The 55,827-nt window shown below is 73.4% G+C and carries 53 protein-coding genes (2 of these 53 only partly in view); 22 read left to right on the top strand and 31 right to left on the bottom strand.

The window, feature by feature from the left end:
* Window positions 1–550: the 5' portion of a sigma-70 family RNA polymerase sigma factor gene (locus OIE69_RS37925; RefSeq protein WP_326579480.1), read on the bottom strand. It extends 44 nt beyond the left edge of the window; only the first 550 of its 594 coding nucleotides appear in the window; the start codon lies at window positions 548–550; its stop codon lies off the left edge, out of view.
* 172 nt (window positions 551–722) lie between these two features.
* Between OIE69_RS37925 and OIE69_RS37920 the strand changes: the two genes are divergently transcribed.
* Window positions 723–1,712, top strand: coding sequence for a ricin-type beta-trefoil lectin domain protein (locus OIE69_RS37920; RefSeq protein WP_326579478.1), 990 nt, complete (start codon window positions 723–725; stop codon window positions 1,710–1,712).
* Window positions 1,713–1,801: 89 nt separating this feature from the next.
* Here the strand turns inward: OIE69_RS37920 and OIE69_RS37915 are convergent, their stop codons facing one another.
* Complete coding sequence (locus OIE69_RS37915; RefSeq protein WP_326579476.1) at window positions 1,802–2,749, bottom strand: SIS domain-containing protein; 948 nt, start codon at window positions 2,747–2,749, stop codon at window positions 1,802–1,804.
* A gap of 166 nt (window positions 2,750–2,915) precedes the next feature.
* The gene (locus OIE69_RS37910; protein WP_326579474.1) at window positions 2,916–3,704 is read right to left on the bottom strand and encodes a DeoR/GlpR family DNA-binding transcription regulator; all 789 of its coding nucleotides are present in this window, start codon (window positions 3,702–3,704) and stop codon (window positions 2,916–2,918) included.
* Between the two features lie 132 nt (window positions 3,705–3,836).
* Between OIE69_RS37910 and OIE69_RS37905 the strand changes: the two genes are divergently transcribed.
* The gene (locus OIE69_RS37905; protein ID WP_326579472.1) at window positions 3,837–4,670 is read left to right on the top strand and encodes a class II fructose-bisphosphate aldolase; all 834 of its coding nucleotides are present in this window, start codon (window positions 3,837–3,839) and stop codon (window positions 4,668–4,670) included.
* A 25-nt stretch (window positions 4,671–4,695) separates the two neighbouring features.
* Here the strand turns inward: OIE69_RS37905 and OIE69_RS37900 are convergent, their stop codons facing one another.
* Window positions 4,696–5,454, bottom strand: coding sequence for a hypothetical protein (locus OIE69_RS37900; protein ID WP_326579470.1), 759 nt, complete (start codon window positions 5,452–5,454; stop codon window positions 4,696–4,698).
* A 170-nt stretch (window positions 5,455–5,624) separates the two neighbouring features.
* Here OIE69_RS37900 and OIE69_RS37895 point away from each other — a divergent pair, with 170 nt between their 5' ends.
* Window positions 5,625–6,899 (top strand): MFS transporter, encoded by a 1,275-nt coding sequence (locus tag OIE69_RS37895; protein ID WP_326579468.1) that lies wholly within the window; start codon window positions 5,625–5,627, stop codon window positions 6,897–6,899.
* A 61-nt stretch (window positions 6,900–6,960) separates the two neighbouring features.
* On the opposite strand, the gene OIE69_RS37890 is transcribed toward OIE69_RS37895, so the two are convergent.
* The 4 genes from OIE69_RS37890 to OIE69_RS37875 all read right to left on the bottom strand — a co-directional run bounded on the left by OIE69_RS37890 (window position 6,961) and on the right by OIE69_RS37875 (window position 10,068).
* Complete coding sequence (locus OIE69_RS37890) at window positions 6,961–7,485, bottom strand: hypothetical protein (protein WP_326579465.1); 525 nt, start codon at window positions 7,483–7,485, stop codon at window positions 6,961–6,963.
* A gap of 81 nt (window positions 7,486–7,566) precedes the next feature.
* Window positions 7,567–8,232 (bottom strand): ATP-binding protein, encoded by a 666-nt coding sequence (locus OIE69_RS37885; protein WP_326579464.1) that lies wholly within the window; start codon window positions 8,230–8,232, stop codon window positions 7,567–7,569.
* Window positions 8,233–8,333: 101 nt separating this feature from the next.
* Complete coding sequence (locus tag OIE69_RS37880; RefSeq protein WP_326579463.1) at window positions 8,334–9,047, bottom strand: SDR family NAD(P)-dependent oxidoreductase; 714 nt, start codon at window positions 9,045–9,047, stop codon at window positions 8,334–8,336.
* A gap of 106 nt (window positions 9,048–9,153) precedes the next feature.
* Entirely contained in the window at window positions 9,154–10,068 is a 915-nt protein-coding gene (locus OIE69_RS37875) for a LysR family transcriptional regulator (RefSeq protein ID WP_326579462.1), read from the bottom strand.
* A gap of 200 nt (window positions 10,069–10,268) precedes the next feature.
* Here OIE69_RS37875 and OIE69_RS37870 point away from each other — a divergent pair, with 200 nt between their 5' ends.
* Complete coding sequence (locus tag OIE69_RS37870; RefSeq protein ID WP_326579459.1) at window positions 10,269–10,889, top strand: TetR/AcrR family transcriptional regulator; 621 nt, start codon at window positions 10,269–10,271, stop codon at window positions 10,887–10,889.
* 58 nt (window positions 10,890–10,947) lie between these two features.
* Here OIE69_RS37870 and OIE69_RS37865 read toward each other — a convergent pair whose 3' ends face one another.
* The 7 genes from OIE69_RS37865 to OIE69_RS37835 all read right to left on the bottom strand — a co-directional run bounded on the left by OIE69_RS37865 (window position 10,948) and on the right by OIE69_RS37835 (window position 19,528).
* Window positions 10,948–11,391 carry a VOC family protein gene (locus OIE69_RS37865; RefSeq protein ID WP_326579457.1) on the bottom strand — a complete coding sequence of 148 codons (444 nt, stop codon included), beginning with the start codon at window positions 11,389–11,391 and terminating at the stop codon, window positions 10,948–10,950.
* Between the two features lie 149 nt (window positions 11,392–11,540).
* Window positions 11,541–12,326 (bottom strand): alpha/beta fold hydrolase, encoded by a 786-nt coding sequence (locus OIE69_RS37860; RefSeq protein ID WP_326579455.1) that lies wholly within the window; start codon window positions 12,324–12,326, stop codon window positions 11,541–11,543.
* A 640-nt stretch (window positions 12,327–12,966) separates the two neighbouring features.
* A complete protein-coding gene (kdpA, locus tag OIE69_RS37855; RefSeq protein WP_326579453.1) occupies window positions 12,967–14,595 on the bottom strand; it encodes a potassium-transporting ATPase subunit KdpA in 1,629 nt (542 codons plus the stop codon).
* The gene (locus tag OIE69_RS37850; protein ID WP_326579451.1) at window positions 14,592–15,434 is read right to left on the bottom strand and encodes a potassium-transporting ATPase subunit C; all 843 of its coding nucleotides are present in this window, start codon (window positions 15,432–15,434) and stop codon (window positions 14,592–14,594) included. The genes kdpA (OIE69_RS37855) and OIE69_RS37850 overlap by 4 nt, the downstream gene beginning before the upstream one ends.
* 2 nt (window positions 15,435–15,436) lie before the next feature.
* Window positions 15,437–17,581: a potassium-transporting ATPase subunit KdpB gene (gene kdpB, locus OIE69_RS37845; RefSeq protein WP_326579449.1), complete on the bottom strand. Its 2,145-nt coding sequence runs from the start codon at window positions 17,579–17,581 to the stop codon at window positions 15,437–15,439.
* A gap of 188 nt (window positions 17,582–17,769) precedes the next feature.
* Entirely contained in the window at window positions 17,770–19,107 is a 1,338-nt protein-coding gene (gene lysA, locus OIE69_RS37840) for a diaminopimelate decarboxylase (protein ID WP_326579447.1), read from the bottom strand.
* A gap of 13 nt (window positions 19,108–19,120) precedes the next feature.
* Window positions 19,121–19,528 carry an SAV_915 family protein gene (locus tag OIE69_RS37835; protein ID WP_326579445.1) on the bottom strand — a complete coding sequence of 136 codons (408 nt, stop codon included), beginning with the start codon at window positions 19,526–19,528 and terminating at the stop codon, window positions 19,121–19,123.
* A gap of 237 nt (window positions 19,529–19,765) precedes the next feature.
* Between OIE69_RS37835 and OIE69_RS37830 the strand changes: the two genes are divergently transcribed.
* Window positions 19,766–20,317, top strand: coding sequence for a universal stress protein (locus OIE69_RS37830; protein ID WP_326579443.1), 552 nt, complete (start codon window positions 19,766–19,768; stop codon window positions 20,315–20,317).
* A 437-nt stretch (window positions 20,318–20,754) separates the two neighbouring features.
* Here OIE69_RS37830 and OIE69_RS37825 read toward each other — a convergent pair whose 3' ends face one another.
* Window positions 20,755–21,162 (bottom strand): cupin domain-containing protein, encoded by a 408-nt coding sequence (locus OIE69_RS37825; protein WP_326579441.1) that lies wholly within the window; start codon window positions 21,160–21,162, stop codon window positions 20,755–20,757.
* Between the two features lie 216 nt (window positions 21,163–21,378).
* Here OIE69_RS37825 and OIE69_RS37820 point away from each other — a divergent pair, with 216 nt between their 5' ends.
* Entirely contained in the window at window positions 21,379–22,044 is a 666-nt protein-coding gene (locus tag OIE69_RS37820) for a DUF1707 SHOCT-like domain-containing protein (RefSeq protein WP_326579439.1), read from the top strand.
* A gap of 83 nt (window positions 22,045–22,127) precedes the next feature.
* On the top strand, window positions 22,128–22,355 hold the full coding sequence (locus tag OIE69_RS37815) for a hypothetical protein (protein WP_326579437.1): 228 nt from the start codon (window positions 22,128–22,130) through the stop codon (window positions 22,353–22,355).
* A 124-nt stretch (window positions 22,356–22,479) separates the two neighbouring features.
* Here the strand turns inward: OIE69_RS37815 and OIE69_RS37810 are convergent, their stop codons facing one another.
* Complete coding sequence (locus OIE69_RS37810) at window positions 22,480–23,013, bottom strand: GNAT family N-acetyltransferase (RefSeq protein ID WP_326579435.1); 534 nt, start codon at window positions 23,011–23,013, stop codon at window positions 22,480–22,482.
* A 103-nt stretch (window positions 23,014–23,116) separates the two neighbouring features.
* On the opposite strand from OIE69_RS37810, the gene OIE69_RS37805 reads away from it, so the two are divergent.
* From OIE69_RS37805 to OIE69_RS37790, 4 genes are all read left to right on the top strand, one after another.
* Entirely contained in the window at window positions 23,117–23,518 is a 402-nt protein-coding gene (locus OIE69_RS37805; RefSeq protein ID WP_326579433.1) for a hypothetical protein, read from the top strand.
* 105 nt (window positions 23,519–23,623) lie between these two features.
* Window positions 23,624–24,274: a DUF3105 domain-containing protein gene (locus OIE69_RS37800; protein ID WP_326579431.1), complete on the top strand. Its 651-nt coding sequence runs from the start codon at window positions 23,624–23,626 to the stop codon at window positions 24,272–24,274.
* Entirely contained in the window at window positions 24,271–24,909 is a 639-nt protein-coding gene (locus OIE69_RS37795) for a DUF305 domain-containing protein (RefSeq protein WP_326579429.1), read from the top strand. The genes OIE69_RS37800 and OIE69_RS37795 overlap by 4 nt, the downstream gene beginning before the upstream one ends.
* A 216-nt stretch (window positions 24,910–25,125) precedes the next feature.
* Entirely contained in the window at window positions 25,126–26,142 is a 1,017-nt protein-coding gene (locus OIE69_RS37790) for a cation diffusion facilitator family transporter (RefSeq protein WP_326579427.1), read from the top strand.
* Between the two features lie 9 nt (window positions 26,143–26,151).
* Here OIE69_RS37790 and kdpB (OIE69_RS37785) read toward each other — a convergent pair whose 3' ends face one another.
* Complete coding sequence (gene kdpB, locus OIE69_RS37785; RefSeq protein ID WP_326579426.1) at window positions 26,152–28,296, bottom strand: potassium-transporting ATPase subunit KdpB; 2,145 nt, start codon at window positions 28,294–28,296, stop codon at window positions 26,152–26,154.
* Window positions 28,297–28,749: 453 nt separating this feature from the next.
* Here kdpB (OIE69_RS37785) and OIE69_RS37780 point away from each other — a divergent pair, with 453 nt between their 5' ends.
* On the top strand, window positions 28,750–29,568 hold the full coding sequence (locus OIE69_RS37780) for an SDR family NAD(P)-dependent oxidoreductase (protein WP_326579425.1): 819 nt from the start codon (window positions 28,750–28,752) through the stop codon (window positions 29,566–29,568).
* Between the two features lie 191 nt (window positions 29,569–29,759).
* Window positions 29,760–30,542 carry a GNAT family N-acetyltransferase gene (locus OIE69_RS37775; protein ID WP_326579424.1) on the top strand — a complete coding sequence of 261 codons (783 nt, stop codon included), beginning with the start codon at window positions 29,760–29,762 and terminating at the stop codon, window positions 30,540–30,542.
* Window positions 30,543–30,601: 59 nt separating this feature from the next.
* Here OIE69_RS37775 and OIE69_RS37770 read toward each other — a convergent pair whose 3' ends face one another.
* The 9 genes from OIE69_RS37770 to OIE69_RS37730 form a co-directional block, all read right to left on the bottom strand.
* On the bottom strand, window positions 30,602–31,285 hold the full coding sequence (locus OIE69_RS37770; RefSeq protein WP_326579423.1) for a response regulator: 684 nt from the start codon (window positions 31,283–31,285) through the stop codon (window positions 30,602–30,604).
* Window positions 31,282–33,846: a sensor histidine kinase gene (locus OIE69_RS37765; protein ID WP_326579421.1), complete on the bottom strand. Its 2,565-nt coding sequence runs from the start codon at window positions 33,844–33,846 to the stop codon at window positions 31,282–31,284. The genes OIE69_RS37770 and OIE69_RS37765 overlap by 4 nt, the downstream gene beginning before the upstream one ends.
* Window positions 33,847–33,946: 100 nt before the next feature.
* Complete coding sequence (gene kdpC / locus OIE69_RS37760; RefSeq protein WP_326579420.1) at window positions 33,947–34,570, bottom strand: potassium-transporting ATPase subunit KdpC; 624 nt, start codon at window positions 34,568–34,570, stop codon at window positions 33,947–33,949.
* Between the two features lie 19 nt (window positions 34,571–34,589).
* The gene (gene kdpB / locus OIE69_RS37755; RefSeq protein WP_392567618.1) at window positions 34,590–36,707 is read right to left on the bottom strand and encodes a potassium-transporting ATPase subunit KdpB; all 2,118 of its coding nucleotides are present in this window, start codon (window positions 36,705–36,707) and stop codon (window positions 34,590–34,592) included.
* The gene (gene kdpA / locus OIE69_RS37750; protein WP_326579418.1) at window positions 36,707–38,371 is read right to left on the bottom strand and encodes a potassium-transporting ATPase subunit KdpA; all 1,665 of its coding nucleotides are present in this window, start codon (window positions 38,369–38,371) and stop codon (window positions 36,707–36,709) included. The genes kdpB (OIE69_RS37755) and kdpA (OIE69_RS37750) overlap by 1 nt, the downstream gene beginning before the upstream one ends.
* Window positions 38,371–38,460: a K(+)-transporting ATPase subunit F gene (gene kdpF, locus OIE69_RS37745; RefSeq protein ID WP_326579416.1), complete on the bottom strand. Its 90-nt coding sequence runs from the start codon at window positions 38,458–38,460 to the stop codon at window positions 38,371–38,373. Before kdpF ends, kdpA (OIE69_RS37750) begins: the two co-directional genes overlap by 1 nt.
* 383 nt (window positions 38,461–38,843) lie before the next feature.
* Window positions 38,844–40,349 (bottom strand): aldehyde dehydrogenase family protein, encoded by a 1,506-nt coding sequence (locus tag OIE69_RS37740; protein ID WP_326579415.1) that lies wholly within the window; start codon window positions 40,347–40,349, stop codon window positions 38,844–38,846.
* A gap of 113 nt (window positions 40,350–40,462) precedes the next feature.
* Complete coding sequence (locus OIE69_RS37735; protein WP_326579414.1) at window positions 40,463–41,482, bottom strand: helix-turn-helix transcriptional regulator; 1,020 nt, start codon at window positions 41,480–41,482, stop codon at window positions 40,463–40,465.
* Between the two features lie 128 nt (window positions 41,483–41,610).
* Entirely contained in the window at window positions 41,611–44,523 is a 2,913-nt protein-coding gene (locus OIE69_RS37730) for a M4 family metallopeptidase (RefSeq protein ID WP_326579413.1), read from the bottom strand.
* Between the two features lie 363 nt (window positions 44,524–44,886).
* Here OIE69_RS37730 and OIE69_RS37725 point away from each other — a divergent pair, with 363 nt between their 5' ends.
* The 3 genes from OIE69_RS37725 (at window position 44,887) to OIE69_RS37715 (ending at window position 47,741) form a co-directional block, all read left to right on the top strand.
* Window positions 44,887–45,639, top strand: a complete 753-nt coding sequence (locus tag OIE69_RS37725; RefSeq protein ID WP_326579411.1) for an SDR family NAD(P)-dependent oxidoreductase — start codon at window positions 44,887–44,889, stop codon at window positions 45,637–45,639.
* Window positions 45,640–45,998: 359 nt separating this feature from the next.
* Window positions 45,999–46,748, top strand: a complete 750-nt coding sequence (locus OIE69_RS37720) for an SDR family NAD(P)-dependent oxidoreductase (RefSeq protein ID WP_326579409.1) — start codon at window positions 45,999–46,001, stop codon at window positions 46,746–46,748.
* Between the two features lie 135 nt (window positions 46,749–46,883).
* Window positions 46,884–47,741, top strand: a complete 858-nt coding sequence (locus OIE69_RS37715) for a TIGR03620 family F420-dependent LLM class oxidoreductase (protein WP_326579407.1) — start codon at window positions 46,884–46,886, stop codon at window positions 47,739–47,741.
* A 61-nt stretch (window positions 47,742–47,802) separates the two neighbouring features.
* On the opposite strand, the gene OIE69_RS37710 is transcribed toward OIE69_RS37715, so the two are convergent.
* Both OIE69_RS37710 and OIE69_RS37705 read right to left on the bottom strand, forming a co-directional pair.
* Window positions 47,803–48,237, bottom strand: a complete 435-nt coding sequence (locus OIE69_RS37710; protein WP_326579405.1) for an Rrf2 family transcriptional regulator — start codon at window positions 48,235–48,237, stop codon at window positions 47,803–47,805.
* A 26-nt stretch (window positions 48,238–48,263) separates the two neighbouring features.
* A complete protein-coding gene (locus OIE69_RS37705; protein ID WP_326579403.1) occupies window positions 48,264–48,866 on the bottom strand; it encodes a TetR/AcrR family transcriptional regulator in 603 nt (200 codons plus the stop codon).
* A gap of 271 nt (window positions 48,867–49,137) precedes the next feature.
* Between OIE69_RS37705 and OIE69_RS37700 the strand changes: the two genes are divergently transcribed.
* Window positions 49,138–49,647: a DinB family protein gene (locus OIE69_RS37700; protein ID WP_326579401.1), complete on the top strand. Its 510-nt coding sequence runs from the start codon at window positions 49,138–49,140 to the stop codon at window positions 49,645–49,647.
* Window positions 49,648–49,663: 16 nt separating this feature from the next.
* Here OIE69_RS37700 and OIE69_RS37695 read toward each other — a convergent pair whose 3' ends face one another.
* Together OIE69_RS37695 and OIE69_RS37690 are read right to left on the bottom strand one after the other, a co-directional pair.
* A complete protein-coding gene (locus tag OIE69_RS37695; RefSeq protein ID WP_326579399.1) occupies window positions 49,664–50,665 on the bottom strand; it encodes an MBL fold metallo-hydrolase in 1,002 nt (333 codons plus the stop codon).
* 83 nt (window positions 50,666–50,748) lie between these two features.
* A complete protein-coding gene (locus OIE69_RS37690) occupies window positions 50,749–51,645 on the bottom strand; it encodes a serine hydrolase (RefSeq protein ID WP_326579397.1) in 897 nt (298 codons plus the stop codon).
* A gap of 30 nt (window positions 51,646–51,675) precedes the next feature.
* Between OIE69_RS37690 and OIE69_RS37685 the strand changes: the two genes are divergently transcribed.
* The 5 genes from OIE69_RS37685 to OIE69_RS37665 form a co-directional block, all read left to right on the top strand.
* A complete protein-coding gene (locus OIE69_RS37685; RefSeq protein WP_326579395.1) occupies window positions 51,676–52,647 on the top strand; it encodes a LysR family transcriptional regulator in 972 nt (323 codons plus the stop codon).
* A 99-nt stretch (window positions 52,648–52,746) separates the two neighbouring features.
* Complete coding sequence (locus OIE69_RS37680; protein ID WP_326579393.1) at window positions 52,747–53,556, top strand: DUF427 domain-containing protein; 810 nt, start codon at window positions 52,747–52,749, stop codon at window positions 53,554–53,556.
* A gap of 47 nt (window positions 53,557–53,603) precedes the next feature.
* Window positions 53,604–54,116, top strand: coding sequence for a molybdenum cofactor biosysynthesis protein (locus OIE69_RS37675; RefSeq protein WP_326579391.1), 513 nt, complete (start codon window positions 53,604–53,606; stop codon window positions 54,114–54,116).
* A 68-nt stretch (window positions 54,117–54,184) separates the two neighbouring features.
* The gene (locus OIE69_RS37670) at window positions 54,185–55,186 is read left to right on the top strand and encodes an endonuclease/exonuclease/phosphatase family protein (RefSeq protein ID WP_392567617.1); all 1,002 of its coding nucleotides are present in this window, start codon (window positions 54,185–54,187) and stop codon (window positions 55,184–55,186) included.
* Between the two features lie 413 nt (window positions 55,187–55,599).
* A protein-coding gene (locus OIE69_RS37665; protein WP_326579389.1) for a hypothetical protein crosses the window boundary here: on the top strand, window positions 55,600–55,827 show its beginning. 699 nt of this gene lie beyond the right edge of the window; only the first 228 of its 927 coding nucleotides appear in the window; it begins with the start codon at window positions 55,600–55,602; its stop codon lies beyond the right edge, outside the window.

The following is a 55,827-nucleotide window of genomic DNA, read 5'->3' as shown; positions in this document are numbered from 1 at the left end:
GCAGGGCCCGCACACCATGGTGGGTGCGGGACTTGACAGTGCCCCGCGGCACGCCCAGTTCGGCGGCGGCGTCGGCTCCGGTCTGGTCCATCACGTGCACCCGGACGACCGCCTCGCGGTGTGCGGGGGCCAGGGCGCTCAGCGCGGCGAGCAGCACGGAGCGGTCCTCGACGAGGCCGGCGTGGTCGCCGGCGTGCTCGAGGGCGGTACCCGCGAAGTCCGCGGCGGTGATGCCGACGGGCACGGCGCGGTCGCGGCGGCGGTGGTCGACCACGAGATTGCGGGCGACCCGGAAGAGCCACATGCGGACCGGCCGCTCGTGCACGTCCAGCCGTCCGGCGCGCTGCAGGGCGCGCAGCATGGTCTCCTGGAGCACGTCCTCCGCGGCATGCACGTCGCGGCCCATCAGGCCGATGACGAACCTTCGCAGGCTGTCCCGCTCGGCGATGATCAGGCTGGCGACAGCGCTGTGTTCGTCGGCGTCGCCGGTGTCGTGCCCGGCGGGGATGTCCGCCCCGCCCTCACGACGGTCGGACTCGTTCACACACATGGCGTACAGATTAAGCTGCTGAACGAGATGCTCTGACCACAGTGTTGGCGCATATTCGATCATTCGCTGTCACACTTGGTGAAATTTTAAACTAATGTTCACCTTGCCGAAATCGATGGGCGGACGCGCGCCCTACGCTTCCGCGCAGACTCCCGATCCGACAGGAGACCACGTGCCTCCCCATCCCGATCCACGGGACCCCGAGGTTCTCGACGGGGCCGAGCCCCGCTTCGCGGACACCTTCGCCCGACGCCCCTCCCTGCCGCACCGGCGGCTGCTGCCGGACCGGCGGGCGTGGAGTGTACTGGCGACCACCTCGGCCGTCATCGGCTGCGCGGTGCTGGTCGTGCCCTTGATGGCGCGAATCGATGTGCTGCCCGACGGGGGCGGCAAGGGCGACCCGGTGGCGGCCGTCGCGCCCAGCGCCTCGCAGAACGGCGTCCTGCCGGCGTCGCCCGGCGCGAACGGCTCAAAGGGCTCCGCCACCACGGGCAAGAACAACGCTCCGGTGACCGGGTCGCAGGGGCAGTTGAACAGCGGCGGTTCTTCGGGCGGCACCGGCGGCGGCCTGCCGGCCGTGGGCGGCGGCACCGGCGGCACCGGCGGCAGCGGAAGCGGAAGCGGAAGCGGCGGAACCAGCGGCAGCGGCGGATCGGCCACGGGCGGCTCCGGCGGTGGTTCGGCCACCGGAGGCTCCGGCGGCTCGTCGGGGTCCGGATCGGGTTCGTCTGCCGGCAACCCCACGCCGACCAAGACACAGCAGACCGCCACCGTGCCCGGTGTGCGGATCCGCAGCGTGCAGAGCGGCCGCTGCATCGCGGTCAGCGGCGCGAAGAACAGCACCGGCCGCGACGGCGCCCGGCTGCAGATCCAGGACTGCGACGGCGGCGCCTGGCAGAAGTGGGACTTCCGCTCCGACGGCACCATCCGCGCCTTCGGCATGTGCATGGACCTGGCCGGCGCCTCGTTCACCGACGGTGCGGTCATACAGCTGGCCCGCTGCAACGGCGGCTGGGCCCAGCAGTTCAGGCTCAACACCTCGAGCGACCTGACCAACAAGAACAAGTGCGTCGACGTGCTCGACAAGGGCACGTCCAGCGGCACCCCGCTCCAGCTGTGGACGTGCTACGGGACGCAGAACCAGAAGTGGGCCAAGGCCTGACGGTCACGGTCCTCGCCTGATGCCGTCCCCGCCCCTCCTCGGGGCGGGGACGGCATCCGCGTTCCGGCGTACGGACGACGGCCCGGCCGTCAGCCCCGGTCGTCCGCGAGGACCACCGAGCGCGTGAGGTGCCGGGGCGCGTCCGGGTCGAGGCCGCGCGCCGCGCCGAGCGCGGCGGCCAGCCGCTGCACGACGACCAGGTCGGCGAGGGGGTCGCGTCCCAGGGCGACCAGGCGGCCGCCGGTGCGCGCGATCTCCCCCTCCAGCCCCGCCGGAAGGTCCGCGGGGTCGCCGAACCACCACGCCACCCGGCCGGGCCCGGTGACGCTGATCGGGCCGTGCCGGTACTCCATGACCGGGTACGCCTCCGTCCAGGCGCCGGACGCCTCCCGCATCTTGAGCGCCGCCTCCTGTGCCACATCGTAGGCCCAGCCACGGCCGAGGAAGGTGAACTGCTCGGTCTCCAGCAGCCCTTTGGGCAGCGGCGCGGCGAGCGCGTCCTCCGCCTGCGCGGGCAGACCTGCGAGGTCCTCCCCGAGCAGCGTGCGCAGCAGGACGAGTTCGGTGGTGGCGAAGCGGGTCTGGACGACCGAGGTCTCGTCGGCGAAGTCCAGCACCACCGCCGCGTCGGCCAGTTCCATGACGGGGGTGGCGGGGTCGGCGGTGACGGCCACCGTGGAGGTGGTGCCGCGCAGCCGGGCCAGCACCTCCAGCACCTCGGTCGTCGTACCGGACCGGGTAAGGGCGAGGACCCGGTCGTAGGACCGGCCGGCCGGCATCTCCGACGCGGCGAAGGCGTCCGTCTCGCCCTGGCCCGCGGTCTCGCGGAGCACCGCGTAGGCGTGCCCCATGAACCACGAGGTGCCGCAGCCCACGACCGCGACCCGCTCACCGGGCCGGGGCATCGCGGCCCGCCAGGGTGCTTCCCCGTCGCCCGCGAGCGCGACGGCGCGGCGCCAGCAGTCCGGCTGCGTCGCTGTCTCGGTCTCGGTCCTGGTCCTGGTCCGGCTCTCGTTCCGGGTCTCACTCTGACTCATCGATGGACTCCGTCCCTGTCCGGCGGCCCTTGACACCGAGCACGCCCGGCCGATCATCATGTGTGAAGTTGCTCGACTCTAGCAATTTTCCTGCAGAAAATTGCATGCTTCTTCATGGACGGCGAGACGGCGAAGGGGGAGGTGGCCGGTGCGACGGCAGGCCCGGTCAGGCCCGGAGTACCTCGACTCCGGCCGCCGAGAAGGGCTCGACGAGCGAGGCCGGGGCGTTCCCGTCCGTCACCAGGACGTCGACGTCCTCCACCGGGCAGATCCGCGCGAAGGCCCGCTTCCCCAACTTGGACGCGTCGGCGACCACCACCACCCGCTCGGCGCGCCGGGCGAGCGCCCGGTTGATGCTCGCCTCTCCCTCGTGCCGGGCCGCCGCACCCTGGGTGACGTCGACGGCGTCCACTCCGAGGAAGACCAGATCGAGGGTGAGCTGCGCGAGCAGTTCCGCGGCCAGCGGCCCGATCAGCTCGTACGAGGCCGGGCGGGCGACGCCGCCGGTCACCACCAGCTTCACGTGCCGCCGGACGGCCAGTTCGCCCGCGATGTTGAGCGCGTTGGTGACGACCGTGAGCGCGGGCTCCGCCCCGTCGCCGGCGAGGTCGGCACGCGCGGCGAGAGCCCGGGCCACCTCGGTGGTCGTGGTACCTCCGTTGAGCCCCACCACTGTGCCCGGCTTCACCAGGGCCGCGGCCGCCCGGGCGATGCGCTCCTTCTCCGGGGCATTGCGGGCGGCCTTGTAGCGCAGGGGCAGGTCGTAGGCGATCGCATTGATCACCGCGCCGCCGTGGGTGCGGGTGACCATGTTCTGCCGGGCCAGTTCGTCCAGGTCGCGCCGGATCGTCGCGGCGGAGACCGCCAGTTCGGCGGCGGCCGGTTCGACCTCGACGCTCCCGTCCCGGGTCAGCATCTCCAGCAGCGCGCTCCATCGGGCCTGTGGTCCCGCCATCTCCTCGTCCCCTGTCGTCGGGTGTGCCGGCCCGGGAGCCGTGCCCCTGCGCCGCCGCGCACGTTTATGCGGTGTTTCCGGGTTGAACCATCACGTTCACGCAACATCATCCCATCGAGAGGTCGCCGCGTCATGCCGCTGGTCCCCACCGCCGAACTCGTCCGCGCGGCGCACGCCGACGGACGCGGGATCGGCGCCTTCAACGTCATCACCCTGGAGCACGCGGAGGCGGTCGTCGCCGGCGCGGAGGCCGCCGGGCTGCCCGCGGTCTGCCAGGTCAGCGAGAACGCGGTCCGTTTCCACGGCGGTTCCCTCGCCCCGATCGCCCGCGCGACCGCCGCGGTCGCCGAGTCCGCCGCGGTCCCCGTGGGTCTCCACCTCGACCACGTCACCGACGAGGATCTGCTGCGCCGCGCGGCGGACTGCGGCTTCGGCTCCGTGATGTACGACGCGTCGGCCCTCCCCCACGCCCGCAACGTCGCCGCCACCCGCGCCGCCGCGGACTGGGCGCACGACCGCGGCCTCTGGCTGGAGGCGGAACTCGGCGAGATAGGCGGCAAGGACGGTGTGCACGCCCCGGGCGCCCGTACCGATCCCGCCGAGGCGGCCGCCTTTGTGGCGGCCACCGGGATCGACGCCCTCGCCGTGGCGGTCGGCAGCTCGCACGCCATGACGACCCGCACGGCGCGGCTCGACCACGATCTGATCGGCCGTCTCCGCGGTGCGGTGACCGTCCCGCTGGTCCTGCACGGCTCCACCGGCGTGCCCGACGACGAGCTGCGCCGGGCCGTCGCCGGGGGCATGGTCAAGATCAACATCGGCACGGCACTGAACATCGCCTTCACCGGCGCGGTACGCGACGTCCTCGCGGCGGACTCCGTCATCGTCGACCCGCGCCGCTACCTGTCCTGCGCCCGCACACGGATGGCCGCGGCCGTGGAGAGCGCCCTGCGCGTCCTCGGCTGACGGCGGACAGGGGACGGGGGAGCCGTCAGCGCCGACCCGCCGCCTGGAGCTGCCGCAGCGTCCAGCCGCGTCCCCCCGGCTCGAGCGGGCGTGTGGCGGCGGTGAACACCTCCGCCGCGCGGCGGTAGGAGAGCCGCCCCCGGCCGGTCCTGAACAGCGGCCCGTCCACCCGCCCGAGCACGAGCAGCGGCAGCAGCCGGGCCGATCCGTCCCCCCAGCGCAGCGGCTGCCCCGCGCGCTCGCGGGTGCGGCGGCCGGGCAGGTCGAGGTCGTCGACGTCGAGCGCGAGGAGCCGTTCGATGGACGCCCCGGTCTCGTGGAGCAGATGCCAGAAGGCCTGCTCCCGCAGCGGCGCCGCCAGCCGGAGGACCTCGCGCACCTGGTCGGCGCCGAGTCCGGCCTCGGCTCGCCGCGCCTTCGGCACGGGCACCGCGCGCAGGACGTCCGTGGGATCGGTGGACAGCCAGCCCGCCGCACGCCACCACGTCACGGCGCTGCTGAGGACGGACAGTTCGCGGTTGGCGGTACGGGCGCCGACGGCCGCGGACCGTGCCGCGAAAGCCTCGCGGAGCCGTCCCACGGTGCCCGGTGCGTCGAGCAGGGCCAGCGGGACCGCCGGAGGTTCGGCGTTGCGGCGTCCATCACCGACGGGCGGTGGACGGTCGACGAGCCCCCACGCCCAGGTGGCCAGCGCGATCCGGTAGACCCGCCGCGAACCCGCGCCCAGTCCGGAGGCCGCGAGGAAGCGGTCGACGGCGACGGCGTACTCCACCGGCTGGGTCATACGAAGCCCACCCCTCCCCCGACGATCCGGCGATCCGGTCACCCCGCGGATCCACCGCAGTAAATGTCTCTGTGTCGTGAACCGAAGCCATCATAAGTTGATTCGACCGGACTCAATAATTTGCTCCGCAGGCCTGGCGTGTCGCCGCACGCGGCCCGCACGCTGCGCCCATGGCACTCGCACTCCGTCCCCCTGTCCTGCGCGAACGCGACTTCCGTCGCTTCTTCATCGGCTACGCCACCTCGCTGTTCGGATCGTCGATGGCGTCCGTCGCACTGGCCTTCGCCATCCTGGAGACCGGCGGAGGTGGCACCGAACTCGGCCTGGTGCTCGCGGCCCGGATCCTGCCGCTGGTGCTCGTACTGCTCGCCGGCGGCGTCCTCACCGACCGCTGGGGCAGCAGGCAGGTGATGCTCGCCGCGGACGTCACACGGTGTCTCAGCCAGGCCGGCCTGGCCCTCGCCCTGCTCGGCGGCGATCCGCACATGGCGACGCTGATCGCGCTGGTCGCCGTCTGGGGCGCGGCCGAGGCCCTGTTCACCCCGGCCCTCGACGCGCTCGTCCCGCGCATCGTCCGGCGCGACGCGCTCTCCGACGGCAACGCGCTGCTCGGTGTGGCCCGTTCGGCGGCCTCGATCGCGGGCCCTGCGCTCGCCGGCGTCATCACGGCGGCCGCGGGCGCCTCGGCGGTCCTGGCCGTGGACGCCGTCAGCTACGGAGTGAGCGTCATCGCGTTGCTCCTGCTGCCGCGCACCGTCCGGGACGCCGGGCCCGCCTCGTCCTTCGTCGCCGAACTACGGGAGGGCTGGACGGAGTTCCGTTCCCGCACCTGGCTGTGGGTCACCTCGGTCCACGTCTGCCTGTTCAACCTCCTCGTGTGGGCGCCGTTCCTCGTCCTCGGGCCGCTGGTGGCCCAGCGGGACCTCGGCGGTCCTGCTTCCTGGGGCCTGGTCATGGCCCTGTACGGGGCGGGTGCGGTGGCGGGCGGGCTCGCGATGCTGGGGCGCCGGCCCCGCCGCCCGCTGTTCGTGGGCACCGCCGCCACCCTGGGCTGGGCGATGCCGTCGGCCGCCCTCGCCGCCGGGCTGCCGCTGCCGTGGATCTGCGCCGCCGCACTGACGGCCGGTGCCGGCTCGTCCGTGTGCGGCACCCTCTACACGACGGTCACTCAGTCGCAGGTGCCGCCCGGCGCGCTCGCCCGGGTCAGCGCGTACGGCGCCTTCGGTGCCTTCGCGCTCGGGCCGGTGGGACTCGCCGCGGCCGGGCCGGTGTCCGTCCTGGTCGGCGTGGGCGGGGTGCTGGGTTTCGGCGCGGTCTGGCAACTCGCCGCGGTGGCCGTGGTCCTGACGCTTCCCGCCGTACGGGCCGCCCTCCAGCAACCCGGGATGACGACCCCCGCCCCCGGCGGGAACCGGGACGCGAGCACCCCCTCCCCCTCGTCCTGAGCCCCGCGACGCCGTCGGACGAGGTGGTGCGCATCGCGCAGACGGAGCTCGTGCGCCGCGCTCACCGTCCGGGCGGCGCCGATTCCCGTCCGGCCGAAGCGCGGGATCGCTCCAAGGCCTGGGCGGGGGTGTCGTAGTAGCCCGGCTCCGCCAGGAGGACCGAGCCGAAGTAGTGGCCCTGTTCCTCCTCCGGATCGTCGTCCGCCGCGAAGGGGCGCCAGAAGGCCAGCAACAGGTCGGGGGCGACGAACGAGGCGGGCTCGTCCGGGTCCTCGTCGATCGTTGTGTGCTCGCGCATCCGCCGCACGACCTCGCGCGCCGGAAGGGCGAACACGTCCAGGCCCCGGAACAGCACGCGATCCGCCGGGGTGACGGGTCTGCCCAGCTCGACGGCTTCGAGGACACCGCGGGAACACTGAATGCTGATCATCAACCCGCTCGGCCGGAACACAGGCTGCCCCGGCCGGTCGGATTCCGAGACGGCGGCCGGGTCTCGGAAGGAGGCCAGGGCGCCGTCGGCGGCTTCGCGGGCCATGCCGATCCGCAGTGGGCCGACGCCGACGGGTGGGACGAGGTCGAGGTCCATCCGGGCATGATGCCAAATGACCTGGCGGGCCCGGCCGGTGAGGCACCGGTTCGGGGCCGGGGGCGGTCCTCGTACCCCGGCTCAGACGAGGCGCAGCAGGCAGCCCGCCGCGAACACCGCGACCAGCAGAAGCACGGCGAGGGCCGTCGCCGGCACGACGGGAACGATCGGGCCGCGGCCTGCGACGTGCCGCCGGGGCCGGTCCAGGGGCCGGTCCAGGGGCAGGTCGGCCCAGCAGGTGGTGCGGCCGGGCCGGACGCTCACGCCGTGGTCGGACGCGAGGGCGGCCACGATCGGCAGGCCCCGCCCGTGTTCGTCCGGCGGCACGCCCTCCCGGTCGCCGGACGGGGCCGGCCCGGCGTCGGTGACCTCGACGCGCAGGGCGTGGTGTCCCCTCCCCAGGACGAGGCGCAGCTCGGCGGGCGACGTACCGTGCGTGACGGCGTTGGTGACCAGCTCCGAGACGACCAGGACGGCTTCGTCCGCCGCGTCCGCCGGTACCGCCGACCGGTCCAGGGCGCGGCGCACCCGCCGGCGCAGGGCGCCGAGCTCGCGAGGGTCGTGCGGGACGGGGAAGCGAAGGTCGGCGCCGGGTACCTCCGTGCGGCGGGCCCGCCAGGGGCAGGGCACCGTGGGCAGGACGTCCAGGATCCGTTCCAGGCCGTCCCGGACCGGACAGCCGGCCGGCCGGGCTGGTGCGTACGTCGGCATGGGGACCTCGGTGGAGTGCGGGGAAGGAGGGGTCACGACCTGGTCTCAACGGTGCGCCCGGGGACCGCGGCACACCAGGACCGGCGGCCTCCGTGGTGGAAGGCCCTGCCTCCCACCACGGCGGAGGTCGCAGGACGTCAACGGCCGGCGCTCTGGCCGCCGTCCACGGGAAGGGTCACACCCGTCACGAACGGCGCCCTCTCCAGGTAGAGCACCGCCTCGACGATGTCGTCGATCTCCCCCATGTGGCCCACCGGGTGCAGCCCGGCCAGTACCTCGTGGGTCTCCACCGGGTGCATCGGGGTCTTGATGGTGCCCAAGGCCACCGCGTTCGCGCGGATCCCCTGCTTCGCGTACTCGGTCGCCAGCGCACGGGTCGCCGCCTGGAGGCCGCCCTTCGTGAGCGACGCCAGCACCGACGTCACCTTCGCGTCCGCCTGGTCACCCAGGCTGCTGGAGATCTGGACGACGTGGCCGCCGCCCTGCTGCAGCATCCGCTCCACCGCCAGCTGCGTGATGCGGAAGAACCCGTCCAGGTTCACACCCAGCACCGCGCGGTAGTCCTCCTCGGTGTACTCGGTGAACGGCTTCGCCACGAAGATCCCCGCGTTGTTGACCAGCGTGTCCACCCGGCCGAACCGCTCCACCGCCGTCGCGATCACCCGCTCCGCCGTATCCCGCTCGGCGATGTCCCCGGGGACCGCCACCACTCCCGGGTCCGTTGACGCGCCGATGTTCCGCGAGGTGGCCACCACCGCGTAGCCCAGCTTCCGGTACCCCTCGACCAGCCCCGCACCGATGCCCTGCGAGGCTCCCGTGACAACCGCGACCTTCTGACCCTGAACGCTCATGACCTGCTCCCGATGGTTGGGGGTGAACGGACTCCGCCGGCAAAATAGCCGACCGGTCACCTATAACCGGGACAACCTGACGACAATTCCGGCATATCATCGGAATCTATCGCTTGTAGGGGTCCCCGTCGGGTAGCCAGACGTCCGAACGGTGGATGCCGATGTCGCCCACCCCCTCGGTGAGGGCGTCCACCACGGCCAGCACCGTGGCGCTGACCTCGTCGGCCCGCCAGACCAGCGACCAGGTCCAGTAGACCTCGGGGCCGAGCACCGGACGCTTGACCAGGTCGGGCGGCAGCGGGGCGGTCTGGCCCTTGGGGCAGTTGACGACCGGCCCCCGGCAGCGGCGAACGTGGTCGAAGAACCCGCTGCCGGTGACTCCGCCGTCGGAGATCCGGACCGCGCGGGCCCCCGTGTCGGCGGCAAGCCGCTCCGCGTAGAGGTTCCACGACAGCCAGGAGGTGGTGTCGTCGTCGAGGAGGACGGCGGTGTCCTCGGCACGCACGGGACTGGTGTCGTCGCCGGTGGAGACCGCGTAGAGCAGGTCCGCGCCCAGGAGCCGGGACCGCAGGCCCTGCCGCTGCAAATCCTCGGTCCGCACCCAGCAGACCGCGAGGTCCAGGCTGCCGTCGGCGACCCGGGCGGCCTGGGTGTGGGAGGGCGCGATCCACGCGTCGACGTGCAGCCGCGCCACCGCCGACGCGCGGGCCGCCAGGTCGGTGGGGAGCCAGTTGGCGTAGCCGAGCCGCACCGCCTCCGAGCCCGCCAGCTGCTTCGCCCGGCGCCCCACGTCGTCGGCGCGCTCCAGCAGCGCCCGGACGTGCGGGAGCAGCGCCGAGCCCGCGGGGGTGAGGGACACCGAGCGGCGGTCGCGGTCGAAGAGCCGGACCCCCAGGTCGCGTTCGAGCGCCTTGATCTGCTGGGACAGGGAGGGCCCGGCGATCAGGAGCCGTTCGGCCGCCCGGCCGAAGTTCAGCTCCTCGGCGACCGCGACGAAGTACCGAAGTTGACGCAGCTCCACGCCGCCATGCTAGGGCCTGGCAGGGATCCCCGAGACGCCGGGCGGGTGGGAGTCCCCGCCTCGCAGCAGGGAGGAACCAGGTCCTGGCGGGCGGCCCGCCGCCCGACCCACCATGGGGGCCGGCCGGGATTCCCGGCCTGGGGGAGCAGCGGTCCCGGCCGGTCGGCGAGGAAATAGTCGATCGGTCGTATACTGGTGCCATGGGACGCACAAGTGATGCCAGGGAGAAGATCATCACTGCCGCGCAGACGCTCATCGAGCAGCGCGGCTACTCCGCCCTGGGGGTGGCCGAGATCTGCAAGGCGGCCGGGGTGCCCAAGGGCAGTTTCTACTACTTCTTCGAGTCCAAGGAAGCCCTCGCCCTGACCGTCGTCGACGAGCACTGGGCGGCGCAGAGGCGCGAGTGGACCCGCATCCTGGGCGCCGACGCGGCACCCCTGGAGCGGCTGCGCCGGCTGTTCGAGGCGACCGAGGAGATCCAGCACGCGGGTCAGCAGTCGTGCGGCACGGTGTCGGGATGCATGTTCGGCAACCTGACGCTGGAGATGAGCAACCAGACCGAGTCCATCCGCGGACGGCTGCAGGAGATCTTCGACACGCAGGTCGGGATGATCGACGAGGTCGTCACCGAGGCCCGCGAGCGCGGCGAGGTCACCGTCGCCGACACCCACGCGGCCGCGGCGTCGATCGTCGCGCAGCTCGAGGGGCAGGTGCTCTTCGCGAAGCTCTACAACGACACCGGTCGCCTCAGCCCGCTCTGGACGAACTGCCTCGCCATCCTCGGCGTGACCGCGCTGCCGGAGGCCGTGGCCGGCGCGTGACGGTGCCGCACCGCGGGCCCGCCGCCCGCGGTGCGCAGCCCCGCGCCGCGGGCGGCGGTCAGCGCCCCGGCAGCCGCTCGGTGATCTCCTGGAACACCCACTCGTTGCCGTCGGGGTCGCTGAACGACGCGAACGAGCAGTAGCTGCGCCGCTCCGCGTCGGGGCCCGCCACGCGTCCTTCCGTACCCGCGCGGTGGAACACCCCTCCGGCGTCGTGGAACACCTCGCTCACCTCGACCCCGCGGCCCACGAGCTCCTCCCGGGCGCCCACGGCGTCCTCCACGATCAGGTGGAGACCCCTGGCCGAGCCCGGCTCGGTCGCACTGACCCCCGTGCCGAAGATGACCGAGCAGAGCGAGCCGGGCGGGGTCACCTGGATCACGCGGAAGTCCTCGCCGGTGGTGACGTCCGCGTCGAGCCGCCAGCCGAGACCCGTGTAGAAGTCCTTGGCCCGGTCGACGTCGGCGACGGGCACCACCACGACCTCGAGTTTCATGTCCACAGGGGTTGCTCCTCTCCCTAGCCCGTCCCGCGTGCGCGGCACGTCGGACGCCACGGTCCGTGGGGATGATCCGTACCCCCGCGACCCGGCGCGCGGTCGGTGCGGACGGGAGGGCCACCGCGTTGGCGGTGCGAGCGCCCCGAAGGGTTCTACAGGGCGAGGAACGGAACCAGCGCCGCGGTCACGTCGGCGGGGGCGTCCATGGCGACGAGGTGGGCCGCGGCCGGGAACTCGACCAGGGCGGCGCCGGGGATCGTGGCGGCGTAGCGGCGGGCGATGTCCTGGAAGTCCGGCACGTCGAGGAGGCCGACGCCGACCAGGGTGGGCACGGAGAGGGTGGCGACGTCGCCGTCCGCGCGGCCGCGGGAGTGCGCCTCGACCGCGCCCTGGTGGCTCAGCGCGGTCCGCATCGGCCCGCGCAGCCGGTCGGCCGACCCGGCGGGTACCTCGCCCCGCCCCCGGACGGGGCCGTACAGCCACATGTCGAGGTTGACGCGGACCGCGGCGTCGAGGTCTCCCGCGGCGAGTGCCTCGGTCTCGGCCGCGTCGTAGGCGATCATCTGCGGCGACCAGTCGTACCCCGGCCACGGCGGGGCGAACACGGCCAGGGAGTGGACGCGCGCGGGGTGGGCGAGCGCGAAGTCGAGCGCCACACGGCCCCCGAAGGAAGCACCCACCACGCGGGCGCGCTCGTGGCCGAAGTGGTCCAGGACACGGCGCAGGTCGTCGTGTTCGCTGAACGGGCCGGTGGGTGGCGGGGACTGGCCGAAGCCCCGCATGTCGTAGCGGATGACGGTGTGGTGTTCGGCGAGGCCGGGCACGACGCCGTCCCACATGCGGTGGTCGGCGACGCCGGCGTGCACGAGGACGACGGGCGGCCCGTCCCCCGTCACCGTGCAGGCCAGACGTCCGAGTTCGTCGGTGAGTGTGATCATCCGCAGATACTCGCACGACGCCGCAGAGCGCGCCCGCGCATTTCGCACGGACGGCGCTCTGCCGCGCCGGGAACACACGCCCCCGTCATCGCCCGGCCGCCGGCCGTTCCCCTCGCGGGAAGTTCTCGGGGAAGGGGCCCGCGCCGCGTCTGCCGCGTTCGCCCGCGCTTCCTCCCGTCGTCATCCGGGTGAAGAGAGCGCGTATCGCATTTCCGGGGCGTGGCCGGAGGGGCCGGGTCCGCCGCCCGGCACCGGCCTCGGCGCGTCGTGTACGTGAGGCAGGCGAACCGGCCGGCCCGCTCGACGCCGGTCAGCCGCAGCCGGGCCGAGGTCAACCGCCTCGGGAGCAGCGGCGCGCCGGCGCCGAGGGTCACCGGGGCGACGCTCAGGACCAGGCCGCCCGGCAGTCCGCGGCCGGCGGAGCAGCCGACCGGTTCACCGCCGCCGACCAGCCGGATGTCGCGGCCCCGGGCGGCGGCCGTCATCGCCTCGTGGACGGGGCGGACGTCGTCGCGCACGAAGATGATGTCCGCCCCGGGTACCCGCGTCGGCTGTGAAGCCGTCGAGACTTGTCGGCTGTGAGGTACCGGGTCCTCGTCACTTTCTCAGTCTCGCGGCCCGGGGTGGCGGGCCGTCGGCACTACAGCAGGCCCTCCGCGACCGGCCCGAGGGACAGGACGGGCAGGAAGTTCAGCAACGCCAGGACCAGGGCGGCGCCGGTGGCCAGCACCACGAAGTTGACCCCGTGCGGGCGCAGGGTGCCGACGGTGACCACGCCCGGCCGCTGCCGGGCGAGACGCCCGGCAAGCGCGAGCACGAACACCATCGGGAGGTAGCGGCCGATCAGCATGGCGGCGACCATGAGCAGGTTGTGCAGGTCGGTGGCGCCGTTGAAACCGGCCATCGCGCTGCCGTTGCTGGCCGTGTTGCTGGTGTACGCGTAGATCAGCTCGGTCAGGCCGTGCGGCCCCGGGTTGCCCATCGAGGAACGTCCGCCGGGAAGGGCGACGGCGATGGCGGAGCACACCAGGATCGCGGTGGGCGCGACGAGCGCGTAGAGCACGACGTACCGCATCTCCCCGGCGCCGATGCGCTTGCGCAGGTACTCCGGCGTGCGGCCGACCATCAGGCCGCCGACGAAGACAGCGACGAGCACCGCCATGAGCAGCCCGTACAGTCCGCTCCCGGTGCCGCCGGGCGCGATCTCGCCGAGCATCATGCCGGCCAGCAGGACCCCGCCGCCGAGGCTGGAGAAGCTGTCGTACGAGGCGTTGGCGGCGCCGTCAGCCGACGCGGTCGCCGACACGCCGAACAGGGTGCTCGCCGGTACGCCGAAGCGGGTCTCGGTGCCCTCGGTGTGACCGCCGACCGCGGCGCTGACCGTGCCGGTGTGGGCGCTCTGGGCGAGGTTGGCGGCGGCGAGCAGCAGGCCGAAGAGGATGCCGACCACCGCGAGGAGCGTCCAGCTCTGCCGGAGGCTGCCGACGAGCCTGCCGTAGGTGCGGATCAGCGCGGTCGGAATCAGCAGCATGAGCACGATCTCGAGCGTGTTGCTCCAGGCCGAGGGGTTCTCCAGCGGGTGGGCGCTGTTGGCGTTGAAGACACCGCCGCCGTCGCCCGACATCAGCTTGACGGACTCCCAGGAGCCGACGGGGGCGGCGAGCTGGTCGCTCCCCGACAGATGCTGCGGCACGCCGAGGGCGATCAGGACGATGCCCGAGACGACGGCGAGGGGCAGGAAGACGCGGAAGGTGCTGCGTACCAGGTCGACCCAGAAGTTGCCCAGCTGGTCGGTGTCGCGCCGGACCAGGCCGCGCACGAGGGCGAGCGCGACGCAGATGCCGACCGCGCCGGAGGCGAAGGCCTGGGTGCCCAGGCCCGCCATGACGGCCAGGTGGCCGGTGGTGGACTCGCCCGCGTAGTTCTGCCAGCTGGTGTTGGTGGTGAAGCTGACGGCGGTGTGGAGGGCGAGCCGCCAGGGCATGCCGTCGCGGCCGAGCGACCACGGCAGCTTGTCCTGCAGGGAGAACAGGGCGAAGAGCGCGGCGATGCTCACGGCCGAGAAGGCGAGCAGCGCGAACAGGTAGTGCCGCCAGTCCTGTTCCTTGCCGGGGTCGACGCCGCACAGGCGGTAGAGGGCGCGTTCGGGTCTGAGGTGGCGGCCGCCTTCGAGGGCGCGTGCCATGTAGTCGCCGAGGGGGACGTGGAGGCCGACCACGACGGCGATGACGAGGGAGGCCTGGATCCAGCCGTACATGTCTGCTCTCACGCTCCGCGCGTCGGGTGGGTGCGGTCCAGGGCGGCGTTGAGCTCGACGACGTTCACGGCGGGCTCGCCGAGCACGCCGAGGGCGCGGCCGGTGGTGTACCGCGCGATCAGCGCGCGCACGGTGTCCTCGCCGATCCCCCGCTCGCGGGCGACGCGCGATGCCTGGAGGCCCGCGTACGCGGGGGTGATGTCGGGGTCGAGACCGCTGCCGCTCGCGGTCACCGCGTCCGCGGGAACCTCGGGGCGGGCCGGGGCGTCGCCGCGCACGGGGGTGACGACGGCGCGGGAGTAGTCGGCGCCGGGTTCCGCGCAGCCGACCGCGACGTGCTCATAGGAACCGACGAACGGCCGGGCCGGGCAGGCCTGGTTGAGGCTGACCACGCGGGTCACGCGGCCCGTGGTGCCGCCGTCGCGGAAGACGCCGAGCACGGCCCCGACGCCGTCGGGGGTGCAGTAGGGGCGGGAGCCGTCGACGTCTTCGAGTTCGCCGACCGCCTTGCTGCGCGAGCACACCTGGGTGAGCAGGCTGGGCTTGTCTGCGGTGTCGACGACGCTCTCGGCGCCCTGGTTGCCGGCGCCGGAGGCGGCGGTGTCGTACCCGTCGCCCGCGTTGGAGGGGCGCGACTGGAAGTAGCCGGGCAGCGGGTTGCCCTTGGAGTCGGTGTAGGCCTTGCCGATGAGCGTGTCCCGTGACGAGGCGTCACGCAGGCCCGGCGCCTGGGCGAGCAGTGTCATGCCCAAGGGGTAGGCCAGGCCGACGAGCAGGGTCAGCGCGAGCACCACGCGGACGGCCGCGAGATGATGCGCCGCCCAGCGGGGCAGGGTGGAGGTACGAGACATGGTCAGATCCCGGGGATGAACTGGACGAGGGCGAGGTCGATGAGCTTGATCGCCAGGAACGGCGCGGCGACCCCGCCGAGGCCGTAGACCCACAGGTTGCGGGTGAGCCGCGAGGCGGCGTTGCCCGGCCGGTAACGGACGCCCCGCAGGGCGAGCGGGATCAGCGCGAGGATGACGACGGCGTTGAAGACGACGGCCGACAGGATCGCCGAGGCCGGCGAGTGCAGCCGCAGGACGTCGACGGCGTCCAGGGCCGGGTACGCCCCGCCGAACACCGCGGGGAGGATCGCGAGGTACTTGGCGATGTCGTTGGCGATCGAGAAGGTCGTCAGCGCGCCGCGGGTGACGAGGAGTTGCTTGCCGACCTTGACGATCTCCACGATCTTCGTGGGGTCGGAGTCGAGGTCGACCATGTTCCCGGCGTCCCTGGCGGCCGAGGTGCCGGTGTTCATGGCGACGCCCACGTCCGCCTGGGCCAGCGCCCGTGCGTCGTCGGTGCCGTCGCCCGTCATGGCGACGAGGTGGCCGCCGGCCTGTTCGTGCTTGATCAGGGCCAGTCTGTCCTCGGGGGTCGCCTCGGCGAGGAAGCCGTCCACGCCCGCCTCCTCGGCGATGGCGCGGGCGGTCACCGGATGGTCGCCGGTGACCATGACGGTGCGGATGCCCATCCGGCGCATCTCCTCGAAGCGCTCGCGCAGTCCGGGCCTGACGGCGTCCTTCAGGTGGATGACACCGAGAACGCGCGCGGGGCCGCCCGCGGCCGGGAGTTCGGCGACCGCGAGGGGCGTCCCGCCGGCGGACGACACCTGCTCGACGTAGACGTCCAGTCCGGCGGGGACGGTGCCGTCCCGCTCGCGGACCCAGGCGGCGACGGCAGCGGGGGCGCCCTTGCGCAGCTGCCTGCCGCCGGGGAGGTCCACCCCGGACATGCGGATGGCGGCGCTGAAGGGCACCCACCGTGCGTCGGGCAGGTCGAGCTCGTCGGCCTTGTGGTGGGAGAGCGCGTAGTGCTCACGGGCGTGGGCGACGATCGAGTGCCCCTCGGGGGTGTCGTCGCCGAGGCTCGACAGCAGCGCGGACTGGGCGAACCACTCCGGATCGACGTCCCCGAGCGGCAGGAACGCACCGGCCCGGCGGCTGCCGTGGGTGATCGTGCCGGTCTTGTCGAGCAGGAGGGTGCTGACGTCCCCGGCGGTCTCGACGGCCCGGCCTGAGGCCGCCAGGACGTTGCGCTGTACCAGGCGGTCCATGCCGGCGATTCCGACGGCCGACAGCAGGGCGCCGATCGTCGTCGGGACGAGGCAGAGCAGCAGCGAGACCAGGGCGATCGCGGTGGCTCCGTCGGCGGTCAGGGCGGCGCTCCCAGGGTCCTCGGAGAGGATCGCCATGGGCCGCAGGGTCACGACGGTGACGAGGAAGACGACGGTGAGCAGCGCGAGCACCAGGTTGAGCGCGATCTCGTGCGGTGTCTTCCTGCGGTCGGCGCCCTCCACCAGGGCGATCATGCGGTCGATGAAGCTCTCCCCCGACTGCCGTGTGACGCGCACGACGAGGCGGCCGGACAGCACCTTCGTGCCGCCCGTGACGGCCGAACGGTCGCCGCCGCCCTCGCGGATGACGGGTGCGGACTCGCCGGTGACGGCGGACTCGTCGACGGCGGCGACACCCTGCACGACGTCGCCGTCACCAGGGATCGTCTCCCCGGCCTCGACCGCCACGGTGTCGCCGCGGCGCAGGGCGATCGCGTGCACGTCCTTCTCGCCGTCCTTCGTCAGCCGGCGGGCCGTGGTGATCCGGCGCGTGCGGCGCAGGGCGTCGGCCTGGGCCCTGCCGCGGCTCTCGGCGACGGCCTCCGCGAGGTTGCCGGAGACGACGGCGAGCCAGAGCCAGACCGTGATGAGCCACCCGTACACGGAGGGGTGGACGACGGCGAGCCCGGTGGTCAGGGCGGCGCCGATCCCGGTGACGAACATGACCGGGTTGCGGACCAGCGTCACCGGGTTGAGCTTGCGCAGGGCCTCGGGGAGGGCGAGCCACAGCTGGACCGGAGCGAGCGGGCGGGTGCCCGCACCGCGCTGCCCGCCGGCCTCGGGAGGAAGGGCGGGGGTTTCACGGTCCGGCCTGACGGGTGCGGGTGCGGAGGTCATCTGAGGCCCTCCGCGACGCTCGGGCGGACGGTGTACTCCACACTCACCGGACTCTCTCTTCTCGTGGATCGGAACTCGTGGACCGGAACTCGCGCACCGGAATCGGGCATGTCGCACCTCCGGGCAGGGGGACGCGGGGACATCACCTGCCCGGAGGGCGCTCGGGGGGCGTCGGACGACGCGCGGGCTCAGAGCCCGATGTCGCGGTTGCGGAAATCGGCCAGGGACTCGCGGCGGACCAGCAGCCGCGCCCGGCCCTCGTGGACGGCGACGACCGGCGGACGGCCGACGAGGTTGTACGTGGACGCCATGGACAGGTGGTACGCACCCGCGACCGGCACCGCCAGCAGGTCCCCGGGACGGACGTCGGCGGGGAGCGGCACCGCGGAGGCGAGGATGTCACCGGCCTCGCAGTGCCGGCCGACCACCGTCACCAGCACCGGCTCCTCGGTGGAGTGACGGCCGATCAGCCGCGGGGCGTAGCGCACCCCGTACAGCGCGGGCCGGGGGTTGTCGCTCATACCGCCGTCGACCGCGACGAAGGTCTGGCCGCCGGTGCGCTTGACCGACAGCACGTGGTACAGCGCCACACCTGCGGGGCCGACGATCGCGCGGCCCGGTTCCACCGTCAGCCGCGGCACCGGCAACCCGGCGGCCGCACAGCCCTCGGCGAGTTCGGCGCGTACCCGCGCGGACAGCGTCGTCAGGTCCATCGCCGCCTCGCCCGGACGGTAGGCCACCGCGTGCCCGCCGCCCAGGTCCAGCTCCGGCAGCGTGACGCCGTGCTGCCTGCGCACGGCGGCCAGCAGGCCGACCAGCCGGCGCACGGCCGAGAGGTACGGCTTGACGCTGCTGATCTGCGAGCCCAGGTGGCAGTGGAGGCCGACCAGTTCCAGGCGCGGCTGGTCCAGCACACGCGCGATGGCGTGCTGGGCCGATCCGTCGGCCAGGGACAGCCCGAACTTCTGGTCGTCCGTGCCGGTGCGCACCGCGTTGTGGTGACCGGCGGCGATGCCCGGCACGATGCGCAGCAGCACCTTCTGCCGGTCCCCCGGCGGGACGTGCGCGGCCAGCCTGGCGATCTCGCCGGTGCTGTCGATCACGATCCGGCCCACGCCCAGGCGCAGGGCCGTGGCCAGGTCCTCGGGGCTCTTGGCGTTGCCGTGGAGCAGGATGCGCTCCGGCGGGAAGCCGGTGACGACCGCGAGCTCCAGTTCCCCCGCCGAGCAGACGTCGAGGCCGAGGCCCTCCTCGTCCACCCAGTGGGCCATGGCACGGCACATGAAGGCCTTGGCGGCGTACAGCACGTCGCCGTCGGGGAAGGCCGCGCGGTAGGCGCGGCAGCGGTCGCGTACCTCGCCCTCGTCCAGGACGTAGGCCGGGGTGCCGAAGCGTTCGGCGACCTCGGTCAGGGCGACCCCGCCCACGGTGACCTCACCGTGGGGGGCGGAGGAGGCGGACGCGGGCCACACCGACAGGTCGGCGTCGGGGTACGCGGTCTCCAAGTGCTCGGTGACGAGAGTCATGACAGCGCTCCTTTCAGCCGATCCACAGGGCCAGGGCGTCGACCAGCGCGACCGCGCCGGTGACCCTGAGAACCCCGAGAGTCTGGGGGTCGAGCCGGCGACCGGTCTCCGGCCCGTCCGACACGGCGGGTGCGGCGAACTGCGGGTCCACGGTCAGTGCCGTGACGCCCAGCGGTCGGGCCAGCGACCGGAGCGCGGATTCCGACAGGGGGATCCACTGCTGGTCGGGGCCGAGCGTCTCCGCGAGACGCTCCGCGGTGGTGAAGCCGACGGCCGTACGGCCGCCCAGGGGCGTGCGGAACATGCGCGCGACGCATCCCACGGGTCCCGGCCGGACGGGAACGTACAACGTCTCCCGGTGTCGTCCGGCCGGGGACGGATCCGAAGGCTCCGGGTCGTCCCCGTACGTGAGCTCTGTCATGGCTTCCTCCTGGTGCGGCACCTGCTGCGGTTCCTGGGGCGCCCCGGCCGGGGCCGGCGGTCCGGGACGCATCAGGGACGCTATGCCCGGGGTCCGGGGGGCGACGGTGATCCCTGACGCGACGTTGACGGTGAGCGCGCGAACGTTAACGGCGCGGGTCGCCGGGGCTGGTGAGGGCGACGTCAGGATCGCGACAAGGACCCCTGGTCCGCGCGATTCCGGGCGTTTCATGGAGGCATGAACGAGGTCCGCGAAGAGTGCGTCGTGGTGGGCGTCAGCGGCTCCCCCGGGAGTGTGGCGGCACTGCGCCGGGCCGCGGCGGAGGCCCGGCGCCGGGAGTGCGTGCTGACCGTGGTCACCGCCTGGGAGGCGGCGTGGGACGGCGCCGGCGGGACGCGGAACAGGTGGCCGCCCCTCCCACCGGAGCCGGACCGCTGGCGGCGCCTCGCCCGGCGCCGGCTGCTGACGGCCCTGGACGCCGCCTTTGACGGCGACCTGCCCCTGGACCCGCCGCTGCGCCCGGTCCTCGCGTTGGGGCGGCCGGGCCCGGCGCTGGTGGAGGTGGCCGGCGACGGGGCGGGGCTGCTGGTGGTGGGTGCCGGTTCCCACGGCCCCTGGCAGCGGCGTTTCGTGCCGTCGGTCGCGGCCCACTGCTTCACGCACGCCCACTGCCCGGTCCTGGCCGTGCCGTCCGCGCCGTCGGGCGTCCTGTCGGCCCGCGGCCCGGGCCGCGGTGGCGGCCGGTGGTTCGGGGCCGGGAGGCGCGGGCCCGGCTTCGTCGTCCCATGAGCCGGAGTCCAACGGCGCGGCCGTGCCGTGCCCGCTCGGATCAGCGACGTGCACAGCCGTGCGTCGCACCGGGAATCCCGCGCACTTCCCAAGGGGACTTCGTCCATGTTCCGCGGGGGGTCCGGCACCGCTTCACGAACAAGGCCGCACACGCCGCAGAGACGATCTTCGTGTTCGCGCCGCCGGCGTGGAACAGGCGCTCATCGACCACGGCACCCCCGCGGGGCCGGGCACGCCTCCCCTCCGTTGGGCGGCGGCCCCGAGCAGCCGGCCCGGTTCGAGTTGCTCCGGCGCGCCTCGAAGACGATCGACCCGAGCTGAGGCCACGAACGCGTGAGGCTCCGGGCGGAACAGTCCGCCTCGGTCGACGGCCGGTCCACCCGGAGCCTCACGGTTTCCCGCACTCGACCCGCCGCCGAGGACTCAGCGGCGGGACCTCACGACGTGACCCGCAGGTGCCGCCGTTCGGCCAACTCCTCCTCGCCGACCACGGTCAGCACCGGGCTGCCCGGAGGCGCGAACATCATCACCACCAGCTGGGACTGCGCATCGGGAAGGTTGTTGGCGCCCTGGTAGTGGATCACGTCGCCGCCGGGCTCGAAGAGGGCGTCACCGGCCTTGAGCACGCGGGGCGGCTGCCCTTCCAGCTCGAAGAGGATCTCGCCCTCGGTGACGTAGCCGAAGACCGGCCCGGGGTGGCGGTGCGGCGGCGCGCCGGGGTCCCCGGGGGCCAGGGTGACCCGGATCGTCCTGGCCTCGGCGCCGGCCGGGATCCGGCCCGCCGCCTCGGGCAGGGTATCGACCACTTCGACGCCGGGGGGCAGGTGTGCGTGCTCAGCGCTCATGCGTTCCTCCAAACAGGGACTGTCCGAAGAAGGACAGGACGGCCGTCCCGTCTGTGACATGCCCCACGCGGCAAACCCGCCGCGGACGCACCGGCGTTCCCCTTCCCGATGCGGAACGGGTGCGGGCTTGGCGTGCGCCCATGACGCGATATAGCGTTAGTTCGCGAATGATGTATCGCGTCTCGTCGGAGGCGCCGACCGGAACGGGGTGAGGACATGCCGGGAGAGATCCGGCCCACCGGTGTGCCGTCCGCTGCGGGCGCGCCGCTCGCGCCGCCCCCGTTGCGGGCCTCGCACGCGGACCGCGACCGGGTGGTGGACGTCCTGACCGTGGCCGCGGGCGACGGGCTGCTGTCCGCCGCCGAGCTGGACGAGCGCCTGGAGGCCGCCCTGTCGGCCCGTACGCTCGACGAACTGGCCCCGCTCACCGCCGACCTGCCCGCCGCCGCCGGGACGGCGCGTACCGCCGCCCCGGACGTCAAGGACGTGGTCCGCGTCGACAACCGCGGGGGCTCGTACCGCCGCGTCGACCGGTGGGTCGTGCCGCGGCGCATGGAGGTCCGGTCGGAGTGGGGCGAGGTGGTACTGGACTTCACCCACGCAGTGGTCACGCAGGACACCCTCCGCATCGACGTGGACGTCCGCGGCAGTTCCCTGGTGCTCGTGACCCGGCCCGGCATCGTGGTGGACGCCGACGAACTGACCGTCGCTTTCGGCACGGTGGATATCAGGCCCGCGGCCGGCCCGTCGGCACCGGTCGCACTGCGCGTGGTGCTGGCGGGCGAGCTGGAGTTCGGGAAGGTGCGGGCGCGGCCGCCGCGGCGGACGTTCCTGCGATGGCTCCTGCGCCGCCCGGCCGCACACCCGGCGCTCACCGACTGACCCGGCGCGCGGCGCCGGCCCGGGCGCCCCCTTGCCGGCCGACTCGTCCCGCGGCGGGACCGAAGCCGCGATACTGGCCGGCGATGAGCCTACGCGCGGCGCCCCTGCGCCTCCACTTGCCCTACGGCGCGCCCTCCGGCGGTCCGTCGCGGGAGGTCTACCTCCCTCCCGTGGAGGCGAGGGACCGAGGGATCGGCGAACTGCTCTTCACGGCCGAGACGGTGGCGATCTGCGTCGTCGCGGCACTGCTGGTCGTCTTCCTGGTGACCGACCGCCGCTCACCCAAACGCCGCGCCCGCCACCGCCGTTGACCCGGAGGCTCAGAGCGCGCACTCGAGCGCGCGGCCGTCGACGGTCCGAGGTTTTTGCCGGGGAGGTGCCGCGGTCGGGGGTGGCGCGGGGCCGGGGGCGGCGCGACGGGCCCGGTCGCGTGCCTCAGCGCGGCACCGCCCGGTGCGGCACGGCGAGTTCGAGGCGCCAGTCGTTGCTGCGCATCATCGTGCCGCTGCCCCTCGGGTACTCGAAGTCGCAGGCGCCCAGCAGGGCGAACCCGAGGCGGCGGCACAGGGCGTTCGACGGGGCGTTGCGCACGGACGGGAAGGCGTGCAGCGCGCGGGGAGCGCCCGCCTCGCGGGCGTTCTCGCGGACGACGGCCACCAGTGCGGCACCGGCGGCGGAGGCGACGCCCCTGCCCTGGTACGGCGGCAGGACGTTCCACCCGGTTTCGTAGATCGCCTCGCCCTGCCAGTCGCGGCGGTGGTAGGCGATGCTGCCGACCGGCTCCTCGCCGAGGAGTACGGCGTACATGCGGCCCAGACCGGCTTCCGGCAGGGCGAGGTAGCGCTCGTGCCGGGCGAGCAGCAGCTCCTCGGGCTCCGGGCCGCCGACGTGCCGCCGCATCTCATGGGTGTTGATCAGCCGGAGGAGCGGAAGGGCTCCCTCCGACCACGGCTGCAGGCGAACGTCCATGCGGAGCAGCCTGGCACGGCTCCCCGGTGGCGGGCACGCCGGTTTCCCGCCGGAGCGCACCCGGCGCGGGTACGGCGCGCGGCGGCGGGTACGATCTGCCGCGATGCGCAGTGACGGAGGAGCCGGCCGAGGCGGTGCGATACCCGCCCGCCTGAGCGGTGTTGTCCTGGTCCTGTGCGGGTTGCTCGCCGCCCTCGGGATCTGCGGTCACGCCGGGCCTCCGCAAGACGCGTACGGCCCGGTCCGCACCCTCGTCTCCTCGCACCTCGCGTACGTCGCCGACGAGATCTGCACGGACGCCCACGACCCCGGCGGGCGCGGCAACGGCTGCTCCCCCGCGGAGCACACGCCGGTGACCCTGGGCTCCGCTCCCCTGCCGCACCTCCCCGGCGCGGAACCGCCGTCGGTGTGGCCGCCCGCGGTCGCCGCCGCGGGACTGGGCGCGCCGTCCCCCGGCATCGTGCGCTCCCTCGACCTGCACATGCTCCAGATCCAGCGGACGTAGAAGGGCCGACCGCACCGGTGGCGACCGCCGGTGCGCGCCGTACGTCATCCGACCCTTCCACCAGCACCGCCGCGTCGCCGACGCGGCGGGGAATCAGGACATGCCATGGGTTCCCCCCATTCCAAGGCCAGGGCCGCCGACCGCCGCGCGCGCGTCGAGGAGATACGCCGCCAGGAGCAGGCCCGCGAACGCCGCAACCGATTCATCACCATCACCGCCTGCGCGGCCGTCCTCGTGGGTCTGGTCGGCGGCGGCGTCTACCTCGTCAACGCCGCGAACGACAGCGGCGGCGGCGACGCGAAGTCCGCGGCGGCCGGTTCCGTCAGCGGGGAGAAGACGTGGTCCGGCCTCACGCAGAACCACGTCGACAAGACCGTCGACTACCCCATGAGCCCGCCTGCCGGCGGCGACCACAGCCCCGTCTGGCAGAACTGCAACGGCGACGTCTACGACAAGCCCCTCGCCAATGAGAACGCCGTGCACGCCCTGGAGCACGGCGCGGTGTGGGTGACGTACACCGGCAAGGCGACGGACGCCGACGTCAAGACGCTCAGCGCCCGGGTCTCGAAGACCCCCTACTCGCTGATGAGCCCGTACGCGGACCAGGCCTCGCCGATCACCCTCACCGCGTGGGGCCACCAGTTGGGCGTCACCAAGGCGGACGACCCGCGCGTGGCGACGTTCTTCGACACCTATGTGCAGGGCGACCAGACCCCGGAGCCCGGCGCGCCCTGCACCGGGGGCAAGGCCTCGTGACCGCCGCCCGGGGCGCGGGCAGGCCGCTGCTCGTGCCCGCCGGCGGCATGGCGCTGGTCGTGCTCGCGGCCCTGGCCTTCACCCTGCTGACGGCGCGGCCCAGCAGCGGGGGCACCCCGGGCACGGACTCGCCGGACGCCGGTTTCGCGCGCGACATGGCGATCCACCACCAGCAGGCGGTGGAGATGTCACTGATCGTCCGCGACCGCACGGACGACGAGGACGTCCGCAGGCTCGCCTACGACGTCATCAACACCCAGGCCAACCAGCGCGGCATGCTGCTGGGCTGGCTGGACGTCTGGAGGCTGCCCAAGTCGTCCTCGCAGCCGCCCATGGGGTGGATGGGCCACGACATGGCCTACTCCCCGCACGACGGGTCGCTGATGCCCGGCATGGCCACGAACGCCGACCTGCGACGCCTCGGGGCGGCCCGCGGCAGGGCCGCCGCGGTCCTCTACCTCCACCTGCTCACCGCCCACCACAAGGGCGGTGTGGAGATGGCGGCCGCGGCCGCGGACCTCGCGCGGACCGACCAGGTGCGCCGCCTGGCGGCGGGCATGGTCGAGGGCCAGGAGGCGGAGATCCGCCTGATGGCCGGGATGCTCACGGCCCGAGGAGCGAGCCCGAACCCCTGACCCCGCCGGGGGCGCCCGGGAGGCTCACCGCCTCCCGGTGCCCCCGGCGCCGGGCACGGCCGGGGGCGCCGTCCGCTCCGCGACCCGCCGCGCATCGGCGCAGGTCACCGTCGCCTTATCGAAGTTGACAACGGTCACCGGTGCAGTCTTTGCCGATCACGGCACCCATGTGCTTCCCTGCGGGTGTCGCACCTGGAACGGGGAGGTCACCGCACCATGAACGCGCACGGTCACGAGCACGCACACGAGCACGGGCACGGGCACGGTCACGCGCATGGGGTGGCCGAGAACGCCGACCGGCGCTGGCTCGGCCTCGCGCTGTGCCTGATCGCCGGCTTCATGGCCGTCGAGGTCGTCGTCGGGCTGCTGGTGGGGTCACTCGCCCTGCTCTCCGACGCCGCGCACATGCTCACCGACGCCGCCTCCATCGTGCTGGCGCTCGTGGCGATGCGGCTGGCGGCGCGTCCGGCGCGGGGCGGTTTCACGTACGGGCTCAAGCGGGCCGAGATCCTCTCGGCGCAGGCGAACGGCATCACCCTGCTGCTGCTCGCCGCGTGGCTGGCGTACGAGGCGGTGCGGCGGCTCGTCTCGCCGCCGGACGTGGCGGGCGGCCCGGTCCTGGTGACCGCGCTGGCCGGAGTGGTCGTCAACATCGGCGCCGCCTGGTGCCTGTCGCGGGCCAACCGCACGTCCCTCAACGTCGAGGGCGCGTTCCAGCACGTGCTGAACGACCTGTACGCCTTCATCGGCACCGCCGTGGCGGGCCTCGTCGTCCTGCTGACCGGCTTCGTCCGCGCCGACGCCATCGCGACGCTCGTGGTGGTCGGCCTCATGCTCAAGGCGGGGTGCGGCCTGGTGCGCGACTCGGGGCGGATCTTCCTGGAGGCGGCCCCGGCGGGCCTGGACCCGGACGAGGTGGGCGACCGGCTGGCCGCCCACGCGGCCGTCACCGAGGTGCACGACCTGCACATCTGGACCATCACCTCCGGCCAGCCGGCGCTGTCGGCGCACGTCCTGGTCGAGCCGGGCGGAGACTGCCACGCCGTCCGCCGCGACCTGGAGCATCTGCTGGGCGCGGACTACGGGCTCACCCACACCACCCTGCAGGTCGACCACGCGCCCGCCGAACTCCTCACCGTGGGCGCCACCCCGGCCGGCGCGGCCGGCGCGGCCGGCGGCCACTGCGGCGAGGCGCACGGCCCGGTCCACCGCGCCGGGGCGCACGGGCGCTGACCCTCCCGCTCAGCCGAGGCCCGGCACGAACTGCACCACGGCCAGGTCGATGAGCTTGATGCCCAGGAACGGCAGGGCCAGCCCGCCGAGCGCGTACACCAGCAGGTTGCGCCGCAGCAGGTCGCCCGCCGCGGAGGGCGTGTAACGGACGCCGCGCAGTGCCAGCGGGATCAACGCCACGATGATGAGGGCGTTGAAGATGATCGCCGACGTGATCGCGGACGCCGGGCTGTGCAGCCGCATGATGTTGAGGGCGGACAGCCCGGGATAGGCCGCCGCGAACATCGCGGGGATGATCGCGAAGTACTTCGCCACGTCGTTGACGATGGAGAAGGTCGTCAGGGCACCCCGGGTGATGAGCAGTTGCTTGCCGACCTCGACGATCTCGATCAGCTTGGTGGGGTCGGAGTCCAGGTCCACCATGTTCCCGGCCTCCTTGGCGGCCGAGGTGCCGGTGTTCATGGCCACGCCCACGTCGGCCTGGGCCAGCGCCGGGGCGTCGTTGGTGCCGTCACCGGTCATCGCGACAAGCTTGCCGCCCGCCTGCTCCCGCTTGATGAGGGCGAGCTTGTCCTCCGGGGTCGCCTCGGCGAGGACGTCGTCGACGCCGGCCTCGTCGGCGATGGCGCGTGCGGTGAGCGGGTTGTCCCCGGTGACCATGACCGTGCGGACGCCCATCCGCCGCAGTTCTGCGAAGCGTTCGCGGATGCCGTCCTTGACGACGTCCTTGAGGTGGACGACGCCGAGTACCCGCGCGCCGTTCCAGTCGTCCAGGGCCACCAGCAGGGGGGTCCCGCCCGAGGCGCCGATGGCGTCCACCAGGTGGCCGACCTCCTCGGGGACGTGGCCGCCGCGACCGGTGACCCAGCCGGCCACCGTGCCCGCCGCGCCCTTGCGTACGGAGGCGCCCGCGCCGTCCTCCCAGCGCAGGTCGACCCCGCTCATGCGGGTGCGGGCGGTGAACGGCACGAAGCGGGTCTGTCCGAGCTCCCCCTCCGTCGGGGCGCGGAGCCCGTACCGTTCCTTGGCCAGGACGACGACGGAACGGCCCTCGGGGGTCTCGTCGGCGAGGCTGGAGACCTGCGCGGCCTGCGCGAGCTGCATGGTGTCGACGCCGGTGAGCGGGATGAACGCGGCGGCCCGGCGGTTGCCGAAGGTGATGGTCCCGGTCTTGTCCAGCAGCAGCGTGGAGACGTCGCCGGCCGCCTCGACGGCGCGCCCGGACATCGCCAGCACGTTGCGCTGCACGAGGCGGTCCATGCCGGCGATGCCGATCGCCGAGAGCAGCGCGCCGATGGTCGTCGGGATCAGGGTGACCAGCAGGGCCACGAGGACGACGGTGCTCTGCGCGGCGTCCGCGTAGGCGGCCATCGGCTGGAGGGCGACGACGACCAGGATGAAGACGATCGTGAGCGACACCAGCAGGATGTTGAGGGCGATCTCGTTGGGCGTCTTCTGCCGGGTGGCACCCTCGACCAGGGCGATCATGCGGTCGAGGAAGGTCCGGCCGGGGCGGGAGGTGACACGCACGACGATGTGGTCGGAGAGCACCTTCGTGCCGCCGGTCACCCCCGAACGGTCGCCGCCGGCCTCCCGGATCACCGGGGCGGACTCGCCCGTGATGGCCGACTCGTCGACGGCGGCGATCCCGTCGACGACCTCCCCGTCGCCCGGCACGGTCTCCCCGGCCTCGACGAGGACGACGTCGAACGGCTTCAGCTCGGCGGCGGGGATCGTCTCCTCGGTGTGGTCGCGGCCGTAGGGGCGCCAGCCGGTCAGCCGCCGGGCGACGGTGTCGGTCCTGGTGCGGCGCAGCGACTCGGCCTGGGCCTTGCCGCGGCCTTCCGCCAGGGCCTCCGCCAGGTTGGCGAAGACGACGGTGAGCCAGAGCCACGCGCTGATCACCCAGGCGAAGACGCTCGGGTGCACGAGCGCCGAGGCGGTGGTCAGCGCGGCGCCGGTCTCGACGACGAAGAGGACGGGGTTGCGCACCATGCGGCGGGGGTCGAGCTTGCGCAGCGCCTCGGGCAACGCCTCCAGGAGCAGCCGGGGATCCAGCAGCCCGGCGGATACCTTGCGCCTGCCGCCGGGGCGTACGGGCGGCTGCGCGGGCGGGGCCGGGCTGCGGTCGGTCGAGGGAGCCAGGGGCTGCATGCTCGGGTGCCTTCTGCTGGTCTGTTCACCGGTGGACAATCACCAGCACACCGTCGCCGGGAGGACGGCGGCGCGCTCCTGACAGGTCCTTTGCGGTACGGGAGGGCGATTCTGACGCGGCGTTGACGTGCCCGTACGGCCCCCGGTCACGCCGCCCCGGTCACGCCGCCCCGGCGGCGCGGGGGCGCTCGTCAGGGCGTCGTCAGGAATCGACGCGGAACCTTGTCCGCGGATCCGCCGCCGCGTTGGATGGAGCACGTGAACAGCGGTCCGCGCCATGACGACCGGCCACCCCATCAGGTGCCGCCGGTATCGCGCGCTGTTGTCCTGCCGGTGCCCTGAGGTACCGGCGTCCCGCGGTCGCTGCTCTGCGCGACCGCTCGGTTCCGCGTACGCGCGCGCCCCCACCTCCGTGGTCGGCTCGCTGCGGCGTACCGACATCCGGAGTGATCCATGCCTGAGTCAGCCGTCCCCGTCGTCCCGCCGCGCACCGCCCTGGTCACCGGGGCGACGTCCGGCGTCGGGTGGGAGACCGCCCGGCTGCTCGCCGAGCGGGGATGCACGGTCATCGTCCACGGTCCCGACACGGAGTCGGCGCACCACGCGGTGGAACGGCTGGTGGCGGCCGGCATCGGACGCGTCCGGCTGCGCCTGGCGGTGGCCGACTTCACCCGGCTCTCCGAGGTCCGCCACCTGGCGGCCACCGTGCGCGGCCTGCATCCCGCGCTGGACGTCCTCGTCAACAACGCGGCGATCGAGGCACCCGAGCGCCCCACCCTCACCGCGGACGGCCACGAGATCTCCTTCCAGGTGAACTTCCTCGCGGCCTACCTGCTCACCCGTGAGCTGGGCGGCCCGCTGACGGCGCGCCCCGGCGGGCGGGTGGTCAACGTGTCGTCCGCGGCGCACCGGTCGGCGGTGCCGGCGTGGAGCGACCCGCACCGTTCCCGCCGCTACTCGCGGCACGCCGCGTACGCCCGCTCCCAGGTCGCGCTCACCGTCTTCACCCGGGCGGCCGCGCCCGCCGGCGTCACCGCCGTGAGCGTGCACCCGGGGGCGTACGGGACGCGTCCGCTGCCGCGGTACGGGCACGAGGGCGAACCCGCCGCCGAGGGCGCCGCACGGGTGGCCCGGCTGTGCGACCCGGAGACCGAACTCGTACCGGGCGCCCACTACGACCGGGCCACGCTCGCCCCGGCCGCCAGGAGCGCGGTCGAGGACCACGCGGTGCGCCGTCTGTGCAGGGTCGCCGACCTGCTCGTCACGACCTGAAGGGAGGTCACCCGTGTCCAAGCGTGCCCGCAAGAAGAGGGCCAGGCGCAAGAAGGGCGCCGGCCACGGCGGCAAGCCCGGCCAGGGCTGATTCCCCACGGCGGCGCGGACCACCGGGTCGACGACCCCGGTCCGCGCCGCCGTCCGTTTCGCAGGACGTACCACGGTGTACGCGGAAGGTGTGGTCACCGGTGATCGAAGTCCCCTCCCTGGACGGCTGGTTCCCCTCCGGGGTGCCGGGGCCCGTCGCGCTCGCGGAGCATGTGCGGGCGACCGGCAACGGGCGGTGGTGGGCGGACCGGGCGGCCGCGCCGCGCGCCGTCGCGGTGGCGTGCGCGGACCATGTGCTGCTGGAGGGCGACCCCCGGTACGTCGACCCGGATGCCCTCGCTCCCCTGGCGAACGGCTACGTCCTGGCCCGCACGCGTTTCCTCCCGGTCCTGGGGGCCGCGTTCGAACACGTCGTGCCGTGGGAGCGGATGATCTGGGTGCAGTCGCGACCGGTGCCGCGGAGGCGGCCGCCGCGGGACGCGGTGGTGCGCAGGCTGGCACCGGGAGACGGGCCGGCCGTGGCCGCCGCGGGCGACGACGTCCGCTGGATCACCCGCAGTTGGGGCGGCCCGCAGGGGCTCGCCGCGTCGGGCCACGCGTGGGGGGCGTTCCGCTCGGGCCGCCTCGTCTCGCTGGCGTGCACGTACTTCCTCGGCGACGTCTACGAGGACCTCGCGGTCGTCACGCTGCGGGGCCACCGCCGCGAGGGTCTGGCGCTCGCGTGCCTGTCGGGCCTGTGCGGCGACGTCGCGGCGCGCGGCCGCACCCCCTGTTGGACGTGCTCGCGCGGGAACCGGCCCAGCCGCCGGCTGGCCTGGACGGCCGGTTTCCGGCTGTTCGGCGAGTACGTCCACTACGCCGTCGGGCGGCCCGCCGGGGCGGGTCGGCCCGGCGGGACGACGCGGGCCCTCGGAGCGCGCTGACGCGCACGACGCACCCCGCCCGGTGGGCTCACCGGGCGGGGTGCTCGTTGTGCGGCGGTTCAGGGCTCGAAGCGGTAGCCCATGCCGGGCACGGTGATCAGGTGGCGCGGGTGGGCGGGGTCCGGCTCCAGCTTGTGCCGCAGGGTGGCGAGGTAGACGCGCAGGTAGTTGGTGCGCTTCTCGTTGCCGGGACCCCACACGTCGCGCAGCAGCTGGCGCCCGGTGATCAGGCGTCCGGGGTTGCGCAGCAGCGGGGCGATCAGCCGCCACTCGGTGGGCGTGAGCCGCGGGGCGTCGCCCGTGCCGGCGCGCCGCTCGACGGTGAACGCGCCCAGGTCGACCCGGTAGTCCGCGATGGTGACCGTCTCGGGCTCCTCCAGCGCGGGCGGGCGGCGCAGCACGGCGCGCAGCCGGGCGGCCAGCTCGTCCATGGAGAACGGCTTGGTGACGAAGTCGTCGGCCCCCGCGTCGAGGGCCTCGACCTTGTCGGCCGCTCCGGTCCGCCCGGAGACCACGATGATGGGCAGCGGACTCCAGGCCCGTACGCCGTGGATGATGTCGGTCCCGGGCACGTCGGGCAGGCCGAGGTCGAGGATGAGGGCGTCGGGCGGCTGCCGGGACACCAGCAGGAGTGCGGTGGTGCCGTCGGGTGCGGTGGCGACGGCGTAGTGACGTGCCGTCAGGTCCATGCCCAGTGCCTTCAGGATCTGCGGTTCGTCGTCGACGATCAGGACGCGCCTCATTGCAGCGCCTCCTCGCCGCCGAAGGGGTCGGCGGGCTGGTCGGCCGGACCGACGGCGGTGGGCAGGGACAGGACCATGGTGAGACCTCCGCCGGGGGTGTCCTCGGGGGTGAGGGTGCCGCCCATCGCCTCGGTCAGCCCGCGGGAGAGGGCGAGCCCGAGGCCGAGGCCGGTGGTGTTGTCGGTGTCGCCGAGCCGCTGGAAGGGTTCGAAGACCCGCTCCCGGTCGGCGGGCCGCAGCCCGGGGCCGCGGTCCGCGACGCGCAGCTCGATGCGCGAGCCGAGGGCGCTGGCGCTGAGCAGGACGGCGGTGCCCTCGGGGGCGTGCCGCTGCGCGTTGGTGACCAGGTTGGCGATGACGCGTTCCAGGAGCGGCGCGTCGGCCAGCGCGTCCGGTATGGCATCCAGGCCTTGGGTGGTCACGGGGACGTGGCTGTCCCCCAGGCTGTCCAGGGCGAGCGAGGCCACTTCGGCGACCGAGGAGGGTTCGAGGACCAGGCTCAGCGCGCCGGCCTGCAGCCGGCTCATGTCGAGCAGGTTGTCCACCAGGCGGTTGAGCCGGTCCAGTGACTCCTCCGCGGTGGCCAGCAGCTCCTGCTGGTCCTCGGCGGAGAACTCGACCTCCCGGCTGCGCAGCGAGCTGACGGCCGCCCAGGCGCCGGCGAGCGGGGTGCGCAGGTCGTGGCTGACGGCCGCGAGCAGCGCCGTCCGCATCCGGTCCGCCGCCCTGACCGGCTCCACCTCCGCGGCGGCCTCGGCCAGCCTGGCACGTTCGAGCGCGGAGGCCACGTGCCCGGCGAACGCGATGAGGACACGCCGTTCCGAGGCCGCCAGGCGCCGCCCGCGCAGCACGAGGACGTCGTCCGGGCCGACGGGCACGGCCACCCCGCCCTCGGCGGGGTCGTCCACCGTCGCCGCGCCCCCGTCTGAGCGGTGCACGAGTTCTGCCGACTCCATGCCGAAGGCCTCCCGCGTGCGGTGCAGCAGGGCCTCGACGGCCTGGTCACCGCGCAGGATGCTGCCTGCGAGGGAGGACAGCGTCTCGGCCTCCGCGGTGGCGTTGGCGGCGCGTCTGGACAGCCGCAGCGAGCGGTCCACGATCGTCGCCACGGTCGCGGCGACGAGCGCGAAGACGGCGAGCGCCAGGACGTTGTTGGTCTCGCCGATGGTGAACCGGCCGATGGGCGGGATGAAGTAGTAGTTCAGCAGCAGCGACGCGGTGACGGACGCGAGGATCGCGGAGGCGACGCCGCCGATGCAGGCGACGCCGACCACGGTCAGCAGGAAGAGCAGCGCCTCGCTGGTGAGGTTGAGATGGCCGCGGGTGTTGGCGAGGAACGTGGTGAGCAGCACGGGCAGGACGAACCCTGCGACGGGTCCGGCCACCTTGCGGGCCAGGGGCAGGCTGCTGGAGGGCACGGGCAGGAGGCGGCCGCGTCCGGCCCGTTCGTGGGTGACCATGTGGACGTCGATGTCGCCGGAGCGTTCCACGATGGTCTCGCCGACGCCTCGTCCGGTCAGGAACTGGGCGAGACGGCCGCGCCGGCTGGTGCCCATGACCAGTTGGGTGGCGCTCTCGGCCCGCGCGAAGTCCAGGAGCGCGTCGGGGACGTGGTCGCCGACGACCGAGTGGAAGGTGCCGCCGAGGCTCTCGACGAGGGCCCGCTGTTTGGCCAGCGCGGCGGGTGAGGTGTCGGCGAGGCCGTCGCTGCGGACGATGTGGACGGCGAGCAGGTCACCGCCGGCGGACCGGGCCGCGATGCGGGCGGCCCGGCGGATGAGGGTCGCGCCCTCCGGGCCGCCGGTCACGGCGACGACGACGCGCTCCCGGGTCTCCCAGACGCGCCCGATGCCGTGCTCGGAGCGGTACTTCTGCAGCGCCTCGTCCACGCGTCCGGCGACCCAGAGCAGGGCGAGTTCGCGCAGCGCGGTGAGGTTGCCGACGCGGAAGTAGTTCGACAGGGCCGCGTCGACCTTCTCCGGGGCGTAGACGTTGCCGTGCGCCATGCGGCGGCGCAGCGCGTCGGCGGGCATGTCGACCAGCTCGATCTGGTCGGCGCGGCGCACGACCTCGTCCGGGACGGTCTCCCGCTGCGGGACGCCGGTGATCTTCTCGACGACGTCGTTGAGCGACTCCAGGTGCTGGATGTTGACGGCGGTGATCACGTCGATCCCCGCCTTGAGGAGCACCTCGATGTCCTGCCAGCGCTTGGCGTGACGTCCGCCGGGAACGTTGGTGTGGGCCATCTCGTCGACGAGCGCCACCTGGGGTGCGCGGGCGAGGACGGCATCGAGGTCCATCTCGGTGAAGGCGGTGCCGCGGTAGTCGCGTTCCGCACGCGGCACGGTCTCCAGACCGTCCAGCATCTCTTCCGTGCGCGGCCGCTTGTGGCACTCGACGTACCCCACGACCACATCGGTGCCGCGGGCGGCCCGGCGGCGGGCCTCGTCGAGCATGCGGTAGGTCTTGCCGACTCCGGGGGCCGCCCCGAGGAAGACCTTGAGTCTGCCGGGCCGTCCCCGGGGGGTGCCGGCCGGGGCCGGGACGACTGACTGCGTCACCGGATGTCCCTCCTTGTACGGGTGGCACGCCGCCCGGCGGCGCAGGTGGTCCCTGCGCCGCCGGGCGGCGTTGTGCGGGCGGTTCCACAATGACGGAACGTCACTTCAGCTCGGTCAGCGCCCGGTTGAGTTCCACGACGTTGACCCGTTCCGCGCCGAGGAAGCCGAGGACCCGGCCCTGGACGTGGTCCTCCACCAGCTTGCGCACGGCTGCAGCGTCCAGGCTGCGGGCCTGGGCGACCCGCTCGACCTGCTCGCGGGCGTACTCGGGCGAGATGTGGGGGTCGAGGCCTGAGCCGGAGGCCGTGACGGCGTCGACCGGCACGTCCTCGGGGGCGACGCCGTCGAACTCGGCGACCGCGGCCCGGCGTTCCTTGATGGTCTTCACCAGGTCCTCGTCGTTCGGGCCGAGGTTGGAGGCGCCGGTGACGAGCGGGTCGTAGCCGCCGGGACGCGGCTGGAACCACTTCGGGTCCGGCTGGGCGACCTCCTCGGCGTCGTCCGGGTTCTTCTTGGGGAGGGTGAAGTTCTGGCCGATGAGGCTGGAACCGACGGTCTTGCCGTCCTGGGTGATCGTGGAGCCGTTGGCCTGGTCGGAGAACGCCGCCTGGGCGACGCCGGTGACCGCCAGCGGGTAGGCGATGCCCAGGAGCACCGTGAACACCAGCAGCATCCGCAGGGCTGCCACGTGGTTGCGCACCACTGAGGGCAGTGAGCCGAACATGATGGATCGCCTTCTTCTGTCAGCTGAGGCCGGGGATGAACTGGATGATCAGGTCGATCACCTTGATGCCGGCGAACGGCAGCACGAGACCGCCCAGGCCGTAGACCCAGATGTTGCGGGTCAGCAGCGAGGAGGCCGACGAGGGCCGGTAGCGCACGCCACGCAGGGCGAGCGGGATCAGCACGACGATGATCAGGGCGTTGAAGATGATCGCCGAGGTGATCGCCGACGCCGGGCTGTGCAACTGCATGATGTTGAGCTTGTCCAGGCCCGGGTAGGCGACCGCGAACATCGCCGGGATGATCGCGAAGTACTTCGCGACGTCGTTGGCGATGGAGAAGGTGGTCAGCGCGCCGCGGGTGATGAGCAGCTGCTTGCCGATCTCGACGATCTCGATCAGCTTGGTGGGGTCGGAGTCCAGGTCCACCATGTTCCCGGCCTCCTTGGCGGCCGAGGTGCCGGTGTTCATGGCCACGCCCACGTCGGCCTGGGCCAGCGCCGGGGCGTCGTTGGTGCCGTCACCGGTCATCGCGACAAGCTTGCCGCCCGCCTGCTCCCGCTTGATCAGCGCCATCTTGTCCTCGGGCGTGGCCTCCGCGAGGAAGTCGTCCACACCCGCCTCGTCGGCGATCGCCTTGGCCGTCAGCGGGTTGTCACCCGTGATCATGACCGTGCGGATGCCCATCCGCCGCAGCTCGTCGAACCGCTCGCGCATGCCCTCCTTGACGACGTCCTTCAGGTGGATGACACCCAGGACGCGGGCCGCGCCGTTCTCCTTGACCGCCACGACGAGCGGCGTACCACCGGACTGCGAGATGCGGTCGACCAGGGACTGCACCTCCTCGCCCGCCTGGCCGCCGTTCTCGGCGACCCACGCGGTCACCGCGGACGCGGCGCCCTTGCGGACCTGGCGGCCGTCGACGTCGACGCCGGACATACGGGTCTGCGCGGTGAAGGGGACGAACTCGGCGTGCCCGAGCTCGCCCTCGTGGCGGGCCCGCAGGCCGTACCTCTCCTTGGCCAGGACGACGACGGAGCGGCCCTCGGGCGTCTCGTCGGCCAGCGACGACAGCTGCGCTGCGTCGGCCAGTTCGGCGGCCGTGTTGCCCTTGACCGGCAGGAACTCCGACGCCTGGCGGTTGCCGAGGGTGATGGTGCCGGTCTTGTCGAGCAGCAGGGTGTTCACGTCGCCGGCGGCCTCGACGGCGCGGCCGGACATGGCGAGCACGTTGCGCTGCACCAGGCGGTCCATGCCGGCGATGCCGATCGCCGACAGCAGGCCGCCGATCGTCGTCGGGATGAGCGCGACGACGAGCGCCGCGAGGATGACGATGCTCTGCTCGGCGCCCGCGTAGATCGCGAACGGCTGCAGGGTGACGACCGCGAGCAGGAAGACGATGGTCAGCGAGGCCAGCAGGATGTTCAGCGCGATCTCGTTGGGCGTCTTCTGCCGGGCCGCGCCCTCCACCAGGGCGATCATCCGGTCGATGAAGGTCTCACCGGGCTTGGAGGTGATGCGGACGACGATCCGGTCCGACAGCACCTTGGTACCGCCCGTGACCGCGCTGCGGTCGCCACCGGACTCCCGGATGACCGGGGCCGACTCACCCGTGATCGCCGACTCGTCGACCGACGCGACGCCTTCGACGACATCGCCGTCACCGGGGATGATCTGCCCGGCCTCGACGACGACGTGGTCGCCCAGCTTCAGGCCGGAGGCCGGGGCCTCCTCCTCGCGGAGCGAGGTGGCCCCCGGCCGCCAGTCGATCAGCCGGCGGGCGACGGTGTGGGTCTTCGTCCGCCGCAGGGTCTCGGCCTGGGCCTTGCCACGGCCCTCGGCGACGGCCTCGGAGAGGTTGGCGAAGATCACGGTCAGCCAGAGCCACACGGTGATGACCCAGGCGAAGACACTGGGGTCCTTGATCGCCGAGAGGGTGGTCAGGACCGCGCCGACCTCGACCACGAACATGACCGGGTTCTTGATCATGACCCGGGGGTCGAGCTTCTTGACCGCGTCCGGCAGCGACGTGAGGAGCTGCTTCGGGTCCATCATGCCGCCGGAGACCCGGTGCGGCTGCTGCGGCTCGGTCGGGGCGCCCCCCGGCGACGCGGGGGGTTCGAGGGTGGTCAGGGACATCAGGACAGACCTTCCGCGAGCGGACCCAGCGCCAGGGCCGGGAAGTAGGTGAGGCCGACGACGATCAGGATCACGGCCGTCAGCAGGCCGACGAACTGCGGCCGGTGGGTGGGCAGCGTTCCCGCCGTGGCCGGCACCGGCTGCTGCCGGGCCAGGGAGCCGGCCAGCGCCAGGACGAACACGATCGGCAGGAAGCGGCCGAACAGCATGGCCAGGCCGAGCGCGGTGTTGTACCAGTCGGTGTTGACGGTCAGGCCCGCGAAGGCCGAGCCGTTGTTGTTGGCGGCCGAGGTGAAGGCGTACAGCACCTCGGAGAAGCCGTGCGCACCGGAGTTGAGCATGCCCGCGCGCTGACCCGGCATCGCCATGGCGAGGCCGGAACCGATCAGGACGATCGCCGGGGTGGTGAGGATGTAGAGGGAGGCGAACTTCATCTCCCGGCCGCCGAGCTTCTTGCCCAGGTACTCCGGGGTGCGGCCGACCATCAGGCCGGCCACGAAGACCGCGATGATCGCCAGGATGAGGATGCCGTAGAGGCCTGAGCCGGTACCACCGGGGGCGATCTCACCGAGCATCATGTTGAAGATCGTCATCCCGCCGCCGATCGGCGAGTACGAATCGTGGAAGGAGTTGACCGCGCCCGTGGAGGTGAGGGTCGTCGACGCCGCGAACAGCGCAGACCCCCACACACCGAACCGCTGCTCCTTGCCCTCCATCATGCCGCCCGCCACGTGGCCGGCCTGGCTGCTCACGCTGTGCAGCTCGTTCACCGTGATGATGGCGACCGAGGCGGCCCAGATCACGCCCATCACGGCGATGATCGCGTAGCCCTGGCGGTTGTCGCCGACCATGCGGCCGAAGGTGCGCGGCAGGGAGGTGGCGATCACCAGCAGGAGGTAGATCTCCAGCCAGTTGGTGAAGGGGTTGGGGCTCTCGAAGGGGTGGGCGGAGTTGGCGTTGTAGAAGCCGCCGCCATTGGTGCCCAGCTCCTTGATGGCCTCCTGGGAGGCCACCGGGCCACCGGTCAGGCTCTGGTGGTCGCCGACGAGGGTCGAGATCGACTCGACGCCGTGGAAGTTCTGCACGACGCCGCCGGCGACCAGCACGATCGCGAAGACGAAGGCGAGCGGGAGCAGCACGCGCACGGTGATCCGGGTGAGGTCCACCCAGAAGTTGCCGATGCGGTCGGTCTTCTTGCGGGTGAAGCCCCGGATGAGGGCCGCGACGACGGCGACGCCGACGGCGGCCGACACGAAGTTCTGCACCGCGAGACCGGACATCTGCACCAGGTGGCCCATCGTGGACTCACCGGAGTAGGACTGCCAGTTGGTGTTGGTGACGAACGAGGCGGCCGTGTTGAAGGACACGCCGGGCGTCACCGCAGGCATGCCTATGGACAGCAGCAGGTGGTTCTGCAGCCGCATGAAGCCGTAGAGGAAGAGGACGGAGACGGCCGAGAAGGCCAGCACGCTCCGCAGGTAGACGGACCACTTCTGGTCCGCGTCACCGTCGACCCCGCCGAGCCGGTACGCGAAGCGCTCGACGCGCAGGTGCTTGGCGGAGGTGAGGGTGTGGGCCATGTAGTCGCCCAGCGGCCGGTAGGTCAGGGCCAGCGCGCCGACCAGCGCGAGGATCTGGAGCCAGCCCGCGAGGGTGTCGTTCACTAGAACTTCTCCGGGTAGATCAGTGCCAGCACCAGGTAACCGACCAGGGCCACGGCGACGACGAGTCCGACGACGTTTTCGATGCTCACAGCCGCTCCGCCCCCTTGGCCACGAGGCCGAGCACGGCGAAGACAGCGACGGTGAGGACGATGAAGGCCACATCTGGCATGCGGAAGACACCCCGGAAGTCGTGTGGGGACGATGCCGCGTACCCGGTCGGGCCCGCGGCGCCGGTGAAAAACCGGTGTACGTAGCGAAGCGCCCCGAAGTAGCCCCGACAGGGTTCGTTAGCGGGTTCCTGACGCGGGCCCGGAGCGCCTTGACGGCACTTTGACGGCACCCGTGGGAACTGGGCGGCGCTCAGGGCGGCGCGGCCCCGGGGCGCGGACGCCGGGCCGCGTCGGGGGTTTCCGGGCGGGCGCGGACGGCGGGCCGGCCCGGTGGTGCCGGGGAGGGGAAGCGGGGAGCGGGCTCAGAACCGCACGTAGACGTTCTTCGGCTGGGTGTAGGACTCCAGCTCCTCCATGCCCTCCTCGCGGCCGACGCCCGAGTTCCTCACCCCGCCGAAGGCGGCCCCGGGGAAGTGCGCCGAGCTGGCGTTGACCCACACGTAGCCGGCGCGCAGGTCGCGGGCGGCGGCCATGGCGGTGTGCAGGTCGGTGGTCCAGACGCTGGCGGTCAGGCCGTACGGCAGTGCGTTGGCCTCGGTGATCGCCTGGTCGTACGACTCGAAGGGCGCCGCCACCAGCACCGGGCCGAAGATCTCCTCCTGGAACAGCGGCCCGGAGGGGCCGGCGGGGGCGGAGAAGAGGGTGGGCCGGACGTAGTAGCCGGGGCGGTGCAGGGCGCTGCCGCCCGCGACGAGGCGGAGGGCGGGGTCGGAGAGCCCCGCCCGGATGTAGGAGGTCACCTTGCGGTAGTGCTCGGCCGAGACCAGGGGGCCGATGTCCGTGGCGGGGTCCGCCGGGTCCCCGAGGCGCATGGCGTCCATGCGCCTGCCCACCTCGGTCACGACGTCCTCGTACAGCGAGCTGTGGACGAGCAGGCGCGAGGTGGATCCGCAGCTCTGGCCCTGCCAGGTGAAGTTCATGCCCGCCATCGCGCCGTCGACCGCCGCGTGCACGTCGGCGTCGGCGAAGACGATCAGCGGGTTCTTGCCGCCCAGTTCGAGGGTGACGGTCTTGACCGCGGCGCTCGCCGCGCGCGCCTGGACGCGGCGTCCCGTGGTGGACGAGCCGGTGAACGCGATGCGCGGGACGTCGGGGTGGGTCACCAGCCGCTCGCCCGCATCGGGGCCGATGCCCGGCACGATGTTCAGCACGCCGGGCGGGACGAGGCCGGCGGCCAGCTCCCCCAGGCGCAGCGCGGACAGCGAGGTCGCCTCGGCGGGCTTCAGGACGACGGTGTTGCCGGCGAGGAGGGGCGCGGCGATGCGGGCGGCCGCGAACAACAGGGGGTGGTTCCAGGGGACGATCCGTCCGACGACGCCGAAGGGGTCGCGCAGTGTGTAGTCGAGGGCGTCGTGGTCGGACATGGGGATGGTCTCGCCGCGCAGTTGGAGGGCGAGTCCGGCGAAGTAGCGCAGCTGGGAGACGGCCGCGCGGAAGTCGCCTTGCATGACCCCGATCGGGCTGCCGTTGTCGATGGTGTCGGTCCAGGCCAGTTCCTCGCCGTGCGCCTCGATCGCCTCCGCGAGCGCGACCAGCACCCGTGCCCGGTCCGCCATGGAGGTCGCCGCCCAGCCGGGCGCCGCCGTCAGGGCCGCCTCGACCGCGGCGTCGATGTCGGCGGCGCCGCCGAGGGGTATCCGGGTCACCACGGTCTCGTCCGCGGGGTTGATGACGTCCATGGTGTCGCCCGAGGCCGCTTCGGTCGCCGCGCCGCCGATCAGCATGCGCCAGGTGCGGTCCACGATCTCGCCCGCGGTCGGTCGTGCGCCGGTCGCGCCGTACGGATTCGACAGCTCCGAAATACGCATACACTCCAGGTTTGCACCAATATGTGCTGCTTACAGTGATTGAATGTTCCATATCAGGCAAACAGCGCGTATAGCGCAGCCCAAGGAATCGTCCACGGCCGTGCGGGGCTGACTCAGCCGTCCAGCCAGCCGCGTTCACGCGCGAGGAGCGCGATCTGGAACCGCGTCCGGGCGCCGAGGGCGGTACCCGCCTCGCTGACGTGTTTCTGCACCGTCCGGCGGCTCACGCCGAGCACCCGGGCGATGGCGTCGTCCTTCATCCCCGTGGCCATGAGGTGGAGGATCTCCCGGGTCCGTTCGTCGGTCTCGACCGCCTCACGCTCGCGGCGCGGGGCGGGCCAGTCCTGGCGGCTCTCCAGCGAGACCGGCGTCGCGCGTTCCCAGATGCCCTCGAAGAGCGCCACGCACACCTCGATCAGGGCCGGGGAGTGCACCACCAGCGAGCCCGCCGAGGGGCGGTCGCCGTGGAGCGGGAGGAGGGCGGCGGTCCGGTCGAAGAGGGCCAGCTTCACGGGGAGCCGTGTGCCGAGGCGGAATTCACCCCCCACCGCGGTGCCGCGGATCGCGGTCTCCAGGGACACCTCGTCGGTGAATCCGTCGGCCTCGTACACCGACCGCAGCCGCACTCCGGGGGCGACGACGGTGCGGTCCGGGTCCCGGTGCCCCGAGTCGTCAGCGGTCTCCGTCACATACGGTGGTTTGGCCAGGTGCAGCACCTCGCTCCTGCTGCCCTTCAGCAGGTGCGCGTAGCGGGCGGCCACCTCGTCGCCGTGCTCCAGCACCTCCACCAGGTCGGGTGCGCCGGGGTGCGCGGCGGAGCGGTAGAGCTCGTCGAGCTGCTCCATGAACAGCTCCGTGCGGGCCAGTTCGCTCCGCCGGCGGGCGAGCAGCGAACCCAGCGAGGAGCGCGGCGGGCCGGCCTTCCAGCGCGGGGACCCGCCGGGGATGCGGATGACCAGGAGTTCGTCCTCGAGGACCCGCAGGGCGCGCTCGGCCCCGCCGGCGGACGTGCCGACCGCGTCGGCCACCGCGGCGGCGTCCGCCGAGGGGTGGCCCACCAGGTACTCCAGGACCCGTGCGCCCAGGGGATCCAGCCCCGTACCCGCCCAAGGGCCTCCCGACGAGACATCCATGCCGCCTGCCACCCCTGTACGTCCGCGCACCGGCTCATGATCGTACGCCTCGCGGAACGGCCGGCGGGGGCCCGGTCCGGCGTGTGCCGGTCCGGGCCCCCGTCGGGGTGGTGCGGTGTCGCGGCCGCTCAGCGGCAGGTGCCCGCGGGGCGGGCCCGGGTCACCAGGTCGGTGTCCGTGGTGGTGGTGTCCATCCACAGGACCCGGCTCCCGGTGCCCGCGGCGGCGTTGGACTGCTGGCCGTGGCTGCAGGAGACCCGGCCCAGCGGGTCGCCCTGCGGGGTGAACTGCCAGAGCTTGGCCAGCGAGTCGTTGTAGTCGTCGAAGACCTGCGAGAACGAGGAGTACAGGGTCAGCGTGACCGCGGTGTCCGACGCCGTGAGGCCGTACGCCCGGACGGGACGCGGGCCCTTCTCCGCGATGACGTCGGTGACGGTGGAGCCGTCGACGGACGCCCGGCGCAGGGTGGTGAAGTCGTCGTCGGTGTAGTCGGTGTCGATCAGCCAGTACACACCGGCCGCGGTGATCACCGGCGTGCTGATCCACTCCGGCTGCGAGGGCGCGCCGAGGGCCGTGGTCTTCCCCGTCCTGGTGTCGAAGACCTCCATGACGATCCCGTAGGTGCCGTCGAACAGCCCGTCGTGGATGTACGCGATGCGCCCGTCCTTGACGGCGGGTTCGACCGTCTGGTTGTAGTCGCGGCCGACCGGCACCTCGCGGGGCGTGGTGTCGCCGCCCTTCACGTACAGGACCCGCTGCAGCGAGGTCGCCTCGTCACGGCGGGACCAGGCGACCGTGTCGCCGTCCACGCTCAGGCCGCTGATCTCCGTGCCGGTGCTGTACAGGGTCTTGACGGGGCCACCGCCCACGGGCGCGGACAGGATGTCGTAGGTGCGCGCCCAGGGGTCGTCACCGGGGACGTCGCCGACCGCCACCCACACCACACGCTTGCCGTCGGTGACCGGGCTGAGGTGCGAGCGCCCGTCGACCGGGGAGATCCGGCGGGGCTTGCCCTTGCCGTCGGTCCGGCCGGTCCACACCGCGTACGGCTCGGTGCCGTCGGCGCTGGACTTGGGGGCGGCCCACCAGTCGCCGCGCGCGCTGGGGACGTTGCCGGTGCCGACGAACGACATCAGGGTGCCGAGCCGGCCGAGGAGCACGTCGCTGTCCAGGCCGAGGTCCTTCTCCCAGCCGGGGACGATGCCGTGGGCGTCGAAGGCCTTCTTCACCTTGGCCATGCGGTCGCCCTTGACGTGCAGCGACCTGGCGGCGGCGATGACCGCGTCCCGGCCCTCGTCGAAGCCGTCGAGGGGGGTGATGTAGGAGGTGAGCGCCTTGTACACGATCTGGTCGGCGAGTTCGCCGCCCAGGCTCTCGCGGATGTCCCACAGCGCGCCGCTGAAGATCGTGGAGTTGACGTGCACGCCGCCGTTGTCGTACGAGGAGCCGAGGGGCAGCCCGAGGAAGCCCTTCGTCGTGGCGCCGTCGTTGAGGTCGCGGAAGGCGCAGTCCTCCGGTGCCCGGGTCCGGCAGAGGTCGCCGCCGATCAGGCTCGCCTCGGGGTCGGTCATGGAGGTGCGGTTCACGGTGACGTCGATGGCGTTGCCGAGGTAGTCGGCGATGGCCTCGTTCATGGCGCCGGACTGGCCGGCGTAGACCAGGTCGGCGGTGTGCTCGACGACGCCGTGGGTCATCTCGTGGCCGACGACGTCCAGGTCGGAGGCGAGGGAGCGGTACTCGTCGTCACCGGTGCCGTAGACCATCTTGGTGTGGTCCCAGAAGGCGTTGACGAACGGCGAACCGAAGTCCGTGACGCCGACGAGGGAGTTGATGGCCATGCCCTTGCCGTCGAGGCTGTCCCGCTCGAAGGTGCCGCGATAGAACTCGTAGACCTTCCCGGCCGCCCAGTGGGCGTCCACGGCCCCGCTGTCGGTCATCTCCTGCGGCGCCTTCGTGGTCGGCATCGCGAACGGCACGACGCTCTCGGGCCACTGCCCCGACACATCCTGGTACCAGACGCTGGAGGCGTCCCAGGTCTGGATGACGTTGCGGCCCTTGCTGTCGGCCATGTGCGCGGAGTCGCGCAGCAGGTACCCGCCGCCGGCGGCGTCCTTGGTGAGGTTCAGCGGCACGGTGGCGCCGTGGAGGAGGACACCGCTGCCGGTGACGCCCGTCGAACCCGTCGCGGGAGCGGCGGGCGCGCCGCCGCGCATCGGGGTGCCGCTGCGCATGGACGTTCCGCTGCGCTGCGCGGCGGCGCCGGCGGAGGCCGTCGGGGCGAAGGTGGGCAGACCTCCGTACTCGAAGACCGCGATGCCGGTGGCGGCGTCGACGAAGACCTCCTGGACCACGGGCGAGCCGGTGGCCGGGTCGGTGCCGCGCACGGTGACGTGGCGGGCCAGCACGCCCTTGCCGGTGGGCAGCACGGTCAGCCCGCGGTCGGTGCCGGTCAGGCCGTCCTTGGCGCTCTTGGCGTGCGCCGGGCGGTAACCGCCCTTCGCCAGTTCCTCCCGCACCTGCCGCACCGCGTTCTGCACGGCGGTGGGTGCGGGGAGGGTGGGGCGGGTGGTGTCGAGGTCGAGGGCGGTGAAGTAGCTGCCGGAGGTGCCGGTGACGGTGCGCTTGCCGTCCTTGTGGGTCATGCGGACGAGGTACTGGGCGCCCAGGACGGGGATGCCGCGGTACTTCTGGCCGAGGCGGACGGTCTCGGTGCCGTCGGGGCCGGTGGTGACGGTGTCGGTGGCCAGGTCGCGGTCGGGGGCGGGGATGCGGTAGCGGTCCTTGTGGCCGGCCAGGTGGGCGCGGGCGGCGGTGGCGGCGGGCACGGAGGCGTCGGCGGGGTCGGCCAGGCCGTCGACCAGGGCGGGGGTGGCGGTGGAGGGCCGCGGTGCCGGCGCCGTCCCGGTGCCGGTGGTGGGGTCGGCGGCGTGGGCGGGGGCGGTCAGGCCGGTGACGCCCAGGGCGACGGCGGCGGCCAGCAGGAGGGACAGGCCGGTGCGGCCGGTGCGGTGAACCGGTCTGGGCCGTATGCGTGTTGACATGGACGAATGCCTCCGGCAGCCCGGCGTGACCCCGGGCTCGGTAGTGGGACATCGGATGCTCGGCGCACCATCGCGCCCGCGGCTCGCCCTGCACCCTGGTGGCGATCACACCCGGGTGACAAGACGAAATCCGGGGGGAGTACGCGCAGTTGCACAGATGCGAAGCCGAAGCGCCCGCGGAGGGCACCGAAGTGCCCGATGTGGTCCCGGTTCCGGCGGAAGGGCCGCTTCGTACGGCCCTGACACCCTCGTCGCGTACGCCCCGCGGACTCCCCCGGGCACCGGCACCCGGCCGCCGCCACCCGCCGAGCGGCGGCGGCCGGGCCGCCGGATACTGCTCACGAGGACGCTGGAGGTCAGGCGATGGGTCGTTTCGACGGGAAGACCGCGGTGGTCACCGGTGGGACCAGCGGCATCGGGCTGGCGGCCGCCGAGCGCCTGGCGGCCGAGGGAGCGCATGTCTTCCTCACCGGCCGCCGCGAGCCGGAGGTGCGCGCGGCGGTCTCGGCGATCGGCCGGGACAGGGCCACCGGAGTGCGGGGGGACGTCGCCGTCCCCGCCGACCTGGACCGGCTGTACGCCCGGGTCGAGGCCGCGGGACGGCGGATCGACGTCCTCTTCGCCAACGCGGGCGGGGGCGGGATGGCCCGCCTGGAGGAAGTGACGGAGCAGGACTTCGACGACACCTTCGGGGCGAACGTGAAGGGCGTGCTCTTCACCGTGCAGAAGGCGCTGCCGCTCCTCAACGACGGCGCCTCGGTCATCCTCACCGGCTCGACGGCGGGCAGCGGCGGGGCCGAGGCGTTCACCGTCTACAGCGCCTCCAAGGCCGCGGTGCGCTCCTTCGCCCGGACCTGGGCGAACGAGCTCAAGGGGCGCGCCATCCGGGTGAACACCCTGAGCCCGGGACCGGTCGAGACCCCGGGGATCCACACTCTGGCGCCCGGTCCCGACGAGGACGGCCGCCTGCTGGACACCCTGGTCGCCGCGGTGCCGCTCGGACGGCTGGGCCGGCCCGAGGAGGTCGCCGGCGTGGTCGCCTTCCTCGCGTCCGACGAGAGCACCTTCGTCACCGGGGTGGAGCTCTTCGTCGACGGCGGCCAGCAACAGGTGTGACCCCGCCCCGCCCTCTCCCCCGCCGCTGCGCGAGGGCGCGCCTCAGGCCGTGCAGGCCCGTTCGGCCGGCGCCCGGTCCGGGGCCGTCCGTCCCCGCCCGGCACGACGTTCTCCCGCCCGCTCGCAGCGTGCGCCCGCCCCTCCCGTGCCGAACGGTCCACGTCTCCGGAAGCAGGCGCTTGACACGCCCCGCAGGCCGACCTAGTTTCTTATCGACCACTACATAACTTGCCACCCCGCCTCACGCCGCCTGGAACGCGGCGCACGCGGGGGCGTCGGAGGCCACCCCTGCGGCGATATGTAACAACTTCCGTTACATCCAGGCGCGGCCATCCCTCACTGCGATTCGGAGCAACCTCATGGGACAGCTTGACGGCAGGACCGCCATCGTCACCGGCGGCACCAGCGGCATCGGCCTGGCCACCGCGCGGCGATTCGCCGCCGAGGGCGCGCACGTGTTCCTCACGGGCCGCCGCAAGGACGCGCTCGACGCCGCCGTGGCGGAGATCGGACCCAACGCCACCGGCGTCCACGGCGACGTGTCCGACCCGGCCGGCCTCGACCGGCTCTACGACGCCGTCGCGCGGCAGGGTCGGCGCCTCGACGTGCTCGTCGCCAACGCGGGCGGCGGCGGCTTCTCCACCCTGGAGCAGGTCACCGAGCAGCACTTCGACGAGATCTTCGCGAACAACGTCAAGGGCCTGCTCTTCACCGTCCAGAAGGCACTGCCGCTGCTCAACGACGGTGCCTCCGTGATCCTCACCGGTTCCACCGCGGGCTCCGTCGGCAACGAGGCCTTCGGTGTCTACGGGGCGTCCAAGGCGGCGGTGCGCTCCTTCGCCCGGACCTGGGCCAACGAGCTCAGGGGCCGCTCGATCCGGGTCAACTCCATCAGCCCCGGGCCGATCGACACACCCGGTATCGACGGCCTCGCGGCGGACGCCGAGCAGAGGGCGCAGCTCAAGGGCTTCCTCGCGGGCCAGGTGCCGCTCGGCCGGATGGGCCGGCCCGAGGAGGTCGCGGCCGCGGCCGTCTTCCTCGCGTCGGACGAGAGCAGCTTCATCACCGGCATCGAACTCTTCGTCGACGGCGGGGTCAACCAGGTCTGACCGCCACCGGAAACCTCACCGCCGCGGACGGGGAGGGTGGGGGCGAACGCGGCCGTATCCGCCGCCCCCGCCCCCACCGCGCCCGCTGCGACAGCCGTACGCACCGGCACCACCAGCACAGACAGGACACAGACGATGGACATCGGACGGACAGGGATCTGGAGCATCGGGCTGCGCACCGCCGATCCCGGGACGATCGAGGACGCCGCGGCCGAACTCGACGCGATGGGCTGGGGTGCCCTGTGGATCCCGGGACTCGGCGGCGGCGACATCCTCGGCGACTCCGAACGGCTCCTCGGGGCCACCCGCACCGTGCGCATCGCGGTCGGCGTGCTCAGCATCTGGCGCCACCGGGCCGCGGAGATCGCGGCGGGACACGCCCGCCTGCAGCAGCGGTACGGCCACCGCCTCCTGCTCGGCCTCGGCGTGAGCGACGCGTCCGCCGCGCACGGCGCGGGGCGCGCCTACCGGCCGCTGTCGGACATGAACGCCTATCTGGACGAGCTCGACCGGGCCCCGGCCCCCGTGCCGGCCGGAGAGCGCGTCATGGCCGCGCTGGGTCCGAAGATGGTCCGGCTCGCGGGACGGCGCACAGCGGGTGTGCACCCGTTCATGGTCACCCCCGAGCACTCGGCCACGGCCAGGGAACTGCTCGGTCCCGGCCCCCTTCTGGCGCCCTACCAGGCGGTCGTGCCGGAGCGGGACCCCGCCAGGGCCCGTGCCGCCGCCCGCGGCTTCCTCGGGACGTTCCTGGCCATGGACCACTACGCCCGCAGCCTGCTCCGCCAGGGCTTCACCGAGGAGGACCTGGCCGGCGGCGGCAGCGACCGGCTCGTCGACGGCGTCGTGGCCTGGGGGGACACCGAGGCCATCGGTGCCCGCGTCCGCGCCCACCACCAGGCCGGGGCCGACCACGTCTGCCTGCACGTCGTCGGCGCCGACTCCGCCGTTCCGCTGGCCGAGTGGCGGGAACTCGCCGCCCTCGCCGGCTGACCACCCGGTGGCCCGCCGTGCCCGCGCCCTTCCCGCACATCCGGTCGCGCCGGGCCGCGGGTCACCGCCGCCGGGCGAGCGTGTCGCGGAGCACGTCGGCGATGGTGGTGGCGGCCAGCTCCCGCTCGACGCCGTGGCGGAGTCCGTCGTACACCTGCCGCAGGGCGGGCCCGATGCCGTGGCCGACGGGGCAGTCGGCGTTCGGCGAGGCAGGGTGCAGCCGGAAGAGCGTGCCCTCCTCGACCGCGCGGTAGACGTCGAGCAGGGTGATCGCCGCGGGCTCCCGTACGAGACTCCAGCCCGCTCCCGCGCCGCGCCGGGACTCGACCAGTCCGGCCCCGCGCAGGTCGCCGAGGCAGCGCCGGATGACCACGGGATTGGTGTTGACGCTGCCCGCGATCCGCTCCGACGTGGCCGCCGGTCCGTCGTCGCGCCGGTCCAGGGCCATCCACGTGAGCACATGGACGGCGATGGTCAGCCTGCTGTTGGCGCTCATGCCCGCGGACCTCCTCCTCGGCGATGTCAGCCGGCCGCCGGCCCCGCGGGCCAGGCGCCCATCGCGAGGTCGACGACCCGGTGCAGTTCCTCGCGGGTCGCGCCGCCCGCGGCCTGGACGGCGACGCCCTGGTACACCGTGATGAAGTAGCGGGCGAGGTCGGCCGGATCGGCGTCGGCGGGGAGCTCCCCGTCCGCCCGCGCCTTCTCCAGCCGCAGGCGGAGCGCCGCCTCGCCGGCCGCCCGGCGTGCGGTGAGTTCGTCGCGCGCGGCCTCCGACCCGGCCGAGGCGGCGAGACCGCCCTGCACGGTGAGGCAGCCCGGGGGGCAGTCGGGCCGGGTCGTGGCGTCCGCGGCGCCGTGCAGCAGCCGCTCGACGACGCGGCGCGCGTCGGGCTCGGCGAACGCCTCGCGGATGTAGCGGGCGGGCCCGTCGGCGTAGTGGTCGAGGACCCGCTTGAACAGGCCCTCCTTGTTGCCGAACGCCCCGTACAGGCTCGGCGGGTTGATGCCCATGGCCCGCGTGAGGTCCGAGATCCCGGTGCCCTCGTAGCCCTGGCGCCAGAACACCTCGAGCGCCCGGTCCAGCACCTCGTCGACGTCGAAGGCCCGCGGCCGTCCTCCTGCCATGGTGGCGCCTCCTGCCCCATCGATCTGTAACGGACGCTATAATACCGCGCCGGTCGGGGCGCGGGAGGCGGTCGGGCCCCGCCGCCTCCGCCCGGCGCGGTACCGGGAGCCGGCGGGAGGGGCCGAGGGCGCGATCTCCACGGCGTCGAGCAGGTCCCGCACCGGCTGGGGCCCTCCTGCCGGTCCCGGCCCACCGTAATTCGGAGGCCGCCCGGAGAAACGGGGTGAGAGGCTGGCCCCCGCTGTCCGCGACGGAGGAAGAGAGCATCCAGTGACCGACGACGACCGCGTGGGCCCGCCACTGCTCGGCGCCGAGCGCGAGACGCTCCGGGCGTTCCTCGACTACCACCGCGCCACGCTGGCCATGAAGTGCCGGGGGCTCTCGGACGAGGAGCTGCGGCAGCAGTCGATGCCTCCGTCCACGCTGTCGCTGCTCGGGCTCGTCCGGCACATGGCGGAGGTGGAACGCGCCTGGTTCCGCCGGGTGTTCGAGGACAACGAAGCGCCCATGGTGTGGTCCGACAGGATCGACTTCCAGGCGGCCTACGACGCGAGCGCGGCCACCCGCGCCGAGGCCTTCGCCGCCTGGGAGGCCGAGGTCGGGAACTCCCGCCGCATCGAGGAGGCGGCCGGGTCCCTGGACCTGACCGGGCACCAGCCGCGCTGGGGCGAGGACGTCTCCCTGCGCATGGTGATGGTGCACGTGCTCCTGGAGTACGGCCGCCACAACGGGCACGCGGACTTCCTGCGCGAGGGCGTCGACGGCACCGTCGGCGCCTGACGCCCCCGCACGGGAGTCAGGACACCGGCCGCATGCCGGCGCCGTAGAGGGTCCCGTAGTCGGGGACGACGACGCGCGTCGCCGGCGACTCACGGCGGACCTGAGCCGCGAAGGCGTCGAGGTCCGCCGACGGGTCGGTGCGCGGCGGCAGGTCCAGCGGCCGCTCGAAGTCGTCCCAGTGCACGGGCACCACGACACCCGGGTCGCCCAGCGCGCGCAGCAGCCGGGGGACATAGCGGTGCGTCGAGGCGCTGGTCGGTACGGCGACCATCGCGAGGTCCGGGCGCAGTCCCCGGGCCGCGCGCTCGCCGAAGTCGCTGGCACCCATGAGGAAGGCCGTGGGGCCGTCGTCCCCGGCCGTCACCTGGTAGGCGAGGGTGTCGCCCTCGGGGAGGTCGCCGATCGTCTCCGGGCGTGCCGGGGGCGGTCCGGCGAGCCTGCCGGGGGCGAAGTAGGAGTGCTGCTTGTTGCGGCTGTGCAGGCTCGCGACGACCTCCACCACGATGCCGTCGAAGTCCAGCACTTCCCCGCCCTTCACCACCGAGATCTGCGCCGGGTCGACACCGAGCGCGACCAGCAGGTGGTAGGTGGTCTCCGTGCCGACGACCCTGGCCCCGGTGGACGCGGCGATGTACGGCACGTCGGCGAGGTGGTCCCAGTGGGAGTGGCTGACCAGGACGAGTTCGGGACGGCCCACGCGCTCCCGGACGGCGGCCTCGTCGGTGCACAGCCGGGTGGCGCGGTCGAAGGCCCCGGTGAAGAGCCCGGTGGGGAAGCGTGTCACGTAAGGGTCGAACAGCACGGTCCTGCCGGAGACGTCGATCCGCCAGCCGGCCGTGCCCAGCCAGCGGAACGTGGCCGCACCGGCGGCCGGGTCCCCGTGCCGGACCGCGGGTGCCGCGGCGGCCGTGGGCGGCGTGCCGGGCAGCAGCGGGGTGGCCGCGGACAGCGCGGCCCCCCGCAGCATCGTGCGCCGTCCGAACCTCTTCGCACCTCGTGCGTCAGTGTCGTCGCTCATGGCCTCAGAAGATCAGGGGCCGCGTCGCCCCGTCCAAGACCGGAATTCCGTCCGCTCGATACGCGATCCGGTATGAGCGCAGGTCAGCGCCGGCTGCTTCGCAGGAAGTCCACGGAGATCCGTGCGGCGGCGCCGACCGCCGAGTCCACCGCGGGGCGCGTCGCGGTCAGTTCACGGGTGCGGGCGAAGACCGCGACCGCGTAGCGCCCGCCGTCCGGGTGGGCGACCACCCCGGCCTCCGCGTGCAGTCCGGGCAGCGTGCCGGTCTTGGCGGCCACGGTGACCTCGTCGGGGAAGCCGGACACCATCCGGTGCCGGAAGACCTGCCGGCCCATCAGTTCCCGTACCCAGGCGCAGGCCTGCGGCGGGCCGGCCTCGTCGGTCCAGATCATCCGGAGCAGCCGGGTGATCTCACGGGGCGTGCCGGCGTTGGTCCGCGCGGGGTCCAGGACGGCGAGCCGCCTCTTCCGTTCCTCCGGCAGCGCCGGCCAGCGGGCCGCGAACTCCCCCCCGGTGCGGGCCCCGACCTCGTCGAGCATCGAGTCCAGCACGTCCCGGGGACCGCCCATGAGCCGGATCCCGGTGAGCCCGAGCTCCTCGGTGAGAAGCCGTACGGTGTCGAGTCCGATCCGGGCCAGCAGCAGGTCCGCGGCGGTGTTGTCGCTGACCGACATCGCGAAGTGGGCGAGATCGCGGAGCGAGAGCTCGACGTCGTCGGCGCATCCCGCGGTACCCCAGCCGCCGAGCCGGTCGGCCGGGGTGATCCGTACCCGCTCGCGGGGGTCGAGCTGCCCGGCGGCGACCTGGCGGGCGAACTCCAGCACCAGGAGGATCTTCACGACCGACGCGAGGACGACGGACTCGTCCGCGTCCACGGCGACCCCGGAGGCTTCGCCCGCTCCGGCTCCGATCGGTACGGCGTGCAGCCACCCCTGGGCGCCGGCCGCCGCGAACACCGCCCGGATCTCCTCCTCGACCATCAACAGCCTCCTCGCGTAGGGTCCTTGCCGGTGGATCTCTTGCGCCACCTGCGTATCTTCGTCGTCGTGGCGGAAGAACTGCACTTCGGCCGCGCCGCCGACCGGCTGGGCACGGCACAGCCGCCGGTCAGCCGGGCGGTGCGCGCGCTGGAGCGGGAACTCGGCGCGGAGCTGTTCGACCGGTCGCGGCGCCGGACCGCGCTGACCTCGGCGGGGACGCTGCTGCTGGAGGAGACGAGGGAACTCCTCGCCCGCGAGGACCGCCTGCGGGCACTCGCGCGGCGTGCCGCCGACGGGGGCCTGGGCACCCTGCGGGCCGCCGTGCCGACCGGCACCACGGCGGCGGCGGTCTCCGCGCTGCTGGCCGCGTGCGCGGAGCACGCCCTGGGGCCGGCGGTCGATCTTCGGGAGGCCACCACCGCGGAGCAGTTGCGGCTCCTCGGCTCGGGCGGTCTCGACGTCGGCCTCGTCCACCGGCCGGTGGAGGCGGCGACCGGGCTGCGGCTCGGCCCGGAGGCCTCGTCCGAGCTGGGAGTGGTCCTCCCCCGCGCCTCGCCGTTGGCGCGCGGGCCGCAGGTGTCCCTCGCCGATCTGTCCGGCCAGGACCTCGTGGTGTTCCCTCGCGACGAGGCCCCCGGCTGGTACGACCGGCTGCTGGAGAGTTGCCGCGCGGCGGGCTTCGCCCCGGGTGGCGTCCGGCACGCGTCCAGCCCCGAGTTCCTGCTCGCCCTGGTCGCGGCGGGTGGCGGCGTCGCGTTCGACCAGGGTGCCGCGGCCCGCCGGGAGCCCCGTGTGGCCTGGCGGCCGCTGTCCGGAACCCCCCTCCTCCGCCGGATCGGCGGCGCCTGGCCCTCCGGCCCCTCGGCGCACCCGGCGGCCCCGCGCTTCGCGGCGCTCGCCGCGGACGTGCTGGCGCGGCACGGGGCCGGGGCCGGGCGGCACGCGGGCACCTCGCCCCCGTCGGAGGGGCCGCCGCGGCCGTGGTCGGTGGTGTTCGGCTGAGACGGCGGTGTCCCGTGGGCACGGCCGGGGTGGCCGATCGCGCGGGCGCCGGTGAAGCTGGGCATACGGATGCCCGTGAACGGACCGAGGTGACCACCGATGGCGGACGAGAGCGTGAACCACCCGGGTCTGATCGTCCCTGTCGGGCAGGTCGAGCCCGTCCCACGGCGCATCCGGGCGCAGGTCGGGGGCCGTACCGTGCTCGACACCCGGCGCGCCCTGTACGTGTGGGAGTGGCCCGGCTATCCGCAGTACAGCATCCCGGTGGAGGACCTGACCGAGGGCGAGCTCACCGACGACGGCCGGGCCGGCCGGCTGGGCCCCGGCCCGGCGCGCCGCCACTCGCTGCGCGTCGGCTCGGAGATCCGCGAAGGCGCGGCCTGGGTGTGGGACGAGGGCGCCCCCGACCGGCTCCTGGGCACCGCGCGGTTCCGCTGGGAGGCCCTCGACGCCTGGTACGAGGAGGACGAGCAGGTCTTCGTCCACCCCCGGAGCCCCTACACCCGGGTGGACGCCCTGCGCTCCTCCAGCAGCGTCCGCGTGGAGATCGACGGCACCGTCCTCGCCGACGCGCCGCATGCGGTGACCCTCTTCGAGACGGGCCTGCCGACCCGCTACTACCTCGAGCGCGTGCACGTCGACTGGAGCCGGCTGCGCCCCTCGGACACCGTCACGCGCTGCCCCTACAAGGGCACGACCAGCGGCTACTGGTCCTTCGACGCCGACGGCGCCGTCCACGAGGACATCGCCTGGGCATACGACTTCCCCACGGTGGCGTGCGCCCCCGTCGCCGGCATGGTCGCGTTCTACAACGAGCGCGTCGACCTGTACGTCGACGGCGCACCCCTGCGCCGCCCGATCGGGATGTCCCGGGCCGCGTGGGACCGGCGTCACCTCGGGCGGCCCTGAGACGAGGACCACGCCGGAGACCGCGGGCGGCGCTCTAGGCTGGCGGCATGTCTCAGCAGGTCGAAGTCGTGCAACTCCTGGTGTCGCCCGCGCACCGGTACATGGGGCGGCCTGCGGACGGGCCGTCGCCGGCGCCGGACGGGCAGCTGGTGCGACGTGCCGAGGTGCGGAGCGGGCTGGGACTCGTGGGCGACCGCTACTACGCGCGGCCCGCCCATCGCGACGCCGCCGTCACGCTCATGGCCGCCGAGAGCCTCCCGCTGGACATCGCCCCGGGGACCGACCTGCGGCACACCCGCCGCAACGTGCTGCTCCGCGGCGTCGACATCGACGCGTACGTCGGGGCGACCGTGGCGCTGGACACCGGAGCGGGACCCGTCCTGTTCGCGGTGCGGCGCCCCGCCCGGCCCTGCGCCTGGATGGACGCCGTCATCGGCCCGGGGGCGCAGCGCGCGCTGCGCGGCAGGGGCGGAGTGCGGTGCACGCCGCTGAGCGACGGTGTGCTCACGCTGGGCCCGGCTGAGTTCCGGGTCGTGGAGGACGCGGGGGAAGCGTCGTAGCCGGGGCGTGTGGGCCCCGTCACGGCGCGGTACGGGAACCGGATCGCGCGGCCCTGCGTGGTTGCTGCGTGCGATCACTGGGGCGGAAGGATCACGGGCAGGCCGTTCACGGGTGGGAGGGCGCGGCGCGGAACGGCCGCGGGTGGCGCGGCCGGCGGCGGTGGGACGGGGTCCTGGCGGCGCTTCCGCTGCTGCTGGCACTGCTGCTCGTGTGCCACACCGCGGTGCCGAACGGCCCCGGCCGCTGGGGGAGCCTGCTGGAGACGTTCCTGCCGTGGCTGGGGCTGGGCGTCCCGGTGGTGCTGTGCGTGGCCCTGCTGCGGCGTTCGGGGGTCGCCCTGTGCGCGCTCCTGGTGCCGTCGGCGGCCTGGTTCGCGGTCTTCGGATGGCTGCCGGACCCGCAGGGCGGTTCCGCGTACGATCTCGTCGCGGTGCAGCACAACGTCAGTGACGTGAACGCGGATCCTAGGGGCACGGCGCGGCAATTGGCGGCTGCCGACGGGGACTTGATCGCCCTGCAGGAGTTGGCACCTTCCCTTCTGCCGGAGTTCGGCGCCGTTCTGGACGCGTCCTACCCGCATCACGTGTCCTTCGGCACGGTCGGGCTGTGGTCCCGATACCCCCTCGCGGACGAGCGCAGGATCGGTATCCGGCCCACGGACCTGGGCGAGGACTGGGACCGCGGGTTCCGGGCGACCGCCCGGACGCCGCAGGGGGACGTCGCCGTGTACGTCGCCCACCTGCCCTCGCTCCGCCTCGGCCGCGCCGGGTTCGGCTCCGCCCGGCGGGACGAGAGCGCGGCCCTCCTCGGCGCCGAGATCGCGGCCGAGCCGCTGGACCCGGTGATCCTGCTCGGGGACCTCAACGGCACCCTCGACGACCGGGGGCTCGCCCCGCTCACCTCGCGCCTGGGCGTCCCGGAACGGGGGCTCGCGTTCAGTTGGCCGGAACGCTTTCCGCTGGCCCGGATCGATCAGGTCCTGGCGCGTTCCGCGACGGTCTCGGACGTACGGACCCTGCCTGCCACCGGGAGCGACCACCTGCCCGTCGCCGCACGCATCCGGTTCTGAGCCCGGGCGGGTGAATCCTGCAGCTCCACACATTTCCTGACGGACCGTCGGAGCTGACGCCGATGCGACCCTGGACCCATGTGCGGGCACGGCGAAGCACGCTGACGATCCGTCAGCCGTTTGGGCGCCGGGCGGGCCGAGCCTCCGCCGCCTTGCTGACGCAAGATTAACTGATGCTCCGTCACCCGGTTGGACATCTCTTCACATTTTTCTTATCCGGGCCACCGCACCGCCTCTCACCTGCGGAAACGCCCGTCACGGCGCCACGGCCCCACCCCATTCGGCCGTACACCTCCGCCGGTCTCGGGGTGCGGAGCGACTGCGGATGATCGCCATATAGGTCTCGAGGACGCGTTGGCAGTCGTGCCGGGGGCCACATCCCGCCTGCCCCGTCCACAAGGAGGTTCAGCTCCATGCGTGGTGCTCGTATCCTGGCGATGGCGACGATGACGGCTGCGGCGGTCGTCCTTCCGAACTCGCAGGCCTTCGCCGTGGTCGACGTCAACGTCGCCCAGAACGGACGGTCCGTCACCGTCACCGCGAGCTCGGAGGTTTGCCAGGCGCCCGGCGCGATGGTGAACGCCAACGCCTTCCCGTCCGGCCTGCTGCGCAACGCCCTGGCCCTGAACGCGGCGACCCCG

This window comes from Actinacidiphila glaucinigra, assembly GCF_035918135.1.
Lineage (GTDB): Bacteria > Actinomycetota > Actinomycetes > Streptomycetales > Streptomycetaceae > Actinacidiphila > Actinacidiphila glaucinigra.
The sequence above is the reverse complement of the archived record's forward strand: the minus strand, read 5'-3'. Positions and strand labels throughout refer to the sequence as shown.

Coding starts and splice junctions, on each gene's coding strand:
- OIE69_RS37915 (WP_326579476.1), bottom strand. CDS start 2,749: ATGAGTCAGAGTGAGACCCGGAACGAGAGCCGGACCAGGACCAGGACC.
- OIE69_RS37910 (WP_326579474.1), bottom strand. CDS start 3,704: ATGGCGGGACCACAGGCCCGATGGAGCGCGCTGCTGGAGATGCTGACC.
- OIE69_RS37905 (WP_326579472.1), top strand. CDS start 3,837: ATGCCGCTGGTCCCCACCGCCGAACTCGTCCGCGCGGCGCACGCCGAC.
- OIE69_RS37900 (WP_326579470.1), bottom strand. CDS start 5,454: ATGACCCAGCCGGTGGAGTACGCCGTCGCCGTCGACCGCTTCCTCGCG.
- OIE69_RS37895 (WP_326579468.1), top strand. CDS start 5,625: ATGGCACTCGCACTCCGTCCCCCTGTCCTGCGCGAACGCGACTTCCGT.
- OIE69_RS37890 (WP_326579465.1), bottom strand. CDS start 7,485: ATGGACCTCGACCTCGTCCCACCCGTCGGCGTCGGCCCACTGCGGATC.
- OIE69_RS37880 (WP_326579463.1), bottom strand. CDS start 9,047: ATGAGCGTTCAGGGTCAGAAGGTCGCGGTTGTCACGGGAGCCTCGCAG.
- OIE69_RS37870 (WP_326579459.1), top strand. CDS start 10,269: ATGGGACGCACAAGTGATGCCAGGGAGAAGATCATCACTGCCGCGCAG.
- OIE69_RS37860 (WP_326579455.1), bottom strand. CDS start 12,326: ATGATCACACTCACCGACGAACTCGGACGTCTGGCCTGCACGGTGACG.
- OIE69_RS37850 (WP_326579451.1), bottom strand. CDS start 15,434: ATGTCTCGTACCTCCACCCTGCCCCGCTGGGCGGCGCATCATCTCGCG.
- kdpB (WP_326579449.1), bottom strand. CDS start 17,581: ATGACCTCCGCACCCGCACCCGTCAGGCCGGACCGTGAAACCCCCGCC.
- lysA (WP_326579447.1), bottom strand. CDS start 19,107: ATGACTCTCGTCACCGAGCACTTGGAGACCGCGTACCCCGACGCCGAC.
- OIE69_RS37835 (WP_326579445.1), bottom strand. CDS start 19,528: ATGACAGAGCTCACGTACGGGGACGACCCGGAGCCTTCGGATCCGTCC.
- OIE69_RS37830 (WP_326579443.1), top strand. CDS start 19,766: ATGAACGAGGTCCGCGAAGAGTGCGTCGTGGTGGGCGTCAGCGGCTCC.
- OIE69_RS37825 (WP_326579441.1), bottom strand. CDS start 21,162: ATGAGCGCTGAGCACGCACACCTGCCCCCCGGCGTCGAAGTGGTCGAT.
- OIE69_RS37820 (WP_326579439.1), top strand. CDS start 21,379: ATGCCGGGAGAGATCCGGCCCACCGGTGTGCCGTCCGCTGCGGGCGCG.
- OIE69_RS37815 (WP_326579437.1), top strand. CDS start 22,128: ATGAGCCTACGCGCGGCGCCCCTGCGCCTCCACTTGCCCTACGGCGCG.
- OIE69_RS37810 (WP_326579435.1), bottom strand. CDS start 23,013: ATGGACGTTCGCCTGCAGCCGTGGTCGGAGGGAGCCCTTCCGCTCCTC.
- OIE69_RS37805 (WP_326579433.1), top strand. CDS start 23,117: ATGCGCAGTGACGGAGGAGCCGGCCGAGGCGGTGCGATACCCGCCCGC.
- OIE69_RS37800 (WP_326579431.1), top strand. CDS start 23,624: ATGGGTTCCCCCCATTCCAAGGCCAGGGCCGCCGACCGCCGCGCGCGC.
- OIE69_RS37790 (WP_326579427.1), top strand. CDS start 25,126: ATGAACGCGCACGGTCACGAGCACGCACACGAGCACGGGCACGGGCAC.
- kdpB (WP_326579426.1), bottom strand. CDS start 28,296: ATGCAGCCCCTGGCTCCCTCGACCGACCGCAGCCCGGCCCCGCCCGCG.
- OIE69_RS37780 (WP_326579425.1), top strand. CDS start 28,750: ATGCCTGAGTCAGCCGTCCCCGTCGTCCCGCCGCGCACCGCCCTGGTC.
- OIE69_RS37770 (WP_326579423.1), bottom strand. CDS start 31,285: ATGAGGCGCGTCCTGATCGTCGACGACGAACCGCAGATCCTGAAGGCA.
- kdpC (WP_326579420.1), bottom strand. CDS start 34,570: ATGTTCGGCTCACTGCCCTCAGTGGTGCGCAACCACGTGGCAGCCCTG.
- kdpB (WP_392567618.1), bottom strand. CDS start 36,707: ATGTCCCTGACCACCCTCGAACCCCCCGCGTCGCCGGGGGGCGCCCCG.
- OIE69_RS37740 (WP_326579415.1), bottom strand. CDS start 40,349: ATGCGTATTTCGGAGCTGTCGAATCCGTACGGCGCGACCGGCGCACGA.
- OIE69_RS37735 (WP_326579414.1), bottom strand. CDS start 41,482: ATGGATGTCTCGTCGGGAGGCCCTTGGGCGGGTACGGGGCTGGATCCC.
- OIE69_RS37730 (WP_326579413.1), bottom strand. CDS start 44,523: ATGTCAACACGCATACGGCCCAGACCGGTTCACCGCACCGGCCGCACC.
- OIE69_RS37725 (WP_326579411.1), top strand. CDS start 44,887: ATGGGTCGTTTCGACGGGAAGACCGCGGTGGTCACCGGTGGGACCAGC.
- OIE69_RS37720 (WP_326579409.1), top strand. CDS start 45,999: ATGGGACAGCTTGACGGCAGGACCGCCATCGTCACCGGCGGCACCAGC.
- OIE69_RS37715 (WP_326579407.1), top strand. CDS start 46,884: ATGGACATCGGACGGACAGGGATCTGGAGCATCGGGCTGCGCACCGCC.
- OIE69_RS37710 (WP_326579405.1), bottom strand. CDS start 48,237: ATGAGCGCCAACAGCAGGCTGACCATCGCCGTCCATGTGCTCACGTGG.
- OIE69_RS37705 (WP_326579403.1), bottom strand. CDS start 48,866: ATGGCAGGAGGACGGCCGCGGGCCTTCGACGTCGACGAGGTGCTGGAC.
- OIE69_RS37695 (WP_326579399.1), bottom strand. CDS start 50,665: ATGAGCGACGACACTGACGCACGAGGTGCGAAGAGGTTCGGACGGCGC.
- OIE69_RS37690 (WP_326579397.1), bottom strand. CDS start 51,645: ATGGTCGAGGAGGAGATCCGGGCGGTGTTCGCGGCGGCCGGCGCCCAG.
- OIE69_RS37680 (WP_326579393.1), top strand. CDS start 52,747: ATGGCGGACGAGAGCGTGAACCACCCGGGTCTGATCGTCCCTGTCGGG.
- OIE69_RS37675 (WP_326579391.1), top strand. CDS start 53,604: ATGTCTCAGCAGGTCGAAGTCGTGCAACTCCTGGTGTCGCCCGCGCAC.